Here is a 56797-nt window from a genome sequence, read left to right on the forward strand (position 1 = left end):
GATACAGGAATATGGAGAAACCACTTTTGATGTTTGTTCACTAACTTTGCTGTTCCAAACGTCCATGTTCCGTCGAAATACGTTTCAAGTCCTTTCGTTTGAAAAGGAACTTTGATTCGTCCTTCTAACGTATTGATGGAAAACAACCCTTTGGTTAGGCTGTAATCTCGATTAAAAACGAGGTCTATTTGCGGTTTTTTAAACGCAATCTGACACCACTTGTGTCCATTGGTTTGGTTGGTTTTATATTTTGCAATCACCGTTTTTAACACAGACTGTGCCATTTGAGATTTTAAGCCAAATGTAGAGCGAAGTTTGCGGTACGTCATCTTGTGAAGTTTGGCTTGCACAAGGGTGTTTTCTTTGTATATCACTTCCGACACCGCATTGCACGCATCACGATATGCTTGCATCGTTTTTTGAAGAAGTTGTTCTTGTTCAGATGTCGGTAAAATTTTAATTTTTGCTGTTAAAGTCAATTTCATGTCCTCACCGCCTTTCACTAATTTTATTTTATCTTATTTTTAGTGAAAGGTAAACAAAAACACGCATTCCTCCCCATGCTTGAAAGCAGGGGTTTCCTGCGAGATTTTTCATGAAAAAAGTCGGGCTGATCGCCCGACTCATTCTTCTCGCTTGCTAACACGAATAGCTGGTGTGTTGTTCCCCATATAAAACGGAACGCCTTCTTCATGCGGATAGCCATAAAAATAACGGTTGATCTCTTGTTCAGCAAACGCTACTTCATCTTCTCGCATTGTTCGTTTTTTCTCCATCGCCTATCCCCCCTAGACGATAGAATAACCGAACAAATCGTTATTCATGCAAAGGCTCGTCTGAAACAATCACCCCATCTTCATCAACATATACGTATGTACCCGGCCTCCACTCTATATCCCCGAAATAAACAACTGTATCTCGTGCCCCTTTTCCTTCTTTTTTACTTTTGCGCGGACATGTTCCGAGGGCAACGACACCAATTGGCATCGTGCTGATTTCTTTCGAATCACGAATACATCCGTGTACAATAATACCTGCCAATTGGCGATCATACGCGATTTGCGCGAGGCGATCCCCTACAAGCGCACAACGTCTCGATCCTTTTCCGTCAACAACGACTACACTTCCTGCGGGTACCGTTTCTAGTGCTTCTCGAACAAGTACATTATCCTCAAAAACATCTACTGTTGTCATTGGTCCATAAAATGATGTTTTTCCACCATAACTTTGAAATGTCAATGAACAAACGCGTACACGTTCCCCGTATTGATCGCATAAATCTGCCGTTTTCATCCTCATCCCCCATTTTTGTCAATCTCAACATAATCATATTCAATTTATTCGGAAAAATCAATAAATGAAAACAAAAAGAATGAACTGTTCTCTTCTATCGCTCCGTTCGTTAAAAAATAAATAAACAAAACGAGAAAGCAGTAAAAAAGCAACGTTTCAAAAAAGCTAGACGTACGATAAGTCATAATAAAACGATATCTTTTTTTCGAAAATGGCCAAAGTAGCGGAACACCTTGACTCGAACAGTAATCAGCTAACACATGAAACGCATAACCGAGACATAATCCGAGCGTAAAAGGAGAAAAATGTTGGAATAATAAAACGGCTGTGATCGCTCCCCATGCTAATAGCGAGTGCGTAAATCCACGATGACCAAACGCCTTTTTCACTTGTTTCGCCACACCAAGTGAGCGGCGACCAATATACGAATTTGGTTCATCAATATCAGGAAGCAACCCTCCAATAGCTAATCCTGCTGCATAGGTAACAGTAAAAGATATAGGGGTATACGTTGCAATCCCCGCACCAATGGCTAATGATGAAACAATATGAGTATGATAACGCATTGTTTTTCACCTTCCTTTTGTAAACGCTTCACATGACACTAATTATTAACATTCATGAATTTGAGACTGTTTTTTCAATAAATGTTCATTCTTCAACTAACTTTGTGAAACTATTAGCATTATACTAGTATATGAACAAATTGACAAATGAAGCTGGTGAGGAAAAATGATAAAAAAAACACCTGCAGAACTAAGCGTTATGAAAAGTTTAGCATTTTTAGCGGTCGTTTTTCAAAGTGCGTTATTATATGTTATGAATGATCGCTCTCCACATGCTGAGGAAGCGATTATGATCAGTATATTGTTTCAAGTCGTCAAATTTTCTGCGCCTGTGTTCGTCTTTTTAGTTGGATTTCATATTGCACAACAAAACGAAGCCATTCATTACTCACGTTACATGGCCCATAAATGGAGAGAGCTAATTATCCCGTATATCACATGGTCATCTATTTACTTTGTATTTAGTCATCCACACGCATGGGAAGCGATGAAACAACTATTGCTTGGGGAAGCAGCTCCTCATTTATGGTATGTCGTCATGATTATACAATTTCATTTACTCATTGGCGCCATTGTTCCCTTTTTCCGTTGGCTGAATGAAAAAAAGTATTGGAAATTATTTATTATCGTTAGTGCAATCATTTACATGAGCTTTGTTACATTCATTTCTCCATTCGTTCAAAGCAAATCATATGTACATTACATTGATCGCACATTTTTATCTTATTTCTTCTATTTTGGTTTAGGTGGTATGGCCGCATACACATTGCCAGCTTGGCGAAAATTTGTTATTCGAGCTATTCCACTTAACACATTTTTATTTTTATCTTTATTTATTTTTGTTGGGTATGAATTATTTACATCGCAAAGCATTTTTTCGATCGATTTAACAACGATTACGTATTTAAAACCTTCAATGGTGTTATATGTCACATCAGAAATTTTCTTGTTATACGGTTTATCAATCACCATTGTACAAACAAAATCGCTCCTATATACAGCGTTACGTTTCGTTAGTCGATATACGTACGGAGCATATATCGGACATGTATTTTTCTTATCCATGTTTGTGTCGATTATTCCGACAACGATGTATTCCCTATTACAAGCGGTCATGTTATTCGCCATGACAACCATTGCTTCCATCGGTATTTGCTATATGATACACGCTACACCGTTTAGCTTACTTTTTATCGGTCAAGCACGTGAACGTCGAACCATTTCCATCCCTATATTTTCAAAACTGAAAAAAGGCGTCCCAAGTTAATTTTTGGGATGTCTTTTGTTTTATTTGCACAAACCCGTCCTTTTACCAAACATATAATAAATTGGACAAATAGAAAAAGGAGGAAAAATATGAACATTAGTCGGAAAATTTTTTTAGGGTGCTTCATCATTTTATTAATCGTTATCGTTGTAGGAGGATTCCAAATATTTAGAATGAATGAAACAAAAGAGATGTACAATCACTTAATCGATCATCGTTTCCATATCATTACGAAAACAGATGAAATGGTCACTCTTTTTTATGAAGAGAGAAAAGATATACTAACTTATTTGCTACTAAAAGATGATAAATTTTTAGCGAGTTATGAAGAAAACCGAAGGAGTTTTTATACAAATTACGAACAAATAAGCTCAATGTTAACAACAACCGAAAGCAAAACGGTTATTAATAAGTTACAACAACTAGAATATCAATATTTCCAGTTCGTACAACAATTTTTACGTACAACTAATAAACAAGAACAAGCAAGTATTGTCCAGAAGCTTCAACAAACAGGTAACTATTTTTTACAAACGGCTGAACAAATGTTACAGCGACAAAAAACATTATTAGCAACGGATCAACAACACATTGAACAGTACATGAAACAAACGTATATGATATCACTCATAATTATCACATCCCTCATTTTATTTGGTAGCGTTGCTTCCTTTTTTATTAGTCGACAAATTGCCAAGCCAATCCGCCTCGTTTCTGACGAACTACAACGCATAGCAAAACAAGACTTATCTTCCCCACCTTTGCCAGTGAAAACAAAAGACGAAACAAAATATATGATTGAATCAATTAATGACATGAAAACAAAATTGAAGCAAACGATTGAAACGATGAAGGATATTTCTATTCATATGGCATCGCAAGCAGAGCAGTTTGCCGCTAGCTCAAAACAAAGTACGCAGTCGTCCGAGAAAGCGACAGAAACGGCTGAGCAAACATATGCAGAAGCGGAACAACAATTGCGCATGCTCAAAGTAGCGGACGATTCTTTACATGAATTTTCCATCGGGATGAGTCAAATTGCCGAAAGTACAGAAGATTTGCTTGCATCAGCAGAACGAGCACATGATTTTGTCAATCAAGGGAAACATTCCATTCAAGCGGTGACAACACAAGCTTCCGATATGCGTGATGCCATGTTTACAACAAAAACACTTGTTGAATCACTTCAACAACATTCTGAGAAAATTGGAAAAATTACAAACGTCATTACGGCTATCGCCGAACAAACGAACTTGCTTGCCCTAAACGCAGCGATTGAAGCTGCGCGGGCCGGTGAGCATGGAAAAGGATTTACTGTTGTCGCTGACGAGGTACGAAAACTATCTGAGCAATCGAAAGAAGCGGCAAAAGAAATTGAAACGATGCTAGATCAAATAAAGATCGGAACAAAAAAAGTAGCGCAAGCCATCGAGGAAAATACGAAAAAGCTTGTTGACGGCACGACATACTATGAAACGGCAAAACGCTCATTTCAAGCGATTGATGACTCAGTAGAACGAGTGTTTTCTAAAGTACAAGCCACATCAGCAGCGATTGAACAAATGACCGCGATTTCAAACGAAATAACTGAAACGATGAAACAATTAAAACAACTAGCGCATCAAGTCATGCAAAAAAGTAAAGAGAGCGCTCTAACTGCAGAAGAACAGCTAGCCATGAACGAACAAATTTCTTCCGCTGCCCAAACGCTTGCTAAACTTAGCGAGCAACTTCGTACAATAGTTGAATTATTTCGTCTGTAGCTGTGCATACATGTATGCACAGCTACTGCTTGTCAAAATATTGGGCAAGTTCAACAATCATCGCTCCCATCCGTTCATGAGCTGGAGCAATGACGCGTGCAATCCCTTCTTCATGTAACGCCTCTTTTGTTACTTTTCCTACCGCAACAGCTACAACATCATCAGCAAATGCTCGTTTTATTTCTTGAACATATCCCCTCTCCTTTACAAATGAAAAGAAAAAGCGCACTTGAATCGCTGATGTAAAACAAACCGCTTGTACAGATCGAGAGAGGATTTCATCAATAAGCTGTTTCATCACATCAGCCGCAGGCGGCGTATGGCGATACGGCCATATCTCTTGATATAATGCGCCTCGTTTAACTAAAAATTGTTGCAACGATGGAGCTGAGTCTCCATAAAGTTGAACAACGACACGTTTGTCTGTCCATTCCACGTCCTTTAGCGCATGCACAAGACCTTGTGTTGTTCCGTCTTCTGCCGTTATGTGCGGGCTTATGCCGTATGTACGTAAAACGTTTGTCGTTTTATACCCACGCACCGCCACATGCGCTTGACGAATGGCTTGAAGAAACTTTTCTCCCATCCCCCACTCGTCTGCTTTTTTCATTAATGTGTCAACACCAATTCCTGTCGTAAAAATAAACCAATCGACTGGTTCATTGACCATTTGATGAAGTTGTTGTTTTAGCTCTTCATTAAAAAACATCGTTCCTTGGGCAGGACGCAAGATCGGAATGCCCCCTTGTTTAACGATAAGCGCACCCATTTCCTCTATTTTACGCGAGGCACATAGTGCAATTTTTTTATTCGTTAACGCTTTCTCACCCATTCTCTCATCTCCTTTTCTTCCCATCATACCACATAAAGATGCGAGATGGCGCAAAATTTGTAGAAACGTGACATAAAACATCGAACGATTATGTATTCACAACATGATGAACTTTTCTTACAATATAGAAGACAATTCGACAAAAATATTTCGACAATTCAAACAAATGATTCTTTGAAAGGAGCGGCTTTATATGCCCTCGTTAATTAAAGAAATATTGCTAAATTTATTTTTTATTATATTAGCGCTACTAATTGTTCCTATCTGGCTTGAAGAACGGCGCATATCCGATCACGTAAAAACAATTTTAAAAACGATAGCGATCGGGATATGCATTATATTTTGTATGACATTCCCTATACATATAGCAGGCAGTTTTATTTTTGATTTACGTCAAGTCGCTATTTGGATTGGCGGTTTATACGGAGGAGCATTGTCAGCCCTTTTTCTTTCGAGCATTGCTGTTATTTATCGCATCATTATCGGTGGCACAGAAGGTATTATTGTGACGATGATCATTACAACTATCCAAGTTATTATTTGCTTCTTTCTTTACAGAAAGTTTCAAACATCTTTATCTTCGAAACAACGAATTACTTCGATTACTCTTTTATCAATCGGAACAGCTATGTTAACAATGATACTCTCTAGCATATGGATTGTTGATGACTACCAAATTTTACACATTATTTCAACATATTTTCCAGCACAACCACTTGCAGCGTTTTTAGGTGCCTATATTACTGAAACGATTCAAAAACATAGTGACCTTCGTCGACGCATTATTCGTGCCGAAAAGATGGAAGTGGTCGGACATTTAGCTGCTTCCATTTCACACGAGGTGCGCAACCCATTAACTGTATCTAGAGGATTTATGCAATTGTTACTGCAAAGTGAACGAATGAATTATAAAGATAAACAATACATTCAAATTGCAATTGAAGAAATTGACCGCGCTGAAGCAATTATTACAGATTACTTAACGTTCGCCAAACCAGCTCCAGAACATGTCGAAAAATTAAATGTAAAAACCGAAATTGAGCGAGTGATTGATATTTTACGTCCCCTCGCTAACATGAACAGCATCGAAATTCAAACGTCCCTCTTGCCATTTGCGGTAAAAGGAGAACGCCAAAAATTTCAACAATGTTTGTTGAACGTCATGAAAAATGCTATTGAAGCGATGCCAAATGGAGGTACATTGCGTATTAACGTATCAATCGATAAAGATTACGTGCTTATTCATATTAGTGATACAGGAGTTGGCATGACAAAAGACCAAATTGAACGATTAGGAGAACCTTATTTTACAACAAAAGGAGCAAAAGGGACGGGTCTTGGAATGATGGTTGTTTACCGCATTGTTGAGACGATGAAAGGAGATTTATTTATTCATAGTGAAGTGGGGGAAGGAACAGACGTATATATGTATTTTCCATCTTATTATAAATCAGATATTGAGAAATTTTCACGAAAAAACGAAAAAGCGATCCCAATTTGAACAAGTTATTTATTGACTTGTTCTTTTCTTTTTTATTGATTATTTAGAACATAGTTCAACTAATGAAAAAGGTCGTATGTGAAACGACCTTTTATAACTGTTTAGAAAATTCCTTACCAAACGCAATGCATAATTGTTTATCTTCATTTGTTGGCGTCAATTCGATCTTCAATCCTTCAAGAACGACTTCAGCCCCACATTCTTGCAGTTTTTCGATTAAAATATCAACAGCAGCACCATATTTTTCATAACTTGAATCGCATGAGCCGAAAACAGCCGCTTTTTTTCCTGTTAAGTCCACGTCATTCAATTCATCATAAAAATCTAAAAAGTCATCTGGCAGTTCTCCATCTCCCCATGTGTACGCTCCGAGCAAAATGCCGTCATATTGTTCAAGTTCTGTTGCGGTAGCATCCAACACTTCTTTTACATCTAACTCGACTCCTTGTTCACGAACGCCTTGAGCAATCGCTTCCGCCATTTCTTCTGTATTGCCTGTCATGCTTGTAAATACCATGATTACTTTTGCCATCAGTAATCCCCCTATAAATATAATTGATAATTATTTTCAGTAAATATATTAAATGATAATGATTATCTTTGTCAAATAGTTTTCATAAAAAACGCGCGATTTTTCTCATCGCGCGCTTATAATCTATTATTCTTTCACTTCTTTTTTCCAGAATCCAACCATTAATGCAGTCACAAGTGAACCGATGAAAATGGCAAGCACATATAACAATGGATTCCCTTTTACAATCGGGATAACAAAAATGCCACCATGTGGTGCTGGAAGTCCAATACCAAACATCATCGTTAACGCCCCCGCAATGGCTGAACCGACGATAATGGAAGGAATGACACGTCCTGGATCAGCTGCCGCAAACGGAATGGCCCCTTCTGTAATAAACGAAGCACCCATAATATAGCACGTTTTTCCTGCTTCCCGTTCCGCTTTTGTAAATTTCTTTTTGAATAATGTTGTTGCAAGTGCTAATCCTAAAGGAGGCACCATTCCACCTGCCATAATAGCTGCATGTGGGGCATAATTTCCGGCATCAATCATCGCAATGCCAAACGTAAACGCCGCTTTATTAATCGGGCCACCCATATCAACCGCCATCATACCACCGAGGATCAGACCAAGTAAAACAAGGTTGCCTGTTCCCATATTTTCAAGCCATGTTTTCATTCCTTCATTTAACGCTTTTACTGGATCAATGACGACATACATCATAATAAATCCTGTAAGCAATATTCCAAATAACGGATAAAGAAGAACCGGTTTAATTCCCTCAAGTGATTGCGGTAAACGACTAAACCATTTTTTCAATCCGACAACGAGATAGCCGGCTAAAAAGCCCGCAATTAGTCCACCTAAAAAGCCTGCACCGCCATTTGCTGCCATAAATCCACCGACCATCCCCGGAGCAAATCCTGGACGATCCGCTATGCTCATCGCAATAAAACCAGCTAACACCGGAATCATAAGTGCAAAGGCACTACCACCACCAATATCCATCAACGCTTTTGCTATCGGATGGAATGATGGATCATTTGGATCAAATGCTTTAATACCAAAAATAAATGAGATCGCAATTAAAATACCGCCACCGACAACGAACGGAAGCATATTCGATACGCCGTTCATTAAATGTTTATAAAATCCTGTTCGTTCTTTTGATGCATATGAACGCTGTCCACCGCTTGCTCGATAAATTGGAGCCTCTTGTTTTAAAGCTCGATCAATAAGTTGCTCGGGTTTACGAATAGCATCGGCAACAGGTACTTGGATAACATGTTTTCCATCAAATCGATCCATCTCTACTTGCTTATCTGCTGCAACGATAATGGCGACCGCTTCTTCAATTTCTTGTTGTGTTAACTCATTTTTCACACCACTTGAACCGTTTGTTTCTACTTTTATATCTACTCCCATTTCTTTTGCTTTTGCCTTCAAGGCGTCAGCAGCCATATACGTATGCGCAATTCCTGTCGGACAAGCGGTAACAGCTAACACTTTTTTCTTTCCATATGGTTGTTTTTCTTCTGTCACCATTTCTCCCTCCTTTTCTTCAATCGCCTGAATGATCTGTTGTTTTGTCGAAGCGTTTTCAATTTTTGAACGAAACGATGCATCCATTAACAATGTCGACAAGCGGGATAACGCTTCCAAATGTGTGTTATTTGCTCCTTCAGGTGCGGCAATCATAAAAAACAAATGGCTTCGTTTTCCGTCTAACGAATCGTAATCAATTCCTTCTTTCGAACGTCCAAAAACAACGGCTGGAGTGCGCACCGCTTTCGTTTTTGCATGAGGGATAGCAATTCCTTCGCCAATCCCTGTCGTGCTTTGTGCTTCACGGGCAAAAATTGCTTCAATAAACGTTTGACGATTGTTTAACTTTCCTGTTTTTTCAAGAACATCTACTAATTCTTCAATCACTTCTTTTTTTGTTCGCGCTTTCAAATCAAGAACAATCGTATCCTCTGTCAACAAATCTGTTATTCTCATACCCGATCCTCCATTCGTATAATTTTTACTTCATCTAATAAGCGATGAACCTCTTCTTCTGTGCATAAATCTTCCGAAAATGCTGTTGCACTCCCCGCGGCAACACTATAACGAAACGCTTCTTCAAGCGATGCTTCGTTCACATATGCAGCTAAAAAACCCGCTACCATCGAATCGCCGGCACCAACCGAATTTTTCACTATTCCTTTTGGAGCTTGAGCGACTAATATCACATCTTTATGGAACAAAATGGCCCCATCTCCAGCAAGTGAAACAATTACGTGCTGGACACCATTGTTAATCAGTTTTTTCCCGTATTCCAATATTTGATGACGACTATGAATGCTCACTCCGAACAATTCTCCAAGCTCTATTTGGTTTGGTTTAAGTAAAAACGGCTCGTATGCAACGGCTTGTTTCAGTGCATTGCCACTCGTATCAACGACAACAGCAACCCGTCGTTTTTTTGCTTCTTCCATCATCGTGACGTAAAATGTATCATCTACCGAAGGCGGAAGGCTTCCTGCTAAAACGAGGATATCTCCTTTTTTTAATTGCTTAATTTTAGCAATTAACGCTTCTTTATGTTCGTCGCTAATAACCGGCCCTTCCCCATTTATTTCCGTTTCTTTTTCCCCTTTTAACTTAATGTTTAGTCGCGTTTGTCCAGGTACAGTAATAAAATCTGTTAAAATATGCTCTCTTTTCAATTCATCAGCAATAAACTGACCTGTAAATCCACCAATAAATCCAAGAGCAATATTATGAACGTGTAACCGTTTCAATACACGCGACACATTAATTCCTTTTCCGCCCGGAAAATATGCCGTTTTTGTTGCTCGATTTAATTTTCCAAGTTCGATCTGTTGTGCTTTCACAACATAATCGACGGAAGGATTTAACGTACATGTATAAATCATGATTTCACAACCTCTACTGTCGTTTTTGCTTCATACATTGCTAGCAACTCTTCATCTGTTTCATCCGTAATCATCGTTGCCTCTTGTAATGGTGCAATTTTGGCAAACGTACTTTCGTTTAATTTTGAGTGATCGGCTAATACAAAAGCTTGTTGTGATAAATGAATAGCAGTTTGTTTTATAAGCGCTTCTTCCGGATCTGGAGTTGTATAACCAAATTCAATATGAACGCCGTTTACACCGATAAAACATTTGTCAAAACTATACTGTTGCAACGAGTGAATAGCTCCTCGACCAATTAACGCATTCGTTTTTTTCTTAATTAGCCCACCAACAAGATACGTTGGAATGTCTTTTTCTAACAATGCTTCAATATGCATAATGCCGTTCGTTACGACGACGATATTTTTTGCTTCAATATAAGGAATCATCTGTAATGTTGTCGTTCCTGCATCTAAATAAATGCAATCACCATCTTGAATAAGACTTGCTGCGTATTTTCCAATGAGTTGTTTTTCATGAATGTTTTTCGTCGATTTTTCAAAAACGCTCAACTCTTCTCTTTTTTGTTGTAACAACGCAGCCCCACCATGAACGCGCTTTAATTTTTTTTCTTTTTCTAGTTGGCTTAAATCACGTCGAATCGTCGATTCCGAACATTGTGTTGCTTCAACAAATTCATGTAACTTTACAACTTCTTTTTCTTGTAGCAACTGCAAAATAATGCGATGTCTTTCTGGTGTTAACAATCTTACACCTCCTTTTTTTAAACCGCTTACATCTTTATCATACCGAAGTATCATCAAAAAATCAATCAAATTCGTTCAATTTTAATCAAAAATTATCATAATTTTTCACATATCATTCAAAAACAATCATATTTCAGAAAAATAAAAACTGCCTCATGTAGAGACAGTTTTTATTTTTCTGTTGATTATTTAGAACATAGTTTTATTTTAAAACAAAACCAGCTACCGAGTGGGTAGCTGGTTTTGTTTTCATTTAAACATTTGTGCAGTGCGAACTGCTTTTTTCCATCCATCATATAAATGTTGGCGAACATCAGTAGACATTTTCGGTTCAAAGGCGCGATCAATATTCCACTGCTTCGCAATTTCTTCTTTACTTTGCCAATATCCAACTGCAAGTCCTGCCAAATAAGCCGCACCTAGTGCAGTCGTCTCATTAATCATTGGTCTCTCAACAGGCACACCGAGGATGTCGCTTTGAAATTGCATTAAAAAGTTATTTTGGACTGCTCCGCCGTCTACACGCAACGTTTTTAACGTAATTCCCGCATCTGCTTCCATGGCAGTTAACACATCTTTCGTTTGGTATGCAAGCGACTCAAGTGTTGCCCGAATGAAATGCTCTTTTGTCGTTCCACGCGTCAAGCCGAATACTGCCCCTCGTACGTCGCTATCCCAATATGGTGTTCCAAGTCCTACAAATGCTGGCACGACGTATACTCCATCCGTTGACTGCACTTTTATTGCATACGCCTCGCTATCTTTTGCTTCCTTAATCATTCGTAATCCGTCACGTAGCCATTGAATTGCAGATCCAGCAACGAAAATGCTCCCTTCTAGTGCATACTCGACTTTCCCATCCATCCCCCACGCAATCGTCGTTAACAAACCATGCTTTGACTGAACGGCTTTTTCACCCGTATTCATTAACATAAAACAACCTGTGCCGTATGTGTTTTTCGCCATTCCTTCTTCAAAGCATGCTTGCCCGAATAATGCCGCTTGCTGATCTCCTGCAATTCCAGCGATCGGTACCTCTTGTCCGAAGAAATGGTACGGTGCCGTATGTCCGTAAATTTCTGAAGATGGTCGAACATCTGGCAACATCGCTTTCGGCACTTGCAAAATGTCAAGTAACTCATCATCCCATTTTTGCTCATAAATGTTGAACATTAACGTTCTTGACGCATTAGAGTAGTCAGTTACATGTACTTTTCCGCCAGACAGTTTCCAAGTAAGCCATGTGTCAATTGTTCCAAACAATAAGTCCCCTCGTTCTGCTTTTTCACGTGCACCATCAACATGGTCTAAAATCCATTTCACTTTCGTTCCTGAAAAATAAGCGTCAATGAGCAAACCTGTTTTTTTATGAAATACATCATGATATCCAGCCTGTTTCAATTGTTCACAAATTTGCGCTGTTTGGCGTGATTGCCATACAATCGCGTTATAAATCGGCTGCCCTGTTTGTTTATCCCATACGACTGTCGTTTCGCGTTGGTTTGTAATACCGATTGCCGCAATTTGTTTTGGCTCAATAGCCGCTTCCGACAATACTGTTGCAATGACAGCTAAAATAGAGCCCCAAATTTCATTCGGATTATGCTCGACCCATCCTGGTTGAGGAAAATATTGTGCAAACTCTTTTTGTGCCATATGCACAATTTCCCCTTTTTGATTAAATAAAATGGCACGCGAACTCGTTGTCCCTTGATCAAGAGCTAAAATGTATTTATCCATACCCCTTCTCCTCCTATATTTTCCATTATATTTATATTGTTATTTTTCTTGCTGCTTGCAAGTTGTTATTTTTTCTCTGTTCTGATACAAATGCAATGATTAAAATAAATACCGTTATCATAAAAACATACCAAAATGATTGTGTCATTTGTCCTTTAAATACAGCTTTATAAAAAAGCCCTCCTAATGAACCTCCTAACAAAGGACCAATAACAGGAACCCAAGCGTACCCCCAGTTCGAACTTCCTTTACCTGGTATAGGTAATAAAAAGTGTGCAATTCTCGGACCTAAATCTCTTGCAGGGTTGATCGCATATCCCGTCGTTCCTCCTAGAGAAAGGCCTATACTGACTATAAAAAAGCCGACAATAAGTGGATTTAAACCTTCTGTAAACTTATTCGCTCCGATTGCTAAAATTCCAACAATTAAAATAAAAGTTCCCAGTATCTCGCTAAGTAAATTAGCGAAACGATTTGGAATGGCTGGTCCAGTAGAGAAAACACCTAGTTTCACACCTGCATCCTCTGTTTCTTTCCAATGTGGTAAATAATACAAAAACACAAATGTTGCGCCAATCATTGCACCAATCATTTGAGCTAGAACGTATTCTAGAACTTGATTCCAAGGAAAATCTCCGTTAAATGCTAAAGCCAATGTAACTGCAGGATTTAGATGAGCTCCACTATATTGCCCCACGACATATACTGCAATAGCAACTCCAAGTCCCCAACCCATTGCAATCACAATCCAACCACCATTTTGAGCAAACGACTTTTTCAGACTAACTGCTGCACAAACACCTCCTCCAAAAATAATTAATAATGCAGTCCCTACAACTTCGGCTATAAATGGTGTCATAGCCTTTCTTCCCCCTTTGCCATTTTATTTTGACAGAAAACAAAAAGACCCACACATATCCCGCTAACATGGAACATGCGTGAGTCTCCTTTTCTCCGTCACAAAGTTAATTAACTTACTTACAATTCTAATGAATGTTGAAAGCGGTGTCAATATTTTTCCTTCATCATTTTGGTTCAAAATACCGCCAAAGTTCGACATTTGATGTCGTTACAGCAACAGCCCCTGCGGCAAGTGCTGCTTCGACCTCTGTTTCATTTTCTATTAATCCGCCAGCAATAATGTTTTTTCCCGTTCGTTCATGAAGTTGAGAAATGACTTTCGGAACAACACCAGGCAACACTTCAATATAATCGGGGTTTGTTTTTTCTACAAGTTGAACACTTCGCTCAAACGCGTTCGAATCAATAATAAATGTGCGTTGAATCGCGACTACGCCTTTTTGTTTCGCTTTCGTAATTACACTGCTTTTTGTCGAAATCAATCCATACGGTTTGACGAGTTGACATAAAAATTCTGTTGCATATTCGTCGCTTTTTAATCCTTGAATTAAGTCAACGTGAAGAAACATTTTTTTACCATGCTCATTTGCGTATGTATACACACTTTTCAGCATACCAATATGAATATCTAAAAATACCCCATATTCGTAATTCATTTTGATCAGTTTATCAAAATCTTTCATCGAACGTACAGCGGGCAAAATACGTTGTCCGTTCATCCTTCCATCACCTTTACATAAAATGTACGCGTTCTCGGTCCATCGAACTCGCAAAAATAAATGCTTTGCCATGTCCCAAGAAGCAACTGGCCTTTCGTGATAATAACATGCGCTGAGGATCCAACCGTGCTTGCTTTCATATGTGCCGCTGTATTTCCTTCACTATGTCGATCAAGCGCATGATGCCATGGATACAATTCATCAAAACGACGAATCATGTCTCGTTTCACATCCGGGTCAGCATTTTCATTTATTGTTATTCCTGCGGTTGTATGTGGACAATAAACAACAACAATTCCTTCTTGCACTCCACTTTCTGTAACAAATGATTGGACAAACGAAGTAACATCTACAAACTCATCTCGCTTCGTTGTTTGAATCGTCCATCGTTTCATCATCATACCTTCCCACCTTTATCCTCATATATTTATGATCATACATATTTTCACAATTCTTTTCCATAAAAAAATTCATGAGCACCTATCATAGTGAAAGCCCAGGATGATCTGGGCTTCAATCATATACATGGTGAGACGGAATGATATAATCTACCGAAATCACAGGCAAATCGTGCTGTTCAACAGAGGCAACAATTAAACCTTGTTTGCTTACAATACCAAATTGTTCTTTCTGCTGCTCAAATGCCGCTTCGCTAAACGCTAAAACCGTTTGATATAGCTTTTCTTGATCGACTTTTTGCTTTCGTACATGGTTACTTAACTTAATGATGACTTCTTTTCCACAAATTTGACCACGATACATGCCGCTCACTCCCTTTCTATACTCCTTACTGTTAATGTTATGCACTGATTACAAAAATCCTCCTCTAAAAAAATTTTTTGAAAAAATCGCCTTTTTGTCTTGACTCTTCCTTGTCATTCGTGTATAGTCTAATTATCATCTAACTGAATATATGTCCTGCACCGATTGGTTGCTGTGGATATATTCCGTTATATGAAAAATTTTTTCATTAGCCTATTGGCTAAAAGGTATTAGGAGGATTCAGTATTATGCAAAACGGTAAAGTAAAATGGTTTAACAACGAAAAAGGTTACGGATTCATCGAAGTTGAAGGTGGAGACGATGTATTCGTACACTTCACAGCAATCCAAGGTGAAGGCTACAAAACGTTAGAAGAAGGTCAAGCTGTTTCTTTTGAAATCGTTCAAGGAAACCGTGGCCCTCAAGCTGCAAACGTAGTGAAATTATAATCGTCTGAGATGATTCATATATAGCTCGACGAAAAGACCAGCAAACGCTGGTCTTTTTTCATGAAGAATCTCGCAGGAAACCCCTGAATTCATTCATGGGGAGGATTGCGATGTTTCTTTATTTTTCACTAAAAATAAGGTAAAATAAAATTAGCGAAAGGTGGTGTCAACGAGAAAACCGTTGGATGCAAGATGTCAACCATTGCATCAGTAAGGCACTCGTTGAACGTTATGGCAAGAACACGCTGTTTGTGTTATTGGGCATACAGAAAAAGCAGACCGAAAGAAGAACACACACATTTGGTTGCCAAACATGCCAACATACAACAAACGATGACCGAGTAGGTGTGATGAATCTTCAACGAAAAGGAATCGAGTACATCGTTGAAGTAACCACGAACGCATGACGTTGGTGGTTGGGTAGCTGTCAACCTGCCCTGATGCAACCCCAAATGAAGGAAGGAGGACACCGTCCGCTTGCACTTCTGGGGAGTTGCAAGCCCGCGACTTTAGTCGTTGGGTAGTTGACTACATACTCCCCTCCTTTCACACAAATACTACAAACGAGGAGGGATAGCAATGACACAAAATCCAAAAAAGCCGCATCTTCAGTCCGATAGCGTATTTACTAAAATTGAAAATGCACATTTAGCCGTTGAATCAGCAAAAAAAATGGTGGCAGCAGCAACGATGAGCTTAGATGACCATGCGTTTAATCACGCAAAAGAGGCAATTGAACAGGCAAAAGAAGCGATCGCGCGCGCTAAAACAGGCGCAGAAGATCCATTGTTGTTACAATGTGAAAAGGAACTAGCAGACGCACATCATCAATTATTTGAGACGATCAATCATATGTAGTGACAAAGGGTTGACCCAAAAGGAGGGTAATGCTCCTATTTGAGATGAAATGGAAAAATAGACCACCAGTGAAAACCCAGTAAAATCAAGGGTTTCAGCGGTGGTCTATTTCACATACTTAGGTTAAGTTTCATCAAAAAAGGGGGTTAGGTCAACCCCTTGTTACACTTTTTGTTTCACAAGCAACTGACCGTATTGTTGTATTTTTTCGCCTACTGTACATGTCTGAATGCAAAACGATTGCGCATACGATTTTCCGCACTCTTTACGAAATGTTCTTTTCACAAAACATCCTTCGCAATACGTATCAAACAACTCATTTAACCGAAGTAACACGTCTTTTCGATTCATCGTTCACGCTCCAACCGCATTGTACTCGTAATGATCGTTCCACGAAGCGCTTGTGTCGCTAATTGATGCGCTTCACCATTTTGTTTTCTACGAATTGGTTCATAAATTGGTGAAATACAAAGTTTCTTCATTTTTTGCTCAATTCGCTCAATCCATCTCCCCTCTTCTGAAAATACTGGCCATTCATCAGATAATTGATGAAATACGACATGCGCGTCTCCGCGGAAAACGACGGGTAAATGATGAACACCGAGATGGTCAAGCTGTTCGAGTAAAAAATGGAATGCTGCATACTCCGCTTCATTATTTGACTGCAATTCATCTAGCTGCGCATTTGCGCGTATGCGAAATGGATCGCCGTTTTGTTTATAATAAATAACAACGCCAACTCCCGCTTTTTTTGTTTCATGATCAAAACCGCCATCAAAATATGCAACAACATCATGCGGATCCGCTTCGATTTCTTTCATTAGTTTGGTTAACTCTTTCTTTGTCCACGCTATACCACGTGCATCATAAAATAAAAGTTGTTTTACTCTTCCCGTTTTCTCTATATCTTCCGCAAAAACGAAAGCTTCTTCCACTTCCATTTCTTTTGATGTCCACACCATTTCCTTTTTTTTCGGTGTTACATATGTCCACTCCATAAATACCTTCACATCGCTCACCTTTTCTTTTTGATTTTATTATAACAGTTTAGACAAAAAATGATCTCAATTGTATAATATCCTTTGTGTCTTTATACTTTCATACAGAGGAGGGATCACCATGTTCAATGAAATACTCGGTCTTTTTTCTGCCATCGTCACATTTTCACTTGTATTGCTCATTTATCGTTTCTTCGGTCGTTCAGGTTTATTCGTATGGATCGGCTTTTCTACTGTTGTCGCTAATTTACAAGTCGTTAAAACGGTTGAATTACTTGGTATGACAGCTACACTTGGAAACGTCATGTACGGAACTGCCTTTTTAGTGACTGACATTTTAAGTGAAAAGTACGGAAAAAAAGAAGCACAAAAAGCGGTATGGCTCGGCTTTTTTACACTCATTTCACTCACGATCGTGATGCAACTTGCTTTATTATTTAAGCCGCATGCTACTGACTTCGCACAACCGGCATTAGAAACGATTTTCGGTTTGTTGCCACGTATCGCAGTTGGTAGTTTGCTTGCTTTTTTAATTAGCCAGTCACTTGATGTTCACTTATTTCATTGGTTTAAAAAGAAATTTCCGCACGATTCTCAACTTTGGATTCGCAATAATGGAAGTACGATGATTAGCCAATTAATCGATACACTCGTTTTCGCATCGATCGCGTTTCTCGGTGTATTCCCATTTCACGATTGGATACAAATTTTTATTACGACGTATGTGTTAAAATGGATTGTCGCAATGTTAGATACACCTTTCGTATATATCGCAAAAAAAATATCTCCAAAATATATGGAATGATGGTAAAATGTTGTGTGAGGCTTCTGTCTCGCACAACATTTTTTATAAAGGAGAGGAATATGAAATACAAAGCAGATTTAAGTTTATTGTTTGTTGCATTCGTTTGGGGAGCGACGTTTGTCGTCGTTCAAAATGCCATTTCTTTTTTGCCCCCATTGTTGTTTAATGGCGTACGTTTTGCGATCGCAAGCATACTGCTATGGATTTGGGTGTTCATCTTTGAACGAAAACCGCTAGATAAACAGCTTATACTCTCTGGATTTATTCTTGGCATTTGGTTATGTCTTGGGTATGCTCTTCAAACGATCGGCTTATTGTATACTACTTCTTCAAAAGCAGGATTCATTACCGGACTAAATGTTGTTCTTGTCCCCTTTTTTTCATTTATGATTTTAAAGCAAAAACCTTCGCTTCATGCTGTCATTGGAAGCGTGTTAGCTACGTGTGGGCTATATTTTTTGACTATAAATGGAGATATGTCAATGAACAAAGGAGATCTTTTCGTCTTTTTATGCGCCATTGCTTTTGCATTACATATCGTTTCAACAAGCATCTATGCAACAAAATTTTCAGCTGTCCTACTAACAACCGTTCAAGTTCAGACGGTATCAATTGTTTGTTTTATATGTTCGTATTTGTTCGAAGATTGGTCTGTCATTCCGCTCTCCACTTTTTTAACATTTGATGTATGGGGCGCTTTACTCATCACCGCACTATTCGCAACAACAATCGCTTTCTTTATTCAAACGCATTTTCAACAATATACATCTCCAACACGTGTTGCTTTAATTTTTGCTCTAGAACCTGTTTTTGCTGCTTTGACTGCGTATATATGGAATGATGAACGTCTTCAACAAACTGCCTTATTCGGAGCTGCACTCATTTTATTAGGGATGGTTTTGTCTGAACTCCCTCAACATATATGGCAAAGGAAAAAGAGCGCTCGCCTCTCATAGCGAGCGCTTCCACCTACTTATTACGTAAGATAATCCTCCTGTAACAATACCAAGAAACGCTCCACCAATGACTTCAATAGGTTGATGACCAAGCCGTTCACGCAATAACTCCTCTTTTCGGTCAAGCTTCCCATCATCAGGAGCTCCTTTTATCTTTTCGATCTCTTCAGTTAATTCATTCACACGAATAGCTAGCTCCCCTGCTTGATGACGCACCCCTTGAGCATCGTACATAACAATTAAGCCAAAAATAGTCGCAAGGGCAAAATCTATGCTCTGCACTCCTCTTTTTAAAGCAACATATGTGGCAAGTGAAGCAACTCCCGCGGAATGCGAACTTGGCATACCACCTGTCTCGAAAAACAGTGACCAATCCCATTTTTTTGTTTTTCTTTTCGCCAATGGAATTTTTAAAAATTGTGCTAACGCAATTGTACATAATGCTGTTTGAATGGCTCGATTCATGTCCTTGCCTCCTTGCATATATTTTTCGAAAAGACGGATACAATATGCACAGGAGGTGGACGTCATGAGCAAAAATAATGGAAGAAATCGCGGCCAAAACGCTCCAAGTGTCAATCCACAAGGATATGATGCCACATTTACCCCAGATCCAAAAAGCGCATTAGAAAATGCGGCGAAAAAAACAAACAAAAAATAAAGAAGAGAGCGATCTGCTCTCTTCTTATCGTTTTAATTTTTCACGCAATACCATCGGTAAAATACCACCATGGCGATAGTAATCAATTTCCACTTCGCTGTCAAAGCGTACAAGTACTTCAAATTCCTTTTTGTTTCCTTGTTCGTCTGTTACTGTAACTTTTACATAGTCACGCGGTTTTACATGTTCATCGATGTGTACTTCAAATACTTCTTTGCCCGTTAATCCAAGCGTTTCGGCATTTTCCCCTTCTTTAAATTGAAGTGGTAACACACCCATAAGCACAAGATTGGAACGGTGAATACGCTCAAAGCTTTCAGCGATGACCGTTTTAATGCCAAGTAAATATGTTCCTTTTGCTGCCCAGTCACGCGAACTTCCCATGCCGTAATCTTTTCCAGCAATAACAACAAGTCCTGTACCGTCTTGTTTATATTTCATGCAAGCATCGTAAATCGACATGACTTCGCCTGTTGGCCAATATGTTGTATAGCCACCTTCTGTACCAGGGGCAATTTGGTTACGAATACGAATGTTAGCAAACGTACCTCGCATCATCACTTCATGGTTACCACGACGAGAACCATACGAGTTAAAGTCTTTCGGATCAACACCTTTAGAAATTAAGTATTGTCCTGCTGGTGTATTTATACCGATCGATCCAGCTGGAGAAATATGGTCTGTCGTGACAGAATCACCAAATTTACCAACTACTCGTAATCCAGTAAGTGGTTTCACTTCCTCCACTTCTGGTGATAACCCTTCAAAGAATGGAGGGTTTTGAATATACGTTGAATTTTCGTCCCATTGATAAAGTGGCTCGTCCGTCGTTTCAATCGCATTCCAACGGGCGTTATCGTCGAATACTCGCTCGTATTCTTTGCGGAACAATTCCGGTGTCACCGCTTGTTTTACGACTTCTTTCACTTCTTCTGTAGACGGCCAAATATCATTAAAGTACACGTCATTTCCGTTTTGGTCTTTACCGATCGGCTCATTTAATAAGTCGATATCAACGGTTCCAGCAAGTGCATATGCCACAACGAGCGGTGGTGATGCTAAATAGTTACCTTTGACGAGCGGATGAATGCGTCCTTCAAAGTTTCGGTTACCCGATAATACACTCGTCACAAGCAAATCATTTTCTGCAATCGCTTTTTCAAGCTCTGGAGCAAGTGGACCAGAGTTACCGATACATGTCGTACAACCGTAACCAACGATATTAAATCCAATTTGTTCTAAATAAGGAAGAAGTCCTGAATCTTTTAAGTATCCTGTGACGACTTTTGAACCAGGTGCAAGCGATGTTTTTACGTATTTCGGAACTTTTAATCCTTTTTCCACTGCTTTTTTCGCGACTAAACCTGCCCCAATTAACACATATGGGTTCGATGTGTTCGTACAGCTTGTAATGGCAGCGATCGCAATCGCACCTGTTTTCATTTTTACTTCTTCGCCGTTTAACGTGACTGTCATTTCTTTATCCAAATCCGCTTCTGTCAAGCCAAAACCTTGGTTTCCTTGCGGAGAAACTACTGCTTGACGGAACGACTCTTTCATTTTTGAAAGCGGAATTAAATCTTGTGGACGTTTTGGTCCAGAAAGATTTGGTTCAATTTCTGATAAGTTAATTTCAACAACATCTGTAAATACAGGCTCCTGCGCATCTGGTGTATAGAACAAACCGTTAGCTTTGCAATATGCTTCAACGACTTGAACATGCTGCTCATTACGGCCTGTTAAACGCAAGTAATCAAGCGCTTCTGCATCGACTGGGAAGAAACCGCACGTTGCACCATACTCAGGCGCCATGTTTGCTACTGTGGCACGGTCTGCTAACGGCAATGTTGCCACACCTGGACCGAAAAATTCAACAAACTTGCCGACGACCCCTTTTTTCCGAAGTACTTGTGTCACTTTTAACGCAAGATCTGTTGCTGTTGTACCGTTTGGTAACTTTCCTGTTAAGCGTACACCGATGACTTCTGGTACCGGGAAGTATGAAGGTTGTCCAAGCATACCTGCTTCCGCTTCAATACCACCAACACCCCAACCGAGTACGCCAATGCCGTTAATCATTGTCGTGTGAGAGTCAGTACCTACAAGCGTATCTGGGAACGCTTCATATTCACCGTTTTCTCCTTCAACGACATGTACCACATTCGCTAAATACTCTAAGTTCACTTGATGCACAATACCTGTTGCTGGCGGAACAGCACGATAATTGCTGAACGCTTTTTGTGCCCATTTCAAAAACTTATAGCGTTCTGCATTACGCTCAAACTCTAAATTCATATTGTACTCGAGCGCATCTTCTGTTCCAGCCTTATCAACTTGGACAGAGTGATCAATGACAAGATCGACAGGAATTTCGGGGTTGATTTCATACGGATCTCCACCGATGTCCGCCATCGCTTTGCGCATCGAAGCTAAATCAACGACAGCTGGAACACCTGTAAAGTCTTGCAAAATAACGCGAGATGGTTTAAATGGAACATCTACATCTTTTAGTTCGCTCGTTCCCCATTTCGCTAAATTTTCAACGTGCTCTTTTGTAATGACACGTCCATCAACTTGACGAAGTACTGATTCAAGAAGTACTTTAATCGAATACGGAAGACGTGATACATTTCCAATTCCTGCTTCTTCAAGCGCCTGTAAGCGATAATAATGATATGTTTTCCCGTTTACTTCAAATGTGGAACGCGCTTGAAATACATCATTTTTCACCATTATGTATTACCCCCTTCTAACAAGTCATCTTCTCCCAAACCCACAAAATTCCTACGCTTTTATCTTAATACAATGCTCTACATAAGTAAATAATAATTGTTTATAAGTTTCAGATAAATGCATATTTTTTTGCTCTCTTTCCAACAATAGTTGTAGGAGGTGAAAAAAGATGGTAAAAAGAAAAGCAAATCATGTCATTCCTGACATGAATGATGCAAGCGCCCAAGGAAAAGGTGCGGGCTACAATGAAGAGCTCTCGAACGAGCCACTGACAGAAGCTCAAAAACAAAATAATAAAAAACGTAAGAAAAATCAATAATCCCGCTTGAAGCGGGATTATTCATACATATTTACTTCTTCCACAATCGCTTGCAAATCATCGCGAAATTGTTCAAGCTGTTTGCGCTGTTTTTCAGAAGCTACTTCAAGTGCATTATTAATTTGCTCAAACGCTTCGTTTACTTCTTGTTTTAAATGATGCAATTGACTTCCGTAATCTGCATCACTTTTCACAAGATGATCGTACCATTCTTTCGCCTCCATTGTTCCTTGTTGGGCAGCTTCAAACGCTTGTTGCTTATTTTTATGATAAGGCATCTCATTCACTTCCTCTCTTTTTAATATTTATCGTGCCTATTCATGAGCGAAATATGCATAAATCTCATCCACCATGCCATCATATGAAGGAAAGGAGTGTATGATATGAACAAAAATACAAGCAAAGATATGCGAAAAAATGCTCCAAAAGGAGATAACCCAGGACAACCAGAACCGCTTAGTGGATCGAAAAAAGTAAAAAATCAAAATCATACTCGTCAAAAGCATAACTCAAGTCACGATATGTAAAAGAGCTGACGCAACGTCAGCTCTTTTTCTTGATTCCGCTCTTATTTTTTTACATAATAAACGTTGAGGTGGAATGTATGCTAACAGGTTGGTTTTTATGGTTTATTTTATTTTGGGTCGTTTTTCTCCTTGTTACGATGTCGATCGGTGGCTTTTTTATGTTTCGGAAATTTTTAAAACGGCTGCCGAAAGAAGATGGGAAATCTGAATTAGATTGGCAGCAATATTACATTGAACAAACACGCCATTTATGGTCTGAAAAAGAAAAAGCGTTGCTCGAAGATTTAGTTCGTCCTGTTCCTGAACTGTTTCGGGATGTAGCTCGTCAAAAAATTGCTGGCAAAATCGGAGAATTGGCGTTACAAGAAAAAGCGGATCGGATTACAGAAGATTTAGTTGTTCGTGGCTATATTCTCGCCACACCAAAACGCGACCATAAATTTTTAATTAAAGCTCTTCGAGAAAAACAAATTGATTTTACAAAATACGAACATCTACTAATGAAAAAAAGCTAATCACCCTTCGTTGATTAGCTTTTTTCCGTTATTTCGCGCTGAAGACGACGATATGATGCATACATCGCCACTCGCCAAGGAACAATCATCGAAAAAGCGAGGATCCAAAACATTCCGGCAAGCTCCCCGTACTCAATGGTACGACTTAAATATGTTTTTAGAGCTAAACGTAATACAATTAAACCAACAAAAATAAAAACGAACGCTTTTGAGCGTTGTAAATAAATTTCATTGCCTCGAACTTCAAACGAAGATGTTTTAATTAACAAAATAGAAAAAAGTGCCCCGATGAAAATGGCCTCTATACATTCAAGCGCCGTTACCCGAAACATCGGATGCACAAACATCAATGCACCTGTGCTCATAAAAATAGGCGGTAATATAATTTTTTTAGCGTTTGTCGGTTTTTCTGCCGCTTTCATTCGAATAAAAAAAACAAGTCCAGCCATCAATACAGCAAATACCGAACTAAAAATGGCCAAAGTGAATCTCCCTCTCTTTTTTACTGCAACACACGTTGAATCGCTTCAATCACACGGCTTTCATCAAATGGTTTTGCGATAAAATCAAGCGCCCCTGCTTCAATGGCTTCAACGACCATCTTTTGTTGTCCCATAGCTGAGCACATAATAATTTTCGCATGCGGATCGCGTTGCTTAATCTCCCTTACCGCTTCAAGTCCGCTCATCACCGGCATCGTAATATCAAGCGTCACAACGTCTGGCTTTAACTCCATGTAAAAATCAACAGCTTCTTTTCCATTTTCTGCTTCCCCGACAACTTCATGATTTGCTTTTTTCAAAATATTCGCTAACGTCATGCGCATAAACTTCGCATCATCCACGATTAAAACTCTCGCCATTTTCTTTCCCTCCACACCCTTCAAAACTAAAAACCTGTAAAACCACCAAATATATTTGTCATATAAATTGTAATTTTCGTCATCCAATCAAAAAATAATACGACACCCATTCCTACCATGACATATCCGCCGATTTTCATTAACTTGACATGATGTTTTCGAATCCAACCCATTTTTCCGATAAAAAAAGACAAGAGCAAAAATGGCAAAGCAAAGCCAAGGGAGTAAGCTGTCATATAAACAACACCTAAACTCGGATTCGTTGCTGCTAAGGCGATAACGGATACTAAAATTGGACCTGTACATGGCGTCCAACCAGCAGCAAATGCCATGCCAATAAGAAAAGAACCGATGTAACCAGATGGACGATATTGAAAAGATAAACGACGATCAGTCATTAAAAACTTCGGTTTAAAAATGCCGATAATGACAAACCCGAAAAACACCATCAATATTGCACCAATTTGACGAATGAGATCTTGGTATGTATGGAAAAATTGTCCGAGCACCGACGTACCAAAACCGATAGCAATAAAAATAAATGAAAATCCGAGCAAAAAAAATAACGTATGTAACAAACTTCTTCTTTGCAACAACGCATAATCGGATTTTAAATCGCTAACCGACATTCCTGTGATATATGATAAAAAAGCTGGATAAAGCGGCAAACAGCACGGGGAAATAAACGAAAGTACACCCGCCCCAAACGCAACAAACAGTTGAACGTCCATATGATTGGCACTCCATTTCTTCTTCGTTTGCCTATATTTTATCAAAAAAATACAAATATGAGCAACTGCTTCTTTCCGTGCTAAAAAAGACACTCATCGCGAGTGCCTTGCCTTTTATTTTAATTGGTTGTTCATTGCTTTCATCATTTGATTGATTTTCTTTTGCGATGGAGTCATGCCCATTTGCATCATCATCATTCGAATCATTTGTTCATTAATCGGTGGATTTTTCTTCAAGTAGTTCATCATTGTTTTACGCGCAATAAAAAATCCGAGCGCAACGCCGGCAGCAAGCGCTACAATGCCTACTAAAATCATTTCCCACATATTTTTTCCTCCTTCATGTTGTCTACATTACACTATACTAAACAATGGCGGTTTGTACAATATGTTCAGTAAAAAATCTTTATTCGATAATAAAACGGGGAGATGCGCTCCCCGTTTTATTATTTATTTAGTAATGCTTTGACACGTGCAACGACATTTTCCACTGTAAATCCATATTCTTGCATAATTTTTTCTCCCGGTGCAGAAGCCCCGAAGCGATCGATTGCTAAAATCTCTCCTTCATCTCCTGTATATCGCTCCCAACCAAGAGATGCGCCCATTTCAATTGCAAGGCGTTTTTTCACATGTTTCGGAATCACACTTTCTTTGTAATCAGCTGTTTGCGCTTCAAAACGATCCCATGAAGGCATGCTTACAACTGAAACATGGATCCCTTCATTTGCTAACGCTTTCTGTGCCTCTACAGCTAAGCTAACTTCTGAACCAGATGCTAACAATAATGCTTGGACTTCTCCTTGGGCTTCAGAAACAACATATGCTCCTTTTTTCACCCCTTCATAAGCGCGCTCAGCTGTCGTCGCTAGCGTAGGAAGGTTTTGACGTGTCAACACAAGAGCAGTCGGGCGATCTGTAGATTCTACAGCCAAGCGCCATGCAGCAGCTGTCTCATTTGCATCTGCTGGACGAATGACACATACATTTGGCATTGCTCGTAAGGAGGCTAGTTGTTCAATTGGCTCATGCGTCGGACCATCTTCACCGACAGCAATGCTATCATGCGTAAATACATATGTGACAGGCAATCCCATCAGTGCAGCAAGTCGAATGGCTGGACGTAAATAGTCTGAAAAGACAAAGAACGTACCACCGTATACTTTCACACCACCGTGAAGCGCCATGCCATTTAGCGCAGCCCCCATCGCAAATTCACGAACACCGAACCAAATGTTGCGACCTTCATAGCTACCTGGCAAGAAGTCTCCTGCACCTTTAATTAACGTTTTGTTTGAACCGGCTAAGTCCGCAGAGCCACCTAAAAATTGCGGTACAACTTTTGCGATGGCATTCAATACTTCCCCAGAAGAAGCGCGTGTTGCTAAACTTTTTCCTTCTGCATATACCGGCAATGCTTTTTCCCAACCCTCAGGAAGTTTACCGTCGATCGCCATGCGTAATTGTTTTGCTAAGTCTGGATACGCTTTCTCATATTCAGCAAATAAAGCGTTCCATTCCGCTTCTTTTTTCTCTCCCGCTTCTTTCACTACTTTTTCAAAATGAGCATACACTTCATCTGGAACGTAAAAGTCTTCTTCAAACGTCCAATTATACGCTTCTTTCGTTAGCTTAATTTCATCTTTTCCAAGTGGAGCGCCGTGCACATCTGCTGTTCCTGCTTTGTTTGGTGAGCCATAACCGATCGTTGTTTTCACTTCAATTAATGTTGGACGCTCTAAATCTTTTTGAGCTTCAGCAATCGCTTGAGCAATTTCTTCAATGTTATTGCCGTCTTCTACACGAATGTATTGCCAACCGTACGCTTTGAACCGTTGCTCTACACTTTCTGAGAAAGAAAGATTTAATTCGCCATCAAGTGAAATATCATTCGAATCATAAAGAACGATGAGGCGTCCAAGTTTTAAATGACCAGCTAACGAAGCAGCTTCTGCAGAAACTCCTTCCATTAAGTCGCCGTCACCACAAATCGCATATGTAAAGTGGTTAATCATTTCGAACCGGTCTTTGTTGTATGTAGCTGCTAAATGACGTTCCGCCATCGCCATTCCGACAGCCATCGCAATCCCTTGCCCAAGCGGTCCTGTTGTCGCTTCTACACCTGGTGTATGACCGTATTCCGGATGGCCTGGTGTTTTGCTTCCCCATTGGCGAAACTGTTTAATATCTTCGATTGTGACGTCATAGCCACTTAAATGAAGCAAGCTATACAATAGCATCGAGCCGTGTCCTGCTGATAATACAAAACGATCGCGATTGAACCATTTTGGATTGCGCGGATTATGGTTCATAAACTTTGTCCACAATGTATACGCCATTGGTGCAGCTCCCATTGGCATTCCTGGGTGACCTGAATTTGCTTTTTCAATCGCATCAATCGACAACGTACGAATTGCTGCAATCGATAATTGTTCAATAGAGTGTGTCATCATCTTCATCCTTTCGTTTGCAAACATTCTCATCTTTTATGATATAGAAAAGTTCGTAAAATGTACAATGCTTCACAACATTTTTTTTGACAAACTGACGAAAAAAGAGAACATCTATCAGTATGTTCTCCATCGTACGCATATTAATGCAGTCGTTTTTTCTTACTATCCTTTAATTTTTTTGGAGTGACATCATTTCCGTTTGGGTCAATGACTTTTACATGATGCAATGTTTCGATCATCGACGCACGAAACGCAGCAATATACTCTGTGCGAAGTTGAAGCTGTTCTTGTTTTTCTTCAGCTGTAAGACCTTCCATTTTTGCTTTTTTAGCTAACGCATTAATTCTTGCTATTTTTTCAGAAGATAACATTTAGCCTCATCCTTTTGTATTTACTTCTCGCTCGTACCATCATACAAAAATTTTTCATTGTTGACAAGTTGCTCATATTCTTTGTATCGTCGATGCACGGTCGCTTTTGATACATCATAACCAAATGAACGAAGCGTGGCAGCAATCTCAGCGAACGTTAAGCGATTTTGACGCAACCGAATAATGTCTTCAATTGGTACATCTTTTCGATCGCGTCCAGCATGTTCGCCTACATTGCGCAAATTGTTTTCTGGTCGATAGCCGTTTTGAACAGCTCGCTGCATCCCACGTTTAATTTTTAAATTATGTATTTTTCTTTGATACTCTTCTACAATGCTAATGATTTCTAACACCATCGAATCCGCTTCTGACAGCTGAAGTTCTCCTCGATGACTCACCGTATACACCCGAATGTCTTCTTTTTGCAAACAACGAAGAAGGGCGATTTTTGCATTCCCACGTCCAAGTCTTGTCTCATCTTGTACGAGGACGACATCAATGTGATGTTGCTTGATCGTATCAAGCAACTCCATAATTCCTTCTCGTTCGATGTCATAACCGCTTGCCTGCTCTTGAATAATTTTGACAACATTCATTTCATATTCCGCTGCAAGCTTTTCGAGCTCTTCTTTTTGCCTTTGTAATGATGTTTCTTGCGTCTCTTTCGTTGTACTTACACGACAATAAATAATGGCGTTCATTCGTCATCCCTTTCTTTACGGTCTATTCGCAACAAGCCGACTTTCGCTATTTGATTTTAACACAGGAATGACAATTTTCTCACCAATGATTAATCGTTCGTCTGAACGGTTGTTTACTGACATCACCCATTGAATGAATTGTTCATGCGACAATTGATGTTCATGTTTGTATTTGTCCGCAAGCTCCCATAACGTATCACCAGCTGACACAGTAATCTCAACATATTTTTGTTTATCAACCGATTGTGTGACGTGCAAAAACGCCCAAACAAACAATACACTAAATAAAAACATCACGACATAATGTATTTTCCCCATACCTTCTACCCCCTAAAAACAGAACATTTGTTTGTTTTTATAATAACGAGAACTTTTGTTCGTGTCAACTATGTTTTCGAACTTATGTTTGTATTCAAATCGAAAATTATGTTATAATATGGACAAAGATGAAAGGGAAGAGGTGTATAAGAATGGCGAAATTATCAAAACGACAACAACAAATATTAGATTTCATTAAACAAGAAGTACGCACAAAAGGGTATCCACCATCAGTGAGGGAAATTGGAGAAGCAGTCGGTTTAGCATCAAGTTCAACCGTTCACGGTCATCTAGCTCGTTTAGAAAGCAAAGGCTTCATTCGACGCGATCCAACAAAACCACGCGCCATTGAAATTTTGGACGAGTACGAATCCATCCCAAAAACAAATGTCATCAACGTTCCAATCGTCGGAAAAGTTACAGCTGGACAACCGATTACCGCAATCGAAAACATTGAAGAATATTTCCCTCTTCCAGAACGATTCGTCTCACCAGATGATCAAGTATTTATGTTACAAATTGTCGGAGAAAGTATGATTGAGGCTGGTATTTTAGACGGAGACTACGTGATCGTCCGTCAACAACAAACGGCTAATAACGGAGATATCGTTGTAGCGATGACAGAAGAAAACGAAGCAACCGTCAAACGCTTCTTTAAGGAGAAGGATCACATTCGCTTGCAACCTGAAAATTCATCTATGGAACCGATCATTGTTTCGAATGCGATGATTTTAGGAAAAGTAATTGGTGTATATCGCTCAATTCATTAAAAAAGCTAACGGAAAAAACCGTTAGCTTTTTTAGTAAAGGCTCATATATTGTTCGCGTTCCCATGGATGTACTGCCGTGCGGAACATATCCCATTCAATTTCTTTCGCTTCAACAAAATGTTCGAATAAATGTTTGCCGAGCGCGTTGACGATTACTTCATCCGATTTTAAGTTTTGTAGCGCTTCTGCCAATGTTGCTGGCAAATCAACAATTCCTTCTTCTAAACGCTCCTCTTTTGTCATCACATAAATGTTTCGGTCAACCGGTGCTGGCGGTGTCAATTTATTTTTAATGCCGTCTAATCCCGCAGCCAACAATACAGCCATCGCTAAATATGGATTTGCTGCTGGGTCTACACTACGCACTTCAATACGAGTGCTCATGCCGCGTGATGCCGGGATACGAATCAATGGGCTACGGTTGCGTGCTGACCATGCAACGTAACAAGGTGCTTCATAGCCCGGAACGAGACGCTTATATGAGTTTACTGTTGGGTTTGTTACTGCTGTAAAGTTTGGAGCATGCTTTAACACACCCGCAATAAACTGCAATGCTGTTTCGCTGAGTTGCAATTGACCATTCGGATCAAAAAAGGCATTTTCACCGTTTTTAAAGAGCGATAAGTTGCAGTGCATGCCCGAGCCATTTACACCAAAGAGAGGCTTCGGCATAAATGTCGCATGTAAACCGTGTTTGCGTGCTACTGTTTTTACAACAAGTTTAAAGGTTTGAATGTCATCGCACGCTTTTACTGCATTGGCATACTTGAAGTCAATTTCATGTTGCCCCGGCGCGACTTCATGGTGAGATGCTTCAATTTCAAACCCCATCTCTTCTAGCTCTAATACGATATCACGACGGCAGTTTTCACCTAAATCTGTTGGTGCTAAATCGAAGTAACCGCCATTATCGTTCAACTCTAACGTCGGCTCTCCTTTTTCATCTAACTTGAATAAGAAAAACTCTGGCTCTGGACCTAGGTTAAACTCTGTAAATCCGAGCTCTTCCATTTGTTTCAATACACGTTTTAAGTTATAACGAGGACATCCTTCAAACGGTGTACCATCTGGATTGTAAATGTCACAAATAAAACGAGCGACTTTTCCTTTTTCAGCTGTCCACGGGAAAATAACAAAGGTATCTAAATCAGGGTATAAATACATATCTGATTCTTCAATACGGACAAATCCTTCGATCGATGATCCGTCAAACATCATTTTATTGTCGAGCGCTTTTTGCAGTTGGCTTACAGGGATTTCGACGTTTTTAATCGTGCCAAGAATGTCTGTAAACTGTAAACGAATATACTTTACATTTTCTTCCTTAACAATACGAAAAATATCTTCTTTTGTGTACTTAGCCATTACATATTCCTCCCCCAAAATAAAAAAGATCGTTTGTGTAAAATCATAAATTTTTAATGGAAAAAGCGAGCGATATCTCCTTGACGAAGTGAGGCACGATTAAAACGACCCGCTTCCATTAATTCGGCACGTAACAGTTTGCGTAATTCCGCTTCGGATAAATCTTGTTTCACTACTTTTGGCGCGACAGGCGGTACGGTGTTCGCATGCTGTTGCTGACGTGAGGCAAAAATTTGTTTAATGCCTGCTAAGTTAACACCTTGTTCAATTAAATCTTTAATTTCGAGCAACCGATCCACGTCATTAAACGAAAATAACCGACGATTTCCTTCTGTTCGCGCAGGTGAAACGAGACCGTGTTCCTCATAATAGCGAATTTGTCGCGCTGATAAATCCGTTAACTGCATAACGATACCGATAGGAAATAACGGCATGGAGCGACGAATGTGACTATTCATGTCGACCCCTCCTTACGTAATACGTATTTTTATTTTATTCTATGTTATTTTATATGTCAATAATATGTTACATTTTATCACATGTTTTTTTCTGAAAATATTTTATAATTGAATTAATTGTTTCTCAAGCAACCGATCAATAGCGATACAAACAGCAATTTTAACGTGCGAATACGTCAGTCCCCCTTGTACGTATGCAACATATGGTGGGCGAATAGGTCCATCAGCCGACAGCTCAATACTTGCCCCTTGAATAAATGTGCCTGCCGCCATAATGACGTCATCTTCATATCCTGGCATATAGTTCGGATATGGGGTAAAGTGCGCATTGACCGGTGAGGCAAATTGAATCGCTTGACAAAACGCAATCATTTGCTCTGCATCGTCAAATTGTACGGATTGAATTAAATCTGTACGTGTAGCATTCCATGTCGGGTACGTATTCATGCCGATGCGTTCGAGCATCGCCGCCGTAAAAACCGCCCCTTTCAACGCTTGTCCGACAACATGTGGCGCTAAGAAAAAACCTTGGTACATTTCTTGTAAACTGTATAACGAGGCACCCGCTTCTGCCCCGATTCCCGGTGATGTCATACGATATGCACACATTTCAACATATTCGCGTTTACCAACGAGATATCCTCCTGTTTTCGCTAATCCACCCCCAGGATTTTTAATGAGCGAACCAGCGATTAAATCAGCGCCAACATGGCAAGGCTCTTTCTCTTCGACAAATTCCCCATAACAGTTATCAACAAAAACGACAACGTCTCGTTTGATGGCTTTTACAAAATCAATCATTTCTTTGATTTCAGCAATAGTAAACGACGGGCGCGGGTCATACCCTTTAGAGCGCTGAATGCCGATCATTTTCGTTCGCTCATTGATGGCTTGTTTCACCGCTGCAAAATCGACTTTTCCTTCGTTTGTAAGCGGTACGCTGTTGTAGCCGATATGAAACTCTTTTAACGAACCAATTCCTTTGCCGCGAATGCCAACGATTTCTTCTAGCGTATCGTACGGTTTGCCTGTAATGTACAAAAGTTCATCACCTGGACGTAAAATGCCGAATAAAGCTATTGTAATGGCGTGCGTACCAGAAATAATTTGTGGACGAACGAGCGCCGCTTCCCCACCGAATACGTCTGCATACACTTTTTCAAGCGTGTCGCGTCCTAAGTCATCATAGCCATATCCTGTCGATGGAATAAAATGTGCGTCACTTACTTGATGACGACGAAAGCTTTGTAATACGCGATATTGATTATAGTCAATGCGCTCGTCAATCGCCCGATGAATCGGCGCAATTTGTGCTTCAATTTCTTTAACGAGTGCAGAAATCGTTTCTCCGTGTGTTAAATGTTGAAACATAAAAAAACCCTTTCTATTTTTGATATGTTCTTAGTTGTAACAAAAGTGGATGTTCTCGCAATAAGTAACCGCTGCATTCATACATGCCGCTTTGTTCGTTGTAGTGCATGTGCCGCACAATCGTTTCTGCTTTTAGCTGTGCCAGCAATTTTCCTTCAAACGCTGGAATCGCCACGTCGTAACGCTCCATTGCTTCAGTTATTTTTTCTTCGATAAATTGGCGCAAGTTTTGAACGTCTTGTTCGTTGAATGCGCTCACTAACATATAATCGGTTTTCGGGCTTGGGACAAAGCTTGGAAGGACAATGTCGCGTTTGTTATAAACCGTTGCAATCGGAATCGTTGTCGCCTCCAATTCTTCGAGCAAGCGATAAACTGTTTGTTCATGTTGAATATAATCCGGATTCGATGAATCGACAATATGTAAAATAAAATCGGCTTCTTTCACTTCTTCGAGCGTCGAACGAAACGCCGCGACGAGCGTTGTCGGCAAGTCTTGAATAAAGCCGACCGTGTCTGTCAGCAGCGCGGTATAACCGCTTGGCAGCACAAGTTTTCTTGTGAGCGGATCTAGTGTAGCAAACAGTAAATTTTCTTCAAAAGCATCCGCGTTCGTTAGGCGGTTAAAAAGCGTTGATTTGCCAGCGTTCGTATAGCCGACGAGCGCGATTTGAAACACCGCGTTTTTCTTCCGCCGCTCGCGATAGCGTTCGCGATGTTCAACAATGACTTTTAGTTGCTCTTTAATCTCATCGATACGGCGGCGAATATGACGGCGGTCTGTTTCAAGCTTCGTTTCCCCCGGCCCTCTCGTTCCAATTCCACCGCCTAATCGGGAAAGTTGCGCGCCTTGTCCACTTAAGCGCGGCAAAATGTATTGCAATTGGGCAAGCTCGACTTGCAATTTTCCTTCTTTGGAGCGCGCGCGGCTTGCGAAAATGTCTAAAATAAGCTGCGTTCGGTCAATGACGCGTACGTTTAACAACTTTGTTAAGTTACGGTTTTGGCTTGGCGACAGTTCATCATTAAAAATGACGACATCTGGCTCAAATTGTTCGACAAGACGCACTAGCTCGTCGACTTTTCCTTTTCCGATATATGTAGCCGGGTGAATCGTGTCCCGTTTTTGCGTAAGGGTAATGACTACCTCGCCATTTGCTGTATGAACGAGCGAAGCAAGCTCTTCTAGCGAATACGAAAATCGTTCATCATCCACATGTGGCAATTGGCATCCAACAATAATGACTCGTTCCTTTTCCATATTTCCCCTCTTTCCTATTGAACATCTGTTCTCATCATAACAAATCTAATTTAAAAGCGCTATGTCTGAAAAATGATCATTGATTTTTTTATATTTTATACATAAAATTTTAACGTAATGTTACATAACAGAAAGGATTGCGATGATGACTTGGGAAGTATTAAGTATGATCGGTACGATTGCTTTTGCGATTAGCGGAGCGATTGTCGCTATGGAAGAGGAGTACGATATTTTAGGTGTATACATTCTCGGAATTGTAACTGCATTCGGCGGCGGTGCTGTGCGTAACGTATTAATTGGTGTACCGGTATCTGTTCTTTGGCAACAACAAACTCTTTTTTTCATCGCGTTTATCGCGATGACTATTGTCTATTTGTTTCCACACAAAATGCTACCACATTGGCAACGTTGGGGAAACTTTTTTGATGCTCTCGGGTTGTCAGCTTTCGCCATTCAAGGAGCATTATATGCTGTTCAAATGAATCGCCCGTTAAGTGCAGTCATTGTTGCTGCTGTATTGACTGGAAGTGGAGGCGGAATGATTCGCGATGTATTAGCAGGAAGAAAACCTCTCGTATTGCGTGATGAAATTTATGCTGTTTGGGCGATTTTAGCGGGCGTTGCGGTCGGAACCGGCATCGCACATTCTCCAATTAGCTTGTATGTATTGTTTATTGTCGTTGCGGCATTGCGCATTTTATCGTATACGTACAACTGGAAATTGCCGAATAAATCGTTAAAAACAAACAACTAAAGCAGGAGACCTCAAAGGAGGCTCCTGCTTTTTTATCCTTCCCATCTCTCCACAATGGTCGCGGTTGCCATACCGTGCCCGATGCAAATGGTTAACAAGCCGTAGCGCCCCTTTCGTCGTTCGAGTTCGTGAACGAGCGATGTCATGAGTTTGACGCCCGTGGCGCCGAGCGGATGACCTAAGGCGATGGCACCACCGTTGACATTTACTTTCGAAAGCGGGGCACCGATTTCTTTTTGCCAAGCGAGAACGACAGATGCGAACGCTTCATTAATTTCGACAAGGTCGATATCGTCAATGGTAAGATTCGCTTTTTGCAATACTTTTTTCGTCGCTGGAATGACACCGTCAAGCATGTATGTCGGATCGGAGCCAACGACTGTTTGGGCAACAATTTTTGCTTTTGGCTTCAAGCCGAGGCGAAGCGCTGTTTGTCGCTCCATCAATAGCACCGCGGCCGCACCATCGCTCATTTGGCTCGCATTTCCAGCAGTAATTTTCCCATTTTGTTTAAAAACGGGCTTCAACGCCGCTAACGCTTCAAGCGATGTATCTTGGCGCGGTCCTTCATCGGCTGTCACGATGATGTCATTGCCGTCTTTATCAAGTCCGTTAATAGGCACCATTTCTTCCGTGAAACGACCTTCCGCTTGCGCTCGAAGTGCCCGTTGATGACTTTCGTACGCATATTCATCTAATTGTTCTCTCGTCAATCCGTATTTTTCGGCGATCAATTCCGCAGAAATGCCTTGGTGAACAAATTCGTATTTTTCATGGAGCGATGCTGGAATCGTTCGCTCGTTTCCGTCGCTTAAAATTGGCACTTTTGTCATGCTTTCGACGCCAGCCGCAATCGTTATCTCCATATCGCCTGATTTAATTTCTTGAGCGGCGAAATGGATCGCTTGCTGTCCGGAGCCGCACATACGGTTGATTTGCACCGCCGTTACTTCCACTGGAAAGCCTGCCTCCAATGCTGCTAACCTCCCGATATTGTAGCCTTGTTCGCCAATCGGCGTTACACATCCCATCACAATATCTTCGATCAGCTGTTTTTCCATCCCCGCTCGTCTGACGACTTCATCGAGCGCTACAGCTGCTAAATGAACAGGATGTTTGTCACGAAACACCCCGTTTCGTTTGCCGACAGGGGTGCGTACCGCTTCGACAATCACCACTTCGCGCATGTCTTTCCCTTCTTTCATTGATAAGTGTAAAATCCTTTTCCTGTTTTTCGGCCGAGATGCCCTGCTTCAACAAGTTTGCGAAGCGTTTGTGGCGGGCGGAACCGGTCGCCGTATGCTTCTGTCATATTTTCACTGACAAATAACATCGTATCTAACCCGACTAAATCGGCAAGTTCAAGCGGTCCCATCGGGTAATTCAACCCAAGGCGAATCGCTTTGTCGATATGCTCCGCGGAAGCGATCCCTTCTTCATACATGCGAATGCATTCCAACATATGCGCCGCAAGCGCCCGTGTTGTCACAAATCCTTGCATATCTTTTACGATGACCGTTTCTTTGCCAATGGATTCCGATAGTTGTTGAATTGCTTCAATCGTTTGTTCCGATGTTTCTACCCCTTTTACGATTTCAATGAGCTTCATGACTGGCGCCGGATTAAACCAATGCATGCCGACGACTTGGCTCGGACGTTTGGTCGCTACGGCAATCGCGGTGACGCTTAATTCCGACGTATTAGTCGCTAAAATCGCCTCTTGTTTCGCATAACGGTCAAGCTGTTCAAACACTTGCTTTTTGAGCGGCAAATGTTCTGGAACGGCTTCGATGACAACGTCCGCCGCTTTTACTGCTTCGTGCAAGTTCGTTTCAGGTTGAATGCGGGCAAGAACAGCCGTTGCCTCTTGTTCTTGTAATTTCCCTGCTTTGACAAAACGGGCAAGGCTTTTTTGAATCGAATTCATTCCTTTCTCAAGGGCAGCATCGGAAATATCATATAAATAAACCGTTTTCCCCCCCATCGCTAGCGATTGGGCGATGCCGCTTCCCATTAAACCAGCACCGATCACCGCAATCATTTCCATCGCAACCCCTCCTATTGAATGTTTGTAAAATAATCACGCAATTGTTCACGCAATTTCATTTTTAAAAATTTTCCGACACTCGTTTTCGGAATTTCGTTCATAAAGACGATTTCATCTGGCAGCCACCATTTCGCAAATTGCGGCCGTAAAAAGTCGTATAGTTCCTCTTTTGTCACGCTTTTTCCTTCCTTTACTACGACGCAAGCAAGCGGGCGCTCTTGCCACTGCGGATGCGGAACTGCCACGACGGCCGCTTCAAACACTGCTTCATGCGCCATCAAGGCATTTTCTAAATCGACAGACGAAATCCATTCGCCGCCGCTTTTAATGACGTCTTTCGTCCGGTCAACGATTTTAATAAACCCTTCTTCATCGACGGTGACGACATCCCCTGTATATAGCCACCCATCGCGAAACGCATCTTTGCTTCGCTCGTCGTTATAATATTCATCGGCAATCCACGGGCCGCGCAAGCATAGTTCGCCCATTTCCGTTCCGTCCCACGCTACTTCTCCGTCTTTGCCGATCACTTTCATTTCTACCCCAGGGACAAGAAACCCTTGTTTCGCACGAATGTCCAATTTTTCTTCGTTCGATACGTGCTGCTGGTAGCTTTTTAGGCGTGATAAGACGACAAGCGGGCTCGTTTCGGTCATGCCGTAAGCATGCACAAACGGGATGCCGTATTTTTCTTCAAAGGCGCGAATCATTCCTTTTGGTGCTGCTGAGCCGCCGCATAAAATGCGCGTCACGCTGCGTAAATCATAGGAGCCTTTCTCTAACTCGTTCAATAAGCCAAGCCAAACGGTCGGCACACCAGCCGCTAGCGTCACTTTTTCTTGTTCCATTAGTTCTGCCAATATTTTCGGCGTAAATGCCGCTCCCGGCATAACAAGCGTCGTCCCAAACCAAACCGTAGCAAACGGCAAGCCCCACGCATTCGCATGGAACATTGGCACGACTGGGAGCGCCACATCCGATTCCGACAATGCGGCACTATCGGCAAGCCCTAGCGCCATGCTATGGAGAACGATGCCGCGATGGGAGTACAACACACCTTTCGGATTTCCAGTTGTCGCAGACGTATAACACATCCCAGCAGGGTGATGCTCGTCGAGGTCTTTGACAAATGAAATCGGCTCGGCTTGTTGCAGCAATTCCTCATAATGATAAACAGGCGCAAGCGTCGTTTTTGGAAGCGTCGGGTCATCGGTCATAACGATAAACGCCTCGACGTTTATTTCGTCTTTCACTCGTTCAATGAGCGGTAGCAAGTCATCATCAATCAATAGTACACGGTCGTTCGCATGATTAATAATATAGGCGATATGTTGCGGTGACAGGCGAATATTGATCGTATGCAGCACCGCTCCGATGCCTGGAATAGCAAAATACGCTTCTAAATGGCGATGATGGTTCCATGCGAACGTACCGACGCGATCGCCTGTATTGACACCAAGCGTTCGTAATGCACTAGCAAGCTTTCTCGTCCGTTCGCCAATTTCTTGATACGTATGGCGGACAAGCCCTTTCTTCATCCGCGAAATCACTTGTTTTTTCGGAAAAAACCGTTCTGCCCGTTCAAGCATTGTCGCAATATTTAATGGAACGTTCATCATTTGCATACACCTCTCCATGTTCGTTTAGTTTTGGTGCTCGTGTGCGCTTCGTGAAAACATGTTCATCATAGCGGGTTGCTACTTCTATTCGGTCGTTGTCGATATGAATCATCTTTCGGTACGCGTTATTTGCAAACCTCGTTTTCGCTTCATCCGTTTCTAATACTGGCGTTAAACAACAATCGACTTGTTCCGAAAAAACGATCCATTGTTGAAACGTTTTCGTGCGAAACAATTGCTTCATGTCAAGAAACAAAGGATTATCGTCACAAGCTGCCGATAGATGTCCTTCGTACCATTCGAACTTGCCAACTGCGTCGCAAAAATTGCGCCAAAAGTGCGCTTCAAGCGCCGCAAGCGCCATATAGCGACCGTCTTTCGTTTCGTACAAATGGTACGACACGACTGTGCCAGCTAATATTGGAATGCCGTTTTTTTGTCCGGTATAGTGTTCCAAGACAAAATGGTTCGTCATCATCGAAAGCAAGCCGTCAACAAGCGCAACGTCAATATAGCTCCCTTTCCCCGTTCGCTCGCGGGCGTATAAGGCAGCAGTAATTTGTTCGACTACGTGTATGCTGCCGATGAGATCAGCTAACGTAATGGTTGGATGGATCGGACGGCCGTTGTCGTCTTTGAGTTGCGCTAACACGCCGGTCAGCGCCATATAATTGATGTCATGGCTTCCATTGTTGCTATGCTGACCATACCCGCTGATAGAACAATAAACGATCGCTGGATTGAGCGCGGATACGCCTTCATAGCCAAGCCCAAGCTTTTTCATGACGCCAGGGCGAAAACTTTCGATGACGACGTCCGCTTCGCGGATGAGCTGTTGCGCGATTTGCACATCTTGCGCATTTTTTAAATCTAGCGCAATACTTTTTTTGTTTTTATTGTTCGCGTCAAACAGGCAGTCATCAGTAAGCTTCCGCATCCGATCGCCTGTTTTCGGCTCGATTTTGATTACTTCCGCGCCTAAGTCCGCTAAGCGAAGGCTTGCAAATGGACCGGGGAGATAATGGGAAAAATCAATGACTTTCACCCCTTCAAGCAACGAAATCCCCCCTATAATCCAAGATGTTTCGCGATGATCATTTTCATCACTTCATTCGTGCCGGCATAAATGGCACTAACCGGAATGTCACGGTAGCGTCTTGCAATCTCGTATTCTTCCATATAGCCATATCCTCCATGAAGCTGCATTCCTTCAGAAGCGACACGCTTTGCCATTTCCGTAATCCACCATTTCGCCATCGACACGTTCGCTACGACGTCTTTCCCCGCGATATGTTGTTCGATGACATCGTCAAGAAACGCGCGCCCTAGTGCAATTTCCGTCGCCATTTCCGCGAGCCGAAATTGAACCGTTTGAAATTGGCTAATCGTTTTTCCAAACGCCGTGCGGTCTTTCACATATCGTTTCGTTACATCAAACATCACTTCTGCCGCTGTTTGCGCAGCGATCGCAACGATGAGACGCTCTTGTTGCAATTTTTCCATCAAATAGTAAAAGCCTTTCCCTTCTTCTCCAAGCAAGTTTTCCGCCGGAACTTTTGCGTCGCTAAAAAATAGCTCGGCCGTATCTTGGGCATGCAATCCGACTTTTTCTAGTTTCCGACCGCGTGTAAACCCCGGTGTTGTGCGCTCGACAACGAGGAGACTAATGCCTTTATGCGGCGGGGTTGCTTGCGGATTTGTTTTGCAGACAACAATCACTAAATCCGCATGAATGCCGTTTGTAATAAACGTTTTTTGTCCGTTGACGATATAGTCGTCGCCTTGTTTCACCGCCGTTGTCGAAATGCCCGCCAAATCAGAACCGGCGCCTGGTTCGGTCATCGCAATGGCGGTAACGATCTCCCCAGACACGCATTTCGGCAGCCATTTTTTCTTTTGCTCTTCTGTTCCATATGATGCGATATACGGAACGACGATATCGTTATGCAAGCCGATGCCGACAAGGCTTGATCCTACTTTTTCTAATTCTTCATTTATGACGACCGAATAGCCAAAGTCGGCACCAAATCCACCGTACGTTTCGTCTACCCATGGGCAAAGAAACCCGTTTTCCCCCATTTTCCGCCAAAACTCGCGCGGAATGATTCCTTGTTTTTCCCAGTCAGCATAAAATGGATATGCTTCTTTTTGCAAAAATTTTCGGAACGCCTCACGAAAAATATGATGTTCTTCGTGCAAATACGTTGGCATGTTGTCACCACCCTATGATTGCGCCATGTTTTTCATTTGCTCCCGCAACAAAAATTTTTGGATTTTCCCGCTCGCATTGCGTGGCAATGCGTCGACAAAATAGTAGGCACGCGGCCGTTTATACGGAGCGAGCTTGTCGCTTTGTTTGCAAAACGCCTCTAACTGTTCCGCGGTAAGCTGTTGATCCTTTTTGACAATAAATGCAACGACTTTTTCTCCCCATAAAGCATCCGGCTCGCCAAGCACTGCAACATCAAGCACGCCTTCATGTTCATAAAGCACGTCCTCTACTTCGCGCGGATAAACGTTTTCACCGCCGCTAATAATCATGTCGTCGACGCGGTCGGCAACGTATAAATAGCCGTCTTCATCCATATAGCCTAAATCGCCAGAATGATACCAGCCTTTATACATCGCTTTTTCCGTCGCATCTTCGCGGTTGTAGTAGCCGACCATCATGCATGGGCCTTTGACGATAATCTCACCGACTGCCCCTGGCGGCAATATGTCCTCTGGGTCAGACGGTCCGTCTTCGCGAGGTTTGACGATGCGAATTTCGTGGTTTAAGCATGCGCGTCCGGCAGATCCTGCTTTCGTTAACTGCTCATCTTCATATAAGAACGTTACAGCTGGCCCCATTTCCGTCATGCCGTACGCTTGGATTAAATCAATGCCTAACCGCTCTTTACATTCTTTTACAAGCACTGGAGCCATCGGAGCCGCTCCGTACAACCCGATGCGAAGTGAGGATAAATCGTAATCTGACAATTTTTCTTGCAAAAGCATATTCCACATCGTCGGTGCAGCAAATAACACGGTAATTTGCTCTTGTTCGATGACGGTTAATACTTGTTTCGGGTCAAAATGGTGAACGATGACGTTCGTTGCGCCCGCGTGAACGCGCGGGAGGAAGCAGCAATGCAATTCTGCGCAATGGAACATTGGGGCGGTAACAAGCCCACGCTCTGTTTCACGAATGCGCATGACCGAATTGCAAATTAAGCTTTGTTCAATCATGTCGCGATGTCGATGCATCACGCCTTTTGGCCGCCCTGTCGTTCCGCTTGTATACATAATCGCATACAAATCATTTTCGGAAACGTCTATGGCTGGAGGCTCGTCGCTTGCATGTTGGATTTGTTCGTGGTAAGAAGCAGCGTACGCTGGTACTTGTCCGTCAATGATCCAAAAAGAAATGTGTGGAAAGTCATGATGGATGGCTGTGATTTGTGGTTCGACCGCTTGTTCAAATAATACGATTTTTGGGGTAGCATCCGTTAAAATGTAAGCGATTTCTTTTGGTCGCAAGCGAAAATTAATCGGGTTGAAGACAGCGCCGATTTTCGCGCACGCAAAAAAAGCGGTCGCAAGCTCTGCCGTATTAAATAACACGGTCGATACACGATCTCCTTTTCGCACCCCTGCTGTTAAGAAAGCGTTTGCAAGTTTGTCCACTTCTTTTGCCCATTGTTCGTACGTATAGCGAAGCCCTGTACGAACATCAACGAGCGCTTCTTTTTTCGGAAACTTTCTTACCGTCTGTGTAAACACTTCACCAATCGTTAAATACAAAACAAACCCCTCCTTCTCTTTTTTATTCATGTAAATAATATTTTTTATTTTCAAACTATATTCTACAAATAAAAAAGAAACCCTTCTTTCCTAATATAAAAAAGGAAGGTTTCCCTTCCCGATTTATTCAAAAACTAAATCCCTCTCTCGTATGATCATCAGTTCTTTTTTGTCATAGCGCCCTTCATGCAACAAACGTACCGCTTGTTTCCGAATTGCTTTTTCAATCAAATTTCGAATGTAGCGACCGTTACTAAATTTTCTTTGATATCCCCCGGCCAGTAGTTGTTCAATATGTTCGCGCAACTTTCGCTCCGCTTCAGAAGTAAGCTCGTATTCTCTTATATGAAGCATTTGTTTTGCAATTTGTACAAGCTCTTCCGTTGTGTAATCAGGAAATTCGAGCATCAACGGAAAGCGGGAAGGTAATCCTGGGTTTAACGACAAAAAATAATCCATTTCAGCTGGATATCCCGCTAAAATAACAACTAAATCATCCGAAAAATCTTCAATTCCTTTTACTAACGTATCAATTGCTTCTTTTCCAAAATCTTTTTCTCCTCCGCGTGCAAGCGAATATGCTTCGTCAATAAATAAAATCCCGCCTCGCGCTTTTTTTATTAAATCGCGCGTTTTATTCGCCGTATGTCCAATATATTCCCCAACTAAGTCTGCACGTTCTGCTTCAATAAAGTGTCCTTTAGATAAGACGTTCATTTCTAAAAATAACTTTCCAAGAATACGGGCCACTGTTGTTTTCCCTGTTCCAGGATTTCCTTTAAAAATCATATGAAGCGATTGTTTATTTCCTTTTAATCCATTGGCTTGACGTGCTTTATTAATATATAACCATGCGTAAATTTCCTTAATTAATTTTTTCACTTCATTTAACCCGACTAATTCATCTAGTTCTTTTTGAATCTCTTTTAACACGGCATGTTGATGATAATCAATTCGATTTGTCGTTTCTTCTTTCGATAAGTAATTGACGTTTTTTGCATTAAGCACGATATTAATTTGACTTTTTGTTTGCTTCATCGTCAACTCTGACAAGGCGACGTCACCTCTCCTTCATCGTTGCTTCTTTTATCAATATACGCTGTTGTCACCTATTTCGTGACAAATGCCTAACGAAAAAAATCGCCCACCGATATGGTGAGCGATTTGGCTTACTCCATTTCAATTTTCACATTTTTTTGAGGTGCAAATGTAGAAATCGCATGTTTATAAATTAATTGTTGTCTCCCATCTACTTCTAATAACACCGTAAAATTGTCAAATCCTTTTACTAAACCACGCAATTGAAATCCATTGAGTAAAAAGACAGTAACCGTCGTTTCTTCCTTGCGCAATTGGTTTAAAAACTGATCTTGAATGTTTATTGTGTTTTTCATTACTTCGTCCTCCTCTTTTCTCTCTACATTACGTCTATATATTCGCCTCAAAGTGAAACTTTCCTTCTATGTAATGCGAAATTTCATTTACTCGTCTTTCAAACATTGTATCATCAGTCATGTCAAACCATTGAACAGGCATTTGATTACGAAACCATGTAAACTGACGTTTCGCATAGCGACGAGAGTTTTGTTTCAACTGTTCAATCGCCTCTTCAAGCGTGATTTGTCCATCTAAATATGCATATAGCTCTTTATAACCGATCGCTTGAATCGCTTGACAGTCTCGTAAACCTTGTTCATACAATCGTTTCACTTCTTCAATCAACCCTTGATCAATCATTTGATCTACTCGTTCATTAATGCGTTCATATAGTTTTTCACGTTCCATCGTCAATCCAATAAGTGCTGCGTTATACACTAGTTTTCTTTTTTGTTCTTTTAGCCATTCTGTCATTGTTCTCCCTGTGCAATGATAAATTTCTAATGCACGAATGACACGGCGAACGTTATTCGGATGAATACGTTCCGCACTTAGCGGATCAATTTGTTTTAGTCGCTCGTAAAGTTCAATCGGTGAACATTGTTCTAGCGACTGGCGATACGCTTCATTTGATGGTGCATCTGAAAATTGATAATCGTAAATCACCGATTGAATATATAGCCCTGTACCCCCAACGATGATCGGAAGTTTTCCGCGTTTTGTTATATCTGTAATGAGCGAGCGAGCAAGCGTCTGAAACTCTGCAACAGAAAAAGACTCATGCGGCTCCTTTATATTCAATAAATGATGTGGTACACCTTCCATTTCTTCTTGACGAATTTTAGCGGTTCCAATATCTAATCCTTTATATACTTGCATCGAGTCTCCATTAATAATTTCTCCATGTAAACGCTTGGCCAACTCTATGCTCATTTTTGTTTTCCCTACAGCCGTTGGACCAATTAACACAACGACTTTCTCTCCCATAAAATACCACTACTTTCCACGCTAATTCACATTTATTTATTATAGACAAACGATGTACATTTTATCATCTCATTTTAAAAAATTTTTATTTGAAAGCGGATGAAAAAACATCCGCTTTTTACATGACTCGTTTAAACATTTTTTCTAATTCATAAGTAGAAAAGTGGATAATAATCGGACGACCGTGTGGACATGTAAACGGATCGCTTGTTTTACGCAACGATTCAAGCAACGCAAATATTTCATCGTTGCGCAAAAATTGATTCGCTTTAATCGACTGTTTACAACTCATCATTATTGCTGCTTTTTCGCGAAGTTGCTTTATGTCTACTTTTTTCATCGTTAATACTTGCTTAATCATTTCCTCAATAATTGTAGCTTCCTCCCCTTTTGGAAACCATTGAGGATGAGAACGAACAATAAAACTGTTATGACCAAATGGCTCTAAAATCACACCGCAACTAGCTAGCTGTTCGCGGTAACTTTCGATAAGTACATACTCACTTGATGAATAAGTAAGCGTCAATGGAATAAGCAACGGCTGTAATGCATTTGTAACGGTTGCTAATTTTTCACGGAAATATTCGTATTTGATCCGCTCTTGTGCCGCATGTTGGTCAATAATATACAAACCATTTTCATTTTGAGCTAAAATATACGTCCCATGCATTTGTCCAATCGGATATAATGGTGGAATGCGCTCTTGATTTGTTTCAGCTGTTACATGTTTGTTTTCAACGATTGGTTCGACATCAAGCGGCTTCGTATCCTTCTCGTAAACACGTTCTTCCCGTTCCTCTAACACTATTCGTTCTTCTTTTTTCTTTCCTTGTTCATGATGTGAAATCGTTGTACGCGGAGGAACAATATGCGATTCTTTCACAATATGTTCAAACGAAAACGTTTGTTGCTCTGTTTTCGGCTTTTCCACTCGCGGTGCCGTTACCTCAGGAATTAACGTCTTTTTTTGAAATGCTTGACGAATCGTTTGTTGAACGAGTTCGTTTAATTCCCCTTCTTTACTAAAACGCACTTCCAACTTCGCTGGATGAACGTTCACATCCACAAGAAGCGGATCCATGACGATATTTAAAAATGCGATCGGATGCCGTCCAATCGGAAGAAGCGTATGGTATCCTTCTTCAATCGCTTTATATAACGGATAGTTTTTAATATATCGTCCATTTACAATCGTTGTCATATAGTTACGGGAAGCACGCGTCACTTCAGGTAAAGCAACGTAGCCGTCAATCGTAAAATCAAGCGTTTCTGCACGAATCGCAACCATTTTTTTTGCAACATCAAATCCGTAAATAGCTGCTAATACTTGCCGCACATCCCCATTTCCGTTCGTATAAAACAGTTGTTTTCCATTATGTGTTAATCGAAACGAAATATGTGGATGAGCAAGCGCTAAACGATTCATCACATCCACAACATGTCCAAGTTCCGTATGAATCGTTTTCATATATTTTAAGCGAGCGGGCGTATTGAAAAATAAGTGCGAAACAGTAATATCCGTTCCTTTTCGACTGCTCGTCCGGCCATTTTGTACAAGCTCTCCCCCTTTTAAAACGAGCAACGTTCCCGGACCTTCCCCTGTGCTCGTCTTCAGTTCCAAATGCGAGACAGAGGCAATACTAGGTAACGCTTCCCCTCTAAAACCGAGCGTACGAATGCGGAATAAATCCGCTTCATCTTTAATTTTGCTTGTTGCGTGCCGTTCAAACGCTAAAAAACAATCTTCCTCCTCTAATCCATCACCATTATCAACGACTCGAATTTTCGCTAATCCCGCTTCTTCTAACTCTACTTCAATGATCGTGCTATGGGCATCAATCGCGTTCTCAACAAGCTCTTTCACGACAGAAGCTGGTCGTTCAACGACTTCACCTGCCGCAATTTTATTCGCTAACGCATCGTCCAACTTGCGAATTTTCCCCACAATTCCCCTCCTTTCATTTTAATAGCTTTTGAATTTCATATAGTTTATTCATCGCTTCAAGCGGCGTCATATCAAGCAACTGAAGAGACTGGATGCGCTTGATCACTTCTTTCTCTTTTTTCGATACGCTCGAACGCTCTTCGTGATGTTGCTCGGCAAACATACTTAACTGTTCAAACGTTTCTCTATTTTCTTTCGCCACACCCGTTGAATTTGTTTCAAATTCACGTAAAATTTGTTCCGCCCTTTGAATTAAATCTAACGGTAACTTCGCTAACTGGGCTACATGAATACCATAACTTTTATCTGCTGGACCTTCTTTAATTTTATGCAAAAAGATGACGGTCCCATTTTCTTCAATTGCGCTAACATGAACATTTTTTAAACGCGGCAATCGTCGTTCAAGCGCTGTTAATTCATGATAATGCGTACTAAATAACGTTTTGGCACCAATGCGATCATGAATGTATTCGATCATGGCTTGAGCAAGCGCCATACCATCATATGTGGATGTTCCGCGACCAATTTCATCAAATAAAATAAGGCTGTTTTGTGTCGCATGGACGATCGCATGACGCGCTTCCAACATTTCCACCATAAATGTACTTTGACCTGCAACTAAATCGTCAGCCGCTCCAATACGCGTAAACACTTGATCAAAAATCGGTAATATCGCTTCTTGTGCTGGAACAAAACATCCAATTTGCGCCATAATGGCTGTTAATGCAATTTGACGCATATATGTGCTTTTCCCAGACATATTTGGCCCTGTAATGAGGAGCATTTCTCGTTCGGCATCCATATAACAGTCGTTTGGAACGTAGACGTTCGATCCTAACACCTTTTCCACAACAGGATGTCGCCCTTGTTGAATGACAAGACGGCGATCATAAGAAAACTGAGGTTTACAGTAGTTATATTTTTCACTAACAGTCGCAAAACATTGTAAAACATCTAGTTGACTTATATATTTCGCTAATTTTTGCAAACGAACAATATATTGCTTTACCTGTTCACGGATAGAAACAAACAGTTCGTATTCTAATTCCATACTTTTTTCTTCTGCTTCTAAAATGAGCGCTTCTTTTTCTTTCAACTCTTTCGTCACAAATCGTTCCGCATTAGCTAACGTTTGTTTACGCTCATATCGTCCTTCCGGCAACAAATGTAAATTTGCTTTTGTTACTTCAATATAATATCCAAACACTCGGTTGTAGCCAATCTTTAACGACTTAATTCCTGTTAACTCCCGCTCTTTCGCTTCTAACTGCGCAATCCATGTTTTTCCGTTTCGACTAGCATCCCGAAATCGATCTAACGTTTCGTTATAACCATCTTTAATGATTCCACCGTCTTTCACAGAAAGCGGCGGATTTTCTTCAATCGCCTCTTCCAACAATTGAACAAGGTCCTCGCATGCATCTAAATGTTCGGCAAAGGATTGAATATGCTCGTCACGCATGTTCATAAGAAGGGTAGAAATGAACGGAACTTGCTTTAACGATTTTTTCAATTGAATGAGATCGCGCGCATTCACATTTCCAAATGCCACACGGCCAGCCAGTCTCTCTAAATCATATACACCACGCAAATATTCGCGCAGTTCTTGTCGCTCGAAATAGTGCATGAGCAGTTGTTCAACCATGTGTAATCGCTGTTCAATTTTTTCACGATCTAATAATGGGCGGTCGATCCATTGTTTAAGCAAACGCCCCCCCATAGCTGTCATCGTTTCATCAAGAAGCCAAAAAAGGGAGCCCGCTTTCCCTTTCGTTCGAATCGTTTCTGTTAACTCTAAATTTCGTTTGGAATACACATCGATTTTCATATGTGCATCAACTTCATACAACTCTACAGGCTGTAAATGGGCTAAATTCCGTCTTTGCGTTTTAATTAAATAATTTAATAACCTTCCAAACGTCACAAGTAATTTTTCTTGTTTCAAATGAGAAACAATCGATTCACAAGAAGGTGGAATCATCGTTTCATCTTCACACGAAATGGTAAGAGCATATCGCTCCTTCAGAGGTTGACATTGTTCTTTGTACTCGGTCGCGACAACGATTTCTTTTGTGCCAATCGAGTAAATTTCATTGAATACATCTTCAAATGAATGAAGCATCGTCATACGACTTTCACCGGTTGTTAAATCCGTATATGCAAATCCGTACGTACCATCTTCAAATGACGTTAATGAAGCTAAATAGTTGTTTGCTTTCTCTTCTAGTTGCTTTCCTTCCATCACTGTTCCGGGGGTAATCAGTTGCACAACTTCTCGACGCACAACCCCTTTGGCCGTTTTTGGATCTTCGACTTGTTCACAAATCGCAACTTTATATCCTTTCTCAATTAAACGCTCGATGTACATGGCAGCCGAATGATAAGGCACACCGCACATCGGCACTCGTTCTTCCCCGCCACCATCGCGGCTGGTCAAAGTAATTTCTAACTCTTGTGACGCTTTAATGGCATCTTCAAAAAACATTTCATAAAAATCACCGAGACGAAAAAACAAAAATGCATCTTTATATTGTGACTTAATTGTTAAATATTGCTGAATCATTGGTGTATAAGCCATGATTTTTCCTCCAACGCCCAAAATATTGACTTCAATTATTATATCAAAAATAAAAACTAGGAAGAATAAACTTCCTAGTTTTTATTGCTTTCTTCTTGAAGAAGCTCTTCATCTAATTGTTCTAATTCTGCATCAATATCTTCCTCTACCTCGTCTGATGATGTATCTACGACGGCGATGCGTACTTTCGTTTCTCCAATGACTTCTGCAACAAACTCGCGCTCTACTTCCACAGTGACTTTATTTCCATTTGGAGCAATCGTGCATTCTAAACAATTCGGCTGTTGAACAACGCGCGCAATCACTTCTTGCTCTTCACTAATCAGCTCTTCATTACGATACTTTAACGGAATGACATCTGTGTACGATACAGTTTCTGTCAGCACTTCCGTTTTCGTATTATCGTTGTACGAATACCAAACGTTCACATCATACTTTCCATGAATTTCAACACTACGATCCACTTTTTTCGCTTCGTATCGATGATTAATAATCCAGCAACCGAGCACGCTTGTCGGACGATGTTGCGCGGAAACGGTATGCGTCGATTGCGTAAACTTTCGTCCTTTTCCCACGACTGCCTTTGTAATAATTTCTCTGTATTGGGACATGAAACAAACCCTCCTCAAAAATGCATTGTTCATTTTATCCTATGCACAGGAAACATAAAAGTGTACATAAAAAAACAATCATTCCGTATAGTTCATTGTATGCAACTTCTTCGAAATATGTACAAAAAATAAAAAAAAGAGCCCATAGGGAATGGACTCATTCATGACAATGACCGCAATGGCTATGTTTCACTTGGGCACCTGTTTCTCCGCGTAACACATCGCCACCTGTCGATGTAATAATTTCGTCTGTCACTGTTTTTGAAATGGTGGATGCAACAAGTTGCAATAAATCGTTAATTTCTATTTGTGATTGTTTAAATTGTTCTACAATCGGAATGTCTGATAGCTGTTCGTAAATGTCGTCAATTTCTGCTTCCACTTTTTTCAGCGCTTCAATTTTTCCATAATGTTGTAAGTTGACAGCTTGTTTTTGTAACGATTTAATTTTAGCAATCATCGTGCGCACTTTTTCATTTTCATGAATTTTTGCTTCTGCTTGTTTAAAAATTTCCACTTCTTCTGTTTCAGCAATCATTTTAGCTAATTCTTTTGCCTTCTGTACGATGTCATCTTTCGTATATTTCGCCACGTTATTTCACCTCAATCGCTTCTTCTACCATTTCTCCGTTTAACGTCCACGTTTTCGCTTCTGTAATTCGCACGTTCACCAGTTGACCGATCGCAGACTTTGGCCCAACGAAATTAACAAGCTTGTTTTTGCGCGTGTATCCAGCAAGAACATCTGGATTGTTTTTGCTTTCCCCTTCTACTAATACTTCGACAATTTGTCCCTCATATTCCTTCATTTTTTTCGCAGAAATTTCGTTTACTAATGCATTTAATCGTTGTAAACGCTCTTTTTTCACTTCCATTGGCACGTTGTCAACCATTTTTGCTGCCGGCGTTCCTTCACGTGGCGAGTAAATGAACGTAAATGCTGAATCAAATTCGACTTCGCGATAGAGCGACAACGTTTCTTCAAATTGCTCATCCGTTTCATTTGGGAACCCGACAATGATGTCCGTTGTAAGCGCGACACCTGGAATGGCTTCTTTAATTTTACGAACAAGCTCCAAATATTGTTCACGCGTATATTTACGCGCCATCATTTTTAACACTTCACTACTTCCAGACTGTACAGGCAAGTGAATGTGCTCAACTAAATTTCCGCCTTTCGCCAACACTTCAATTAAACGGTCATCAAAATCACGCGGATGACTTGTAGTGAAACGAATGCGTGGAATATCAATTTTGCGTAATTCATCCATTAAATCACCGAGACCATATTTCATATCGGTAAAGTCTTTTCCATACGCATTCACGTTTTGTCCTAAAAGAGTAATTTCTTTATATCCTTGTGCGGCTAAGTGACGTACTTCTTGGATAATATCTTCTGGACGGCGGCTGCGCTCTTTGCCACGTGTATATGGAACAATACAGTACGTACAAAACTTATCGCAACCGTACATAATATTAACCCACGCTTTAATATTTCCTTTTCGCACTTTCGGTAAATTCTCAATGACATCGCCTTCTTTTGACCATACTTCAACAACCATTTCTTTTGACATGTATGCTTCTTTCAAAATATACGGAAGACGATGAATATTGTGCGTACCAAAAATCATATCAACGTATTGGAATTGTTTTAAAATTTTATTAACAACTGACTCTTCTTGCGACATACAGCCACATACCCCAAGCAATAAATCAGGGTTGTTTTGTTTCAATGGCTTTAAGTGGCCAATTTCTCCGAATACTTTGTTTTCCGCGTTTTCACGAATCGCACATGTATTTAACAAAATGACGTTTGCATCTTCAGGGCGATCTGTCGGTTCATAACCAAGCGCCATAAAAATACCAGCCATCACTTCTGTGTCGTGCTCGTTCATTTGGCAACCATACGTACGAATGTAAAATTTGCGACCATTCCCCATACCGCGAAATTCTTCTGGAATAGAAAAATCTTTATGATATTTTACTTCCTCTTTTCCGCGTTTTTTTGCTTCTTTCAAAGATGGGGGAACAAATACAGTTGAAAAATATTTTTCATAATCTTGACTCGTTTTTTGCTTTAGACGCTGTAAATTTTCATCCAAAGCGGATTTTTTGTCCGTTGGATGATCTGTTTCAATTTGTGCTGTGTACTGTAAACGTTGTTTTTCGTTCATCATTATTCTCCTTTCTTTTGTTCATAGATGCACACTAACATAGTATATTATTTTCCGGACTTTTAAACAATGTTTTTTCCATGAAAAAGAGGATGGCCGCTACCACCCTCTTTTCTATCTTACATAAACTCTGCAACGAGTTGATCAAATTTTTCTTTACTCATTGTTAAATCCGCTTCAGTTAGTGGTTTTTCGCTATAACCAGGCACAAGATCTTGATATGATTTACGTTCTTTATTTTGATAAATAAGCCCTGTCACAAGCCCTTTATGTTTCATTAACGTTTGCATGGCCATTTCGCGATTAGACGGATCGTATCCTTCAATTGAACTTAAGCTCGTTAAATTGTCTTTAAACCAATCATATGTGTTCACTTTATTGTATGTGACGCAAGGGCTAAATACGTTAATGAGTGAGAACCCTTTATGCTTCATACCCTCTTCAATTAATTGCGTCAACTCTTTTAAATCGCTAGAAAAGCTTTGAGCGACGAATGTTGCCCCTGCTGTTAATGCCATTTCCATAATCGACAACGCTGGCTCAACTGACCCTTGTGGCGTACTCTTCGTTTTAAATCCAACTTCACTGCGCGGTGATGTTTGACCTTTTGTTAATCCGTAAATTTGGTTATCCATGACGATGTACGTAATGTCGATGTTACGTCGAATAGCATGAATTGTATGCCCCATTCCGATCGCAAATCCGTCGCCGTCGCCACCAGCAGCAATAACAGTCAAATCGCGATTTGCCATTTTTACCCCTTGAGCAATTGGAAGCGCTCGGCCGTGAACACCATGGAAGCCATATGAGTTAATATAACCAGAAATACGACCTGAACAACCAATTCCAGAGACAACAACAAGTTCATGTGGTTCAAGTCCAACGTTGGCAGCTGCGCGCTGAATGGCTGCTTGCACAGAAAAGTCGCCACAACCTGGACACCAGTTCGGTTTAATATTATTACGGAAATCTTTAAATGTCGCCATGTTTAAAACAACTCCTTGCATTTTGTATAAACTTCGTGCGGTAAGAACGGGTTGCCATCATACTTCAACACGTTAAATACTTTCTCAGCATGTCCAACGTTCATTTTTAAGATGTTGGCAAGTTGTCCTGTTGCGTTATTTTCAACAACAACAACTTTTTTCGCTGATTGCACAAGCGGCAACATTTCTTCCGTCGGGAACGGATGAATGAGACGAACGTGAGCATGGTTTACTTTTATACCATCGCGTTCTAATCGTTCCATCGCCTCTTCAATCGCCCCACGCGTCGAGTTAAATCCGACAATTAATATATCTGCTTCTTCATGCTTCACATGTTTATGAACTGGTGTCGGGAATTGAATATGTTTTAACTTGCGTAAACGCTTATCCATTTGTGCAATACGGTTCGCTGCGACTTCAGAAGGACGACCTGTTTCATCGTGCTCAACACCTGTCACATGGTGAATACCGTTTTTCATTCCCGGCAATACGCGTGGTGATACACCGTCTTCAGTCACTTCATATCGTTTGAAGCAACCTTTGTCTGGAATTTCAGGAAGTTCTCCTGTGACAAGTTTGCCGCGACGAATTTCAATTTTGTCATACTCTAGCGGCTCAACAGTTTGCTTTCCTAACGAAAGTTGTAAGTCTGTTAAAACGATGACTGGGCATTGATATTCTTCTGCAATGTTAAACGCTTCGACCATATCGTAAAACGCTTCTTGTACAGTACTCGGAGCGATGACTACTTTCGGAATCTCGCCATGTGTACCGTAAATCATGGCCATTAAATCTGACTGTTCTTGTTTCGTCGGAAGACCTGTACTTGGGCCACCACGTTGCGTATCAACAATGACAATCGGCGTTTCTGTAATTCCGGCTAATCCGATCGCTTCCATCATGAGCGAAAGACCTGGCCCAGCCGAAGCTGTCAACGTACGCACACCCGCATAGTTTGCACCAATAGCCATTGTACAAGCAGCAATTTCATCTTCTGTTTGAATGACCGTGCCACCAAACTGCGGAAGCTTTTTAATTAAATATTCCATAATCTCAGATGCCGGTGTAATTGGATAAGCGGCCATAAAACGTGCACCGCCAGCAAGCGCACCAAGCGCAATCGCGTCATTTCCAATCATAAACATTCTCTTTTTGCCATCTGCTTTTTCAAGCTGCATTAATTGAATGTTGTCACCAAGCTGTTCGCGCATAAACTGAGCGCCCGCTCTGATCGCTTCCATATTTTTCGCAACAACTTGCTCACCTTTGCGACCGAAAATCTCCTGAACGACCCCTTCATATACGCTAATATCGAGACCGAGTACTGCGCTAGAAGCTCCGACTGCAACCATGTTTTTCATTAATGCTGTTCCTAATTCTGTTGCAATATCTGTAAATGGAACCGCATACAACGTAGCTCTTGACTCGTCCGGAATCGTCGGATTAAACTTCGCATCTGCGATGACGATCCCGCCTTGACGTAACTCATGGAAGTTGAAATCAATTGTCTCTTGGTCAAAAGCTACTAATATATCAAGATCATCGGCAATCGAACGAACTTGTGTCGTGCTAACACGAATTTTATTGTTCGTGTGACCACCTTTAATGCGAGATGAAAAGTGGCGATAACCGTATAAGTAGTAGCCTAGTCGGTTGAGCGCAATGGAGAATATCTCTCCCGTACTTTCAATACCTTCCCCTTGTTGTCCTCCAACTTTCCACGAAAGTTGACTAATCATGTCTTACACCCCTTTAAAGTTCCATCAATTGTAACGTAACGTTTTACGATTATAAGTGTAGCACTTTTCCAAAAAAAGCTCTACCATTTCGCTTAATAAATTTTTTGAAAAATTTCATATACTAAACGCTTTCATTCTAGCCCTATTGAAAAAAAATTGCAACATATTTGTTACAAAAATGTGAATTTTTCTTTCGATTTTATTGGGGGATTCGCTCATAAAAATTGCAAAACAAAAATTTTTTTACCTGTTCCTCTTTAAAGTGCTTTAACAATTCATCAATGAAATGCGGATAATGAGCAACATTTTCCAATTGATCAACCGTTTCAAAAATGCCGTCAAAATCAGATCCAAAACCGATGTGATTTTCTCCACCTAACGAACAAATATGATCGACATGCCGTAATACATCTGTCACTGTTGTCGTATGGGCATCGTGACGCAAAAATTGCGGAACAAACGTCACGCCGATGACTCCATTTTTCTTAATGAGTGCTTGGATTTGATCATCACGCAAATTGCGAGGATGCGGACAAAGCGTATATGCATTCGAATGTGAAGCGATCGGATATTGAGCTAATTCCATAACATCCCAAAACGCTCGTTCACTTAAATGAGATACATCCGTCCAACACTGTTGTTCATTTAATAATTGAACGACTTCTTTTCCGAACCTCGTCAACCCTCCCCCACGTTGCTCTAGAGCACCGTCTGCTACCATATTCGCATCATTCCACGTTAAACCAACAGAGCGAACACCAAGGCGAAGAAGTGTGCGCAACTGCGTTAAACTTTCTCCTATGGCTTCACATCCTTCTAATGTGAGCATCGCTCCAATTTCATTCGGTTGTAGTTGATCGATTTCTTTTTTTGAGCGAACAACTTTCATATTCGGTTGCGACACAATTTTCTCGTAAAAATCATCAATCATCTCTAACGCGACAAAAAAGCGTGATTCTGGTCTGACATGTTTCGGAATATAAATCGCAAATCCTTGTACAGTTACACCGGCCTGCTTCAATCCATCGTATGTGACATGTAGCGATGAACTCCGCTCAAACGATACATCTTGGTCACAAAATAGTTGATATAAAACATCACAATGAGCGTCAAATATACGCACAACGACCCCTCCATACGAAAATTCGCTCTTTCGGATATGATAAAAATAACCTGTTTGCTATGTAAGCAAACAGGTTTATGTGTATTAACGCGGCTCAACAATAA

Annotated in this window: 62 protein-coding genes and 1 pseudogene (1 of these 63 cut by a window edge); 14 read left to right on the forward strand and 49 right to left on the reverse strand. The window is 40.8% G+C overall.

The features are described from left to right. The 4 genes from EKC99_RS02385 to EKC99_RS02400 form a co-directional block, all read right to left on the reverse strand. Positions 1-485: helix-turn-helix domain-containing protein (locus EKC99_RS02385; RefSeq protein WP_483296087.1), on the reverse strand; the 485-nt coding region annotated here is incomplete at its 3' end. Positions 486-623: 138 nt separating this feature from the next. Next, the gene (locus EKC99_RS02390; protein ID WP_163150312.1) at positions 624-776 is read right to left on the reverse strand and encodes a hypothetical protein; all 153 of its coding nucleotides are present in this window, start codon (positions 774-776) and stop codon (positions 624-626) included. Positions 777-816: 40 nt separating this feature from the next. Then, a complete protein-coding gene (gene rraA / locus EKC99_RS02395; protein ID WP_009361184.1) occupies positions 817-1293 on the reverse strand; it encodes a ribonuclease E activity regulator RraA in 477 nt (158 codons plus the stop codon). A 44-nt stretch (positions 1294-1337) separates the two neighbouring features. After that, complete coding sequence (locus EKC99_RS02400) at positions 1338-1859, reverse strand: metal-dependent hydrolase (protein ID WP_009361183.1); 522 nt, start codon at positions 1857-1859, stop codon at positions 1338-1340. Between the two features lie 166 nt (positions 1860-2025). Here EKC99_RS02400 and EKC99_RS02405 point away from each other — a divergent pair, with 166 nt between their 5' ends. Both EKC99_RS02405 and EKC99_RS02410 read left to right on the forward strand, forming a co-directional pair. After that, positions 2026-3126 carry an acyltransferase gene (locus EKC99_RS02405; protein WP_009361182.1) on the forward strand — a complete coding sequence of 367 codons (1101 nt, stop codon included), beginning with the start codon at positions 2026-2028 and terminating at the stop codon, positions 3124-3126. A gap of 89 nt (positions 3127-3215) precedes the next feature. Then, positions 3216-4889: a methyl-accepting chemotaxis protein gene (locus EKC99_RS02410; protein WP_163150314.1), complete on the forward strand. Its 1674-nt coding sequence runs from the start codon at positions 3216-3218 to the stop codon at positions 4887-4889. A 22-nt stretch (positions 4890-4911) separates the two neighbouring features. Here EKC99_RS02410 and EKC99_RS02415 read toward each other — a convergent pair whose 3' ends face one another. Further along, positions 4912-5721, reverse strand: a complete 810-nt coding sequence (locus EKC99_RS02415; RefSeq protein WP_240468787.1) for a uroporphyrinogen-III synthase — start codon at positions 5719-5721, stop codon at positions 4912-4914. Positions 5722-5914: 193 nt separating this feature from the next. Between EKC99_RS02415 and EKC99_RS02420 the strand changes: the two genes are divergently transcribed. After that, the gene (locus EKC99_RS02420; protein ID WP_163150316.1) at positions 5915-7222 is read left to right on the forward strand and encodes an ATP-binding protein; all 1308 of its coding nucleotides are present in this window, start codon (positions 5915-5917) and stop codon (positions 7220-7222) included. A 91-nt stretch (positions 7223-7313) separates the two neighbouring features. On the opposite strand, the gene EKC99_RS02425 is transcribed toward EKC99_RS02420, so the two are convergent. The 9 genes from EKC99_RS02425 to EKC99_RS02465 all read right to left on the reverse strand — a co-directional run bounded on the left by EKC99_RS02425 (position 7314) and on the right by EKC99_RS02465 (position 15488). Next, a complete protein-coding gene (locus EKC99_RS02425; RefSeq protein ID WP_009361178.1) occupies positions 7314-7754 on the reverse strand; it encodes a flavodoxin in 441 nt (146 codons plus the stop codon). A gap of 126 nt (positions 7755-7880) precedes the next feature. Further along, positions 7881-9737: a PTS fructose transporter subunit IIABC gene (locus EKC99_RS02430; RefSeq protein WP_163150318.1), complete on the reverse strand. Its 1857-nt coding sequence runs from the start codon at positions 9735-9737 to the stop codon at positions 7881-7883. Then, positions 9734-10657: a 1-phosphofructokinase gene (pfkB, locus tag EKC99_RS02435; RefSeq protein WP_009361176.1), complete on the reverse strand. Its 924-nt coding sequence runs from the start codon at positions 10655-10657 to the stop codon at positions 9734-9736. The genes EKC99_RS02430 and pfkB overlap by 4 nt, the downstream gene beginning before the upstream one ends. Beyond that, entirely contained in the window at positions 10654-11406 is a 753-nt protein-coding gene (locus EKC99_RS02440) for a DeoR/GlpR family DNA-binding transcription regulator (RefSeq protein WP_163150320.1), read from the reverse strand. The genes pfkB and EKC99_RS02440 overlap by 4 nt, the downstream gene beginning before the upstream one ends. Before the next feature lie 249 nt (positions 11407-11655). Further along, positions 11656-13146 (reverse strand): glycerol kinase GlpK, encoded by a 1491-nt coding sequence (gene glpK / locus EKC99_RS02445; RefSeq protein WP_163150322.1) that lies wholly within the window; start codon positions 13144-13146, stop codon positions 11656-11658. Positions 13147-13177: 31 nt separating this feature from the next. After that, entirely contained in the window at positions 13178-14005 is an 828-nt protein-coding gene (locus tag EKC99_RS02450) for an MIP/aquaporin family protein (RefSeq protein WP_019418310.1), read from the reverse strand. Positions 14006-14171: 166 nt separating this feature from the next. Beyond that, the gene (locus tag EKC99_RS02455; RefSeq protein WP_019418309.1) at positions 14172-14726 is read right to left on the reverse strand and encodes a glycerol-3-phosphate responsive antiterminator; all 555 of its coding nucleotides are present in this window, start codon (positions 14724-14726) and stop codon (positions 14172-14174) included. Beyond that, entirely contained in the window at positions 14723-15127 is a 405-nt protein-coding gene (locus EKC99_RS02460) for a secondary thiamine-phosphate synthase enzyme YjbQ (protein WP_483296088.1), read from the reverse strand. Before EKC99_RS02460 ends, EKC99_RS02455 begins: the two co-directional genes overlap by 4 nt. A 112-nt stretch (positions 15128-15239) precedes the next feature. Further along, positions 15240-15488, reverse strand: a complete 249-nt coding sequence (locus EKC99_RS02465; protein ID WP_009361168.1) for a hypothetical protein — start codon at positions 15486-15488, stop codon at positions 15240-15242. A 248-nt stretch (positions 15489-15736) separates the two neighbouring features. On the opposite strand from EKC99_RS02465, the gene cspD reads away from it, so the two are divergent. From cspD to EKC99_RS02480, 3 genes and pseudogenes are all read left to right on the forward strand, one after another. Next, complete coding sequence (gene cspD / locus EKC99_RS02470; protein ID WP_003398931.1) at positions 15737-15937, forward strand: cold-shock protein CspD; 201 nt, start codon at positions 15737-15739, stop codon at positions 15935-15937. 167 nt (positions 15938-16104) lie between these two features. After that, a pseudogene (locus EKC99_RS15870) lies at positions 16105-16344 on the forward strand (RNA-guided endonuclease InsQ/TnpB family protein); the annotation flags it as partial. Between the two features lie 172 nt (positions 16345-16516). After that, positions 16517-16795 (forward strand): DUF2564 family protein, encoded by a 279-nt coding sequence (locus EKC99_RS02480; protein ID WP_163150324.1) that lies wholly within the window; start codon positions 16517-16519, stop codon positions 16793-16795. Positions 16796-16957: 162 nt separating this feature from the next. On the opposite strand, the gene EKC99_RS02485 is transcribed toward EKC99_RS02480, so the two are convergent. Further along, positions 16958-17146 carry a zinc-finger domain-containing protein gene (locus EKC99_RS02485; RefSeq protein WP_009361166.1) on the reverse strand — a complete coding sequence of 63 codons (189 nt, stop codon included), beginning with the start codon at positions 17144-17146 and terminating at the stop codon, positions 16958-16960. Next, the gene (locus EKC99_RS02490) at positions 17143-17793 is read right to left on the reverse strand and encodes a ribonuclease H family protein (protein ID WP_081957744.1); all 651 of its coding nucleotides are present in this window, start codon (positions 17791-17793) and stop codon (positions 17143-17145) included. The genes EKC99_RS02485 and EKC99_RS02490 overlap by 4 nt, the downstream gene beginning before the upstream one ends. Positions 17794-17914: 121 nt before the next feature. On the opposite strand from EKC99_RS02490, the gene EKC99_RS02495 reads away from it, so the two are divergent. Further along, positions 17915-18598 (forward strand): queuosine precursor transporter, encoded by a 684-nt coding sequence (locus EKC99_RS02495; RefSeq protein WP_026011794.1) that lies wholly within the window; start codon positions 17915-17917, stop codon positions 18596-18598. 59 nt (positions 18599-18657) lie between these two features. Next, positions 18658-19554, forward strand: a complete 897-nt coding sequence (locus tag EKC99_RS02500; RefSeq protein ID WP_035066514.1) for a DMT family transporter — start codon at positions 18658-18660, stop codon at positions 19552-19554. On the opposite strand, the gene EKC99_RS02505 is transcribed toward EKC99_RS02500, so the two are convergent. Then, positions 19549-20019, reverse strand: coding sequence for a divergent PAP2 family protein (locus EKC99_RS02505; protein ID WP_009361162.1), 471 nt, complete (start codon positions 20017-20019; stop codon positions 19549-19551). The two genes, EKC99_RS02500 and EKC99_RS02505, sit on opposite strands and share 6 nt — an antisense overlap. 64 nt (positions 20020-20083) lie before the next feature. Here EKC99_RS02505 and EKC99_RS02510 point away from each other — a divergent pair, with 64 nt between their 5' ends. Beyond that, positions 20084-20215 (forward strand): Small acid-soluble spore protein, encoded by a 132-nt coding sequence (locus EKC99_RS02510; protein WP_009361161.1) that lies wholly within the window; start codon positions 20084-20086, stop codon positions 20213-20215. Between the two features lie 24 nt (positions 20216-20239). Here the strand turns inward: EKC99_RS02510 and acnA are convergent, their stop codons facing one another. Next, positions 20240-22948, reverse strand: coding sequence for an aconitate hydratase AcnA (gene acnA, locus EKC99_RS02515; protein ID WP_019418300.1), 2709 nt, complete (start codon positions 22946-22948; stop codon positions 20240-20242). Between the two features lie 169 nt (positions 22949-23117). On the opposite strand from acnA, the gene sspO reads away from it, so the two are divergent. After that, entirely contained in the window at positions 23118-23267 is a 150-nt protein-coding gene (sspO, locus tag EKC99_RS02520; RefSeq protein WP_019418299.1) for a small acid-soluble spore protein O, read from the forward strand. A gap of 17 nt (positions 23268-23284) precedes the next feature. Here the strand turns inward: sspO and EKC99_RS02525 are convergent, their stop codons facing one another. Next, on the reverse strand, positions 23285-23545 hold the full coding sequence (locus EKC99_RS02525; RefSeq protein WP_009361159.1) for a hypothetical protein: 261 nt from the start codon (positions 23543-23545) through the stop codon (positions 23285-23287). Positions 23546-23650: 105 nt separating this feature from the next. Here EKC99_RS02525 and EKC99_RS02530 point away from each other — a divergent pair, with 105 nt between their 5' ends. Together EKC99_RS02530 and EKC99_RS02535 are read left to right on the forward strand one after the other, a co-directional pair. After that, the gene (locus tag EKC99_RS02530) at positions 23651-23794 is read left to right on the forward strand and encodes a small acid-soluble spore protein P (protein ID WP_006318326.1); all 144 of its coding nucleotides are present in this window, start codon (positions 23651-23653) and stop codon (positions 23792-23794) included. Positions 23795-23871: 77 nt separating this feature from the next. Further along, on the forward strand, positions 23872-24309 hold the full coding sequence (locus EKC99_RS02535; protein WP_009361158.1) for a DUF2621 domain-containing protein: 438 nt from the start codon (positions 23872-23874) through the stop codon (positions 24307-24309). 14 nt (positions 24310-24323) lie between these two features. Here EKC99_RS02535 and EKC99_RS02540 read toward each other — a convergent pair whose 3' ends face one another. The 8 genes from EKC99_RS02540 to yneA form a co-directional block, all read right to left on the reverse strand. Continuing rightward, positions 24324-24791: a CcdC family protein gene (locus EKC99_RS02540; protein ID WP_163150326.1), complete on the reverse strand. Its 468-nt coding sequence runs from the start codon at positions 24789-24791 to the stop codon at positions 24324-24326. Positions 24792-24811: 20 nt separating this feature from the next. After that, positions 24812-25171, reverse strand: coding sequence for a response regulator (locus EKC99_RS02545; protein WP_026011793.1), 360 nt, complete (start codon positions 25169-25171; stop codon positions 24812-24814). Positions 25172-25197: 26 nt separating this feature from the next. Next, a complete protein-coding gene (locus EKC99_RS02550; RefSeq protein WP_163150328.1) occupies positions 25198-25902 on the reverse strand; it encodes a cytochrome c biogenesis CcdA family protein in 705 nt (234 codons plus the stop codon). Between the two features lie 114 nt (positions 25903-26016). Continuing rightward, positions 26017-26229 carry a YneF family protein gene (locus EKC99_RS02555; RefSeq protein ID WP_003398951.1) on the reverse strand — a complete coding sequence of 71 codons (213 nt, stop codon included), beginning with the start codon at positions 26227-26229 and terminating at the stop codon, positions 26017-26019. A 119-nt stretch (positions 26230-26348) separates the two neighbouring features. Continuing rightward, positions 26349-28352 (reverse strand): transketolase, encoded by a 2004-nt coding sequence (tkt, locus tag EKC99_RS02560; protein WP_163150463.1) that lies wholly within the window; start codon positions 28350-28352, stop codon positions 26349-26351. A gap of 143 nt (positions 28353-28495) precedes the next feature. Further along, the gene (locus EKC99_RS02565) at positions 28496-28726 is read right to left on the reverse strand and encodes a DUF896 domain-containing protein (RefSeq protein WP_009362648.1); all 231 of its coding nucleotides are present in this window, start codon (positions 28724-28726) and stop codon (positions 28496-28498) included. Between the two features lie 20 nt (positions 28727-28746). Beyond that, on the reverse strand, positions 28747-29427 hold the full coding sequence (locus tag EKC99_RS02570; RefSeq protein WP_163150330.1) for a YneB family resolvase-like protein: 681 nt from the start codon (positions 29425-29427) through the stop codon (positions 28747-28749). Positions 29428-29442: 15 nt separating this feature from the next. Beyond that, positions 29443-29745, reverse strand: a complete 303-nt coding sequence (gene yneA, locus EKC99_RS02575) for a cell division suppressor protein YneA (protein WP_009362650.1) — start codon at positions 29743-29745, stop codon at positions 29443-29445. 152 nt (positions 29746-29897) lie between these two features. Between yneA and lexA the strand changes: the two genes are divergently transcribed. Next, on the forward strand, positions 29898-30515 hold the full coding sequence (gene lexA / locus EKC99_RS02580) for a transcriptional repressor LexA (protein WP_026011791.1): 618 nt from the start codon (positions 29898-29900) through the stop codon (positions 30513-30515). A 30-nt stretch (positions 30516-30545) separates the two neighbouring features. Here lexA and glnA read toward each other — a convergent pair whose 3' ends face one another. From glnA to hflX, 4 genes are all read right to left on the reverse strand, one after another. Beyond that, positions 30546-31880, reverse strand: coding sequence for a type I glutamate--ammonia ligase (gene glnA / locus EKC99_RS02585; RefSeq protein WP_009362652.1), 1335 nt, complete (start codon positions 31878-31880; stop codon positions 30546-30548). Between the two features lie 53 nt (positions 31881-31933). Next, a complete protein-coding gene (locus EKC99_RS02590; RefSeq protein WP_009362653.1) occupies positions 31934-32338 on the reverse strand; it encodes a MerR family transcriptional regulator in 405 nt (134 codons plus the stop codon). 102 nt (positions 32339-32440) lie between these two features. Further along, entirely contained in the window at positions 32441-33709 is a 1269-nt protein-coding gene (locus tag EKC99_RS02595; RefSeq protein WP_163150332.1) for a methionine gamma-lyase family protein, read from the reverse strand. Positions 33710-33722: 13 nt separating this feature from the next. After that, complete coding sequence (gene hflX / locus EKC99_RS02600) at positions 33723-34970, reverse strand: GTPase HflX (protein WP_163150334.1); 1248 nt, start codon at positions 34968-34970, stop codon at positions 33723-33725. Positions 34971-35115: 145 nt separating this feature from the next. Between hflX and EKC99_RS02605 the strand changes: the two genes are divergently transcribed. Continuing rightward, positions 35116-35724 (forward strand): trimeric intracellular cation channel family protein, encoded by a 609-nt coding sequence (locus EKC99_RS02605; protein WP_020424590.1) that lies wholly within the window; start codon positions 35116-35118, stop codon positions 35722-35724. A gap of 32 nt (positions 35725-35756) precedes the next feature. Here EKC99_RS02605 and EKC99_RS02610 read toward each other — a convergent pair whose 3' ends face one another. From EKC99_RS02610 to spoVS, 18 genes are all read right to left on the reverse strand, one after another. Continuing rightward, positions 35757-36911, reverse strand: coding sequence for a thiolase family protein (locus tag EKC99_RS02610; RefSeq protein ID WP_163150336.1), 1155 nt, complete (start codon positions 36909-36911; stop codon positions 35757-35759). A 14-nt stretch (positions 36912-36925) separates the two neighbouring features. After that, the gene (locus tag EKC99_RS02615) at positions 36926-37771 is read right to left on the reverse strand and encodes a 3-hydroxyacyl-CoA dehydrogenase family protein (protein ID WP_163150337.1); all 846 of its coding nucleotides are present in this window, start codon (positions 37769-37771) and stop codon (positions 36926-36928) included. An 11-nt stretch (positions 37772-37782) separates the two neighbouring features. Next, positions 37783-39390: a long-chain fatty acid--CoA ligase gene (locus tag EKC99_RS02620; protein WP_163150339.1), complete on the reverse strand. Its 1608-nt coding sequence runs from the start codon at positions 39388-39390 to the stop codon at positions 37783-37785. Continuing rightward, the gene (locus tag EKC99_RS02625) at positions 39353-40447 is read right to left on the reverse strand and encodes a CaiB/BaiF CoA transferase family protein (protein WP_163150341.1); all 1095 of its coding nucleotides are present in this window, start codon (positions 40445-40447) and stop codon (positions 39353-39355) included. The genes EKC99_RS02620 and EKC99_RS02625 overlap by 38 nt, the downstream gene beginning before the upstream one ends. Before the next feature lie 11 nt (positions 40448-40458). Continuing rightward, positions 40459-41601 carry an acyl-CoA dehydrogenase family protein gene (locus EKC99_RS02630; RefSeq protein ID WP_163150343.1) on the reverse strand — a complete coding sequence of 381 codons (1143 nt, stop codon included), beginning with the start codon at positions 41599-41601 and terminating at the stop codon, positions 40459-40461. A 12-nt stretch (positions 41602-41613) separates the two neighbouring features. After that, on the reverse strand, positions 41614-43173 hold the full coding sequence (locus EKC99_RS02635) for a fatty acid--CoA ligase (RefSeq protein ID WP_163150345.1): 1560 nt from the start codon (positions 43171-43173) through the stop codon (positions 41614-41616). Positions 43174-43296: 123 nt separating this feature from the next. Further along, the gene (spoVK, locus tag EKC99_RS02640) at positions 43297-44226 is read right to left on the reverse strand and encodes a stage V sporulation protein K (RefSeq protein WP_163150347.1); all 930 of its coding nucleotides are present in this window, start codon (positions 44224-44226) and stop codon (positions 43297-43299) included. A 116-nt stretch (positions 44227-44342) separates the two neighbouring features. Then, positions 44343-44567 carry an RNA chaperone Hfq gene (gene hfq, locus EKC99_RS02645; protein WP_009362664.1) on the reverse strand — a complete coding sequence of 75 codons (225 nt, stop codon included), beginning with the start codon at positions 44565-44567 and terminating at the stop codon, positions 44343-44345. A 34-nt stretch (positions 44568-44601) separates the two neighbouring features. Then, on the reverse strand, positions 44602-45537 hold the full coding sequence (miaA, locus tag EKC99_RS02650; protein WP_163150349.1) for a tRNA (adenosine(37)-N6)-dimethylallyltransferase MiaA: 936 nt from the start codon (positions 45535-45537) through the stop codon (positions 44602-44604). Between the two features lie 118 nt (positions 45538-45655). Continuing rightward, a complete protein-coding gene (gene mutL / locus EKC99_RS02655) occupies positions 45656-47482 on the reverse strand; it encodes a DNA mismatch repair endonuclease MutL (protein WP_163150351.1) in 1827 nt (608 codons plus the stop codon). A 13-nt stretch (positions 47483-47495) separates the two neighbouring features. Then, entirely contained in the window at positions 47496-50060 is a 2565-nt protein-coding gene (mutS, locus tag EKC99_RS02660) for a DNA mismatch repair protein MutS (RefSeq protein ID WP_163150353.1), read from the reverse strand. Between the two features lie 74 nt (positions 50061-50134). After that, positions 50135-50671 (reverse strand): outer spore coat protein CotE, encoded by a 537-nt coding sequence (locus tag EKC99_RS02665; protein WP_009362668.1) that lies wholly within the window; start codon positions 50669-50671, stop codon positions 50135-50137. A 157-nt stretch (positions 50672-50828) separates the two neighbouring features. Next, entirely contained in the window at positions 50829-51263 is a 435-nt protein-coding gene (locus EKC99_RS02670) for a YlbF/YmcA family competence regulator (RefSeq protein WP_163150354.1), read from the reverse strand. A gap of 1 nt (position 51264) precedes the next feature. Next, on the reverse strand, positions 51265-52845 hold the full coding sequence (gene miaB, locus EKC99_RS02675; RefSeq protein ID WP_163150465.1) for a tRNA (N6-isopentenyl adenosine(37)-C2)-methylthiotransferase MiaB: 1581 nt from the start codon (positions 52843-52845) through the stop codon (positions 51265-51267). 119 nt (positions 52846-52964) lie between these two features. Continuing rightward, positions 52965-53831: a 2-oxoacid:ferredoxin oxidoreductase subunit beta gene (locus tag EKC99_RS02680; protein WP_009362671.1), complete on the reverse strand. Its 867-nt coding sequence runs from the start codon at positions 53829-53831 to the stop codon at positions 52965-52967. A 2-nt stretch (positions 53832-53833) separates the two neighbouring features. Beyond that, positions 53834-55570: a 2-oxoacid:acceptor oxidoreductase subunit alpha gene (locus tag EKC99_RS02685; protein ID WP_009362672.1), complete on the reverse strand. Its 1737-nt coding sequence runs from the start codon at positions 55568-55570 to the stop codon at positions 53834-53836. A gap of 199 nt (positions 55571-55769) precedes the next feature. After that, positions 55770-56729, reverse strand: coding sequence for a dipeptidase (locus EKC99_RS02690; RefSeq protein WP_163150467.1), 960 nt, complete (start codon positions 56727-56729; stop codon positions 55770-55772). Between the two features lie 48 nt (positions 56730-56777). Further along, positions 56778-56797, reverse strand: the end of a protein-coding gene (spoVS, locus tag EKC99_RS02695; protein ID WP_003181955.1) for a stage V sporulation protein SpoVS. It continues 241 nt past the right edge of the window; the window shows 20 of its 261 coding nt (coding positions 242-261); its start codon lies off the right edge, out of view — the gene reads right to left on this strand; its stop codon occupies positions 56778-56780.

Source organism: Anoxybacillus sp. MB8, from assembly GCF_011006755.1.
Classification (GTDB): domain Bacteria; phylum Bacillota; class Bacilli; order Bacillales; family Anoxybacillaceae; genus Anoxybacillus; species Anoxybacillus gonensis.

What these genes read in the sequence shown, in the direction of transcription:
- EKC99_RS02390 (WP_163150312.1), bottom strand. Translation starts at nt 776, where the DNA reads ATGGAGAAAAAACGAACAATGCGAGAAGATGAAGTAGCGTTTGCTGAA.
- rraA (WP_009361184.1), bottom strand. Translation starts at nt 1,293, where the DNA reads ATGAAAACGGCAGATTTATGCGATCAATACGGGGAACGTGTACGCGTT.
- EKC99_RS02400 (WP_009361183.1), bottom strand. Translation starts at nt 1,859, where the DNA reads ATGCGTTATCATACTCATATTGTTTCATCATTAGCCATTGGTGCGGGG.
- EKC99_RS02405 (WP_009361182.1), top strand. Translation starts at nt 2,026, where the DNA reads ATGATAAAAAAAACACCTGCAGAACTAAGCGTTATGAAAAGTTTAGCA.
- EKC99_RS02410 (WP_163150314.1), top strand. Translation starts at nt 3,216, where the DNA reads ATGAACATTAGTCGGAAAATTTTTTTAGGGTGCTTCATCATTTTATTA.
- EKC99_RS02415 (WP_240468787.1), bottom strand. Translation starts at nt 5,721, where the DNA reads ATGGGTGAGAAAGCGTTAACGAATAAAAAAATTGCACTATGTGCCTCG.
- EKC99_RS02420 (WP_163150316.1), top strand. Translation starts at nt 5,915, where the DNA reads ATGCCCTCGTTAATTAAAGAAATATTGCTAAATTTATTTTTTATTATA.
- EKC99_RS02425 (WP_009361178.1), bottom strand. Translation starts at nt 7,754, where the DNA reads ATGGCAAAAGTAATCATGGTATTTACAAGCATGACAGGCAATACAGAA.
- EKC99_RS02430 (WP_163150318.1), bottom strand. Translation starts at nt 9,737, where the DNA reads ATGAGAATAACAGATTTGTTGACAGAGGATACGATTGTTCTTGATTTG.
- pfkB (WP_009361176.1), bottom strand. Translation starts at nt 10,657, where the DNA reads ATGATTTATACATGTACGTTAAATCCTTCCGTCGATTATGTTGTGAAA.
- glpK (WP_163150322.1), bottom strand. Translation starts at nt 13,146, where the DNA reads ATGGATAAATACATTTTAGCTCTTGATCAAGGGACAACGAGTTCGCGT.
- EKC99_RS02450 (WP_019418310.1), bottom strand. Translation starts at nt 14,005, where the DNA reads ATGACACCATTTATAGCCGAAGTTGTAGGGACTGCATTATTAATTATT.
- EKC99_RS02455 (WP_019418309.1), bottom strand. Translation starts at nt 14,726, where the DNA reads ATGAACGGACAACGTATTTTGCCCGCTGTACGTTCGATGAAAGATTTT.
- EKC99_RS02460 (WP_483296088.1), bottom strand. Translation starts at nt 15,127, where the DNA reads ATGATGATGAAACGATGGACGATTCAAACAACGAAGCGAGATGAGTTT.
- EKC99_RS02465 (WP_009361168.1), bottom strand. Translation starts at nt 15,488, where the DNA reads ATGTATCGTGGTCAAATTTGTGGAAAAGAAGTCATCATTAAGTTAAGT.
- cspD (WP_003398931.1), top strand. Translation starts at nt 15,737, where the DNA reads ATGCAAAACGGTAAAGTAAAATGGTTTAACAACGAAAAAGGTTACGGA.
- EKC99_RS02480 (WP_163150324.1), top strand. Translation starts at nt 16,517, where the DNA reads ATGACACAAAATCCAAAAAAGCCGCATCTTCAGTCCGATAGCGTATTT.
- EKC99_RS02485 (WP_009361166.1), bottom strand. Translation starts at nt 17,146, where the DNA reads ATGAATCGAAAAGACGTGTTACTTCGGTTAAATGAGTTGTTTGATACG.
- EKC99_RS02490 (WP_081957744.1), bottom strand. Translation starts at nt 17,793, where the DNA reads ATGGAGTGGACATATGTAACACCGAAAAAAAAGGAAATGGTGTGGACA.
- EKC99_RS02495 (WP_026011794.1), top strand. Translation starts at nt 17,915, where the DNA reads ATGTTCAATGAAATACTCGGTCTTTTTTCTGCCATCGTCACATTTTCA.
- EKC99_RS02500 (WP_035066514.1), top strand. Translation starts at nt 18,658, where the DNA reads ATGAAATACAAAGCAGATTTAAGTTTATTGTTTGTTGCATTCGTTTGG.
- EKC99_RS02505 (WP_009361162.1), bottom strand. Translation starts at nt 20,019, where the DNA reads ATGAATCGAGCCATTCAAACAGCATTATGTACAATTGCGTTAGCACAA.
- EKC99_RS02510 (WP_009361161.1), top strand. Translation starts at nt 20,084, where the DNA reads ATGAGCAAAAATAATGGAAGAAATCGCGGCCAAAACGCTCCAAGTGTC.
- acnA (WP_019418300.1), bottom strand. Translation starts at nt 22,948, where the DNA reads ATGGTGAAAAATGATGTATTTCAAGCGCGTTCCACATTTGAAGTAAAC.
- sspO (WP_019418299.1), top strand. Translation starts at nt 23,118, where the DNA reads ATGGTAAAAAGAAAAGCAAATCATGTCATTCCTGACATGAATGATGCA.
- EKC99_RS02525 (WP_009361159.1), bottom strand. Translation starts at nt 23,545, where the DNA reads ATGCCTTATCATAAAAATAAGCAACAAGCGTTTGAAGCTGCCCAACAA.
- EKC99_RS02530 (WP_006318326.1), top strand. Translation starts at nt 23,651, where the DNA reads ATGAACAAAAATACAAGCAAAGATATGCGAAAAAATGCTCCAAAAGGA.
- EKC99_RS02535 (WP_009361158.1), top strand. Translation starts at nt 23,872, where the DNA reads ATGCTAACAGGTTGGTTTTTATGGTTTATTTTATTTTGGGTCGTTTTT.
- EKC99_RS02545 (WP_026011793.1), bottom strand. Translation starts at nt 25,171, where the DNA reads ATGGCGAGAGTTTTAATCGTGGATGATGCGAAGTTTATGCGCATGACG.
- EKC99_RS02550 (WP_163150328.1), bottom strand. Translation starts at nt 25,902, where the DNA reads ATGGACGTTCAACTGTTTGTTGCGTTTGGGGCGGGTGTACTTTCGTTT.
- EKC99_RS02555 (WP_003398951.1), bottom strand. Translation starts at nt 26,229, where the DNA reads ATGTGGGAAATGATTTTAGTAGGCATTGTAGCGCTTGCTGCCGGCGTT.
- tkt (WP_163150463.1), bottom strand. Translation starts at nt 28,352, where the DNA reads ATGACACACTCTATTGAACAATTATCGATTGCAGCAATTCGTACGTTG.
- EKC99_RS02565 (WP_009362648.1), bottom strand. Translation starts at nt 28,726, where the DNA reads ATGTTATCTTCTGAAAAAATAGCAAGAATTAATGCGTTAGCTAAAAAA.
- EKC99_RS02570 (WP_163150330.1), bottom strand. Translation starts at nt 29,427, where the DNA reads ATGAACGCCATTATTTATTGTCGTGTAAGTACAACGAAAGAGACGCAA.
- yneA (WP_009362650.1), bottom strand. Translation starts at nt 29,745, where the DNA reads ATGGGGAAAATACATTATGTCGTGATGTTTTTATTTAGTGTATTGTTT.
- lexA (WP_026011791.1), top strand. Translation starts at nt 29,898, where the DNA reads ATGGCGAAATTATCAAAACGACAACAACAAATATTAGATTTCATTAAA.
- glnA (WP_009362652.1), bottom strand. Translation starts at nt 31,880, where the DNA reads ATGGCTAAGTACACAAAAGAAGATATTTTTCGTATTGTTAAGGAAGAA.
- EKC99_RS02590 (WP_009362653.1), bottom strand. Translation starts at nt 32,338, where the DNA reads ATGAATAGTCACATTCGTCGCTCCATGCCGTTATTTCCTATCGGTATC.
- EKC99_RS02595 (WP_163150332.1), bottom strand. Translation starts at nt 33,709, where the DNA reads ATGTTTCAACATTTAACACACGGAGAAACGATTTCTGCACTCGTTAAA.
- hflX (WP_163150334.1), bottom strand. Translation starts at nt 34,970, where the DNA reads ATGGAAAAGGAACGAGTCATTATTGTTGGATGCCAATTGCCACATGTG.
- EKC99_RS02605 (WP_020424590.1), top strand. Translation starts at nt 35,116, where the DNA reads ATGACTTGGGAAGTATTAAGTATGATCGGTACGATTGCTTTTGCGATT.
- EKC99_RS02610 (WP_163150336.1), bottom strand. Translation starts at nt 36,911, where the DNA reads ATGCGCGAAGTGGTGATTGTCGAAGCGGTACGCACCCCTGTCGGCAAA.
- EKC99_RS02615 (WP_163150337.1), bottom strand. Translation starts at nt 37,771, where the DNA reads ATGGAAATGATTGCGGTGATCGGTGCTGGTTTAATGGGAAGCGGCATC.
- EKC99_RS02620 (WP_163150339.1), bottom strand. Translation starts at nt 39,390, where the DNA reads ATGATGAACGTTCCATTAAATATTGCGACAATGCTTGAACGGGCAGAA.
- EKC99_RS02630 (WP_163150343.1), bottom strand. Translation starts at nt 41,601, where the DNA reads ATGCCAACGTATTTGCACGAAGAACATCATATTTTTCGTGAGGCGTTC.
- hfq (WP_009362664.1), bottom strand. Translation starts at nt 44,567, where the DNA reads ATGAAAAACACAATAAACATTCAAGATCAGTTTTTAAACCAATTGCGC.
- miaA (WP_163150349.1), bottom strand. Translation starts at nt 45,537, where the DNA reads ATGGGAGAGAAAGTCGTTGTGTTAATTGGTCCAACGGCTGTAGGGAAA.
- mutS (WP_163150353.1), bottom strand. Translation starts at nt 50,060, where the DNA reads ATGGCTTATACACCAATGATTCAGCAATATTTAACAATTAAGTCACAA.
- EKC99_RS02665 (WP_009362668.1), bottom strand. Translation starts at nt 50,671, where the DNA reads ATGTCCCAATACAGAGAAATTATTACAAAGGCAGTCGTGGGAAAAGGA.
- miaB (WP_163150465.1), bottom strand. Translation starts at nt 52,845, where the DNA reads ATGAACGAAAAACAACGTTTACAGTACACAGCACAAATTGAAACAGAT.
- EKC99_RS02680 (WP_009362671.1), bottom strand. Translation starts at nt 53,831, where the DNA reads ATGGCGACATTTAAAGATTTCCGTAATAATATTAAACCGAACTGGTGT.
- EKC99_RS02685 (WP_009362672.1), bottom strand. Translation starts at nt 55,570, where the DNA reads ATGATTAGTCAACTTTCGTGGAAAGTTGGAGGACAACAAGGGGAAGGT.